This is a genomic window from Roseibium sp. MMSF_3412 (assembly GCF_030733265.1).
Lineage (GTDB): Bacteria > Pseudomonadota > Alphaproteobacteria > Rhizobiales > Stappiaceae > Roseibium.
This window is the reverse complement of the sequence record NZ_JASHJI010000002.1, coordinates 230,687-287,395: the sequence shown is the minus strand read 5'-3', so window position 1 is coordinate 287,395 and position 56,709 is coordinate 230,687. Positions and strand designations below refer to the sequence as shown.

Sequence of the window (56,709 nt, the reverse complement as noted above, 5' to 3'; positions counted from 1 at the left end):
TGCCCTTGAACTCAGGAATGTCGACGCTTTCACGCGCAGGCAGGTCGCGGACAGGGTGATCGAGCTGGTCAGCCTCCAAGGCTATGGCGACAGGATGCCGAGCGAATTGTCCGGCGGCATGCAGCAGCGCGTCGGGCTGGCTCGAGCGATGGCGGCCGATCCGGATATCCTTCTGATGGACGAACCGTTTTCCGCGCTTGATCCTCTCATCCGCCGCGGACTTCAGGACGAGTTTCTGGACCTGTCCAGGACGATGAAGAAGACCACGCTCTTCATCACCCACGATCTGGACGAGGCAATCAGGATGGGAAACCGGATCGCAATCATGAAGGATGGCGAAATCGTCCAGACCGGGACGCCCGAGGAAATCGTTACCAAGCCCGCCGATGACTATGTCGCCGATTTTGTGGCCGGAATTTCGAAGCTGAAACTCATTTTCGCGCACACGGTCATGCGCCCGGTTGCCCAATACGAGGCAAGCGGCCCGTCGCTGCCCGGTCTCGATGCCTGTCCGCAGGCGACGCCTGACGATGATCTCGACGTCCTCATTGCACGGTCGGTTGGCCAGGATAATCCGATCGTCATCATGAGCGAAGACAAACCGGTGGGTGTCGTCACCAAGGACGACTTGCTGCGCGGCATGCAGGGGGAGGTCTGACACGACATGACCGATGAAACAGATTTCCGTAAGCCGATCATCGAGTTCGCCGGCCCGAGCGGTGACTATTACGCAGATACTTTCCTGAAGATCCAGAAGGCGAAACTGCCGAGGTTTCACTTCAACCGCGCAGCACTCCTGGGCAGTTTCGTGTGGGCAGCGCTGCGCGGCAACTGGCTGTTGTTCACGATTGGCTTTGTCGTCGATCTCGTCGCGCTGATCAATCTTGCGCTGGTTTACAAATACACACAGGCGGCGGCCGACAACGCGGACAAGGCCTATCTCGTCGAGCGATATGAAGGCTGGTCCCAGACCCATCTGATCGGGGCGATCATCGTTTTCATACTCGGGCGGCTGCTGTTTGCCTGGCTGGCGGACCGGTTCTATGCCAAGCAATACGAACGATGGCGCATATCGCATGTGGTCAACAGCAATTTCGTGCCGTCCCGCCTTTTGATCGCGCTTCTGATTTCGGTGCTCGTGCTTCCGATCATGCTTTACCGGAGCACGCAGTTCGCCCCGGATGAGCGCGCCTGCATCCGCCAGGACCGTGCCATCGCGCAAGGTGAGGACGTCGCATTCAAAGCGAAATTCGATTGCATGATCATCGGTGAATTCCCGACACTTTTCTGGATCCAGCGGCCCGACGAGATTTCCTACCCGCGCGACGACAACGGCAACCGGATCGTGTTGCGCACGCCGCCAGCCGAGGACGCGCCTCCGGTCAATCTCAACACCTACACGGCGCAGACCATAGATGACGGGATCGGATACCTGACCGTGTTCTACGGCGCGTTTTTCGACGGCATAACGCGGTTCCTGCGTGGAATGCTGAGTGCGATCACGTCCGTTTTCGTTGGCACGCCCTGGCCGGTCACGATGTGTGTCCTTCTCTTTGTCGCCTTCAAGATGGCGGGGACACGAACGGCCATCTTTGTCGGCGCTTCGCTGATCTATCTGGCGCTGTTCGGGTTCTGGCAAACGGCCATGGACACATTGTCCCTGGTGGTGGCGGCGTCGATCATCTGCGTCGTGGTCGGATTGCCGCTCGGGATCTGGGTCGGCAAATCGAGCCGGGGACAGACCATCATCACGCCGATCCTGGATGTCATGCAGACGATCCCGTCCTTCGTCTACCTGCTTCCCGCGATCGCGTTTTTCTCGATCGGCAAGCCGCCCGCGATCCTGGCAACCGTGATCTTTGCCATGCCGCCAATGGTGCGGCTGACGGCGCTCGGGCTGCGGCAGGTGGCGGAGAACACCCGGGAGGCCGCGCTCGCATTCGGCGCCAATCCGCGCCAGCTGCTTTTGAAAGTGGAGCTGCCGCTCGCGCTTCCGTCCATCATGGCCGGGATCAACCAGGTCGTGATGATGAGCCTCTCGATGGTCGTTATCGCCGCGCTCATCGGCGCGGGCGGCATGGGCTACGTGGTGACCGAGGCGCTTGAAAATACCGAAACCGGACGCGGCGTTCTCGCCGGCGTAGGAATTGCCCTGTTGGCCATGATGATCGACCGGGTGGTGCAAAAGGCGAATGCAAATCGCCAATAAGAGCAAAAGCCGGGGCCACGGGCCCTGTAACCTTCTTGAAGGGGACCAACATGAAACTTGCTAGAAATCTTCTGTTTGGAACGGCGTTCTCCCTTGTCGCCGCAAACTCCGCACTGGCCGCCGATGATGCGACTGTGAAAATCGGCGACCTGACCTGGACCGGCGCAAAAGCCATCGGCCATGTCATTCAGGCCGTCATCAATGGCCCGCTCGACTCTGAGGCCGTCATCGTCGAGGGACTTTCCGACGGTTCGATCATCGCCGCCGGCATGGACAAGGGCGACGGGTCAGCGGATGTCTATACGGATCTGTGGATGCCGAACCGCGCAGCCATCTGGGACAAATACATCGACGGTGCCAAGACGGTCGGTCACAACGAGCCCTATAAGGGCACCCAGAAAATGTATGTTCCATCCTTCATGGCGGACAAGGTAAGCTCGGTTGAAGATCTCAAGGATCCTGAAATCGCGGCCATGTTCGACAAGGACGGCAATGGCAAGGGCGAATACTGGTCCGGTGATGCGGGCTGGAAATCGACACGGATGTGGCAGGTCAAGTTCAAGAGCTACGGTCTCGATGAACTCTGGGAGCCGGAAATCCTTCCGGACGCGACTTTCAAGGCACAGCTGAAAACCGCGATGCAGCGCGAACAGCCGATCCTGTTCTACTACTGGACGCCGGAATGGGTCCACGCCGCCTATGACATCACGCCGCTTGACGAGCCGGCGCGCACGGAAGGCTGCGAGAATGTCAATCTGGACAAGGAAGACTGGCTTGAAGCCTCGTCCTTTGCCTGCGCCAGTGAGGATGCAAGCATCTACGTGGCCTATTCCAAGTCGCTGGAAACGCGCAATCCGCCGGTTGCCAAGTTCCTGAGCCAGATGGCGCTTGATCCAGCCGTGGTCAATGAGTGGATCCTGAAGATCGGCCGCGACAAGATGGACCCGCGCGACGTTGCCGAGGACTGGGTCGCCAACAACATGGATGTCGTCAACTCCTGGATCGAGTGACCCGGCTTTGACATGACATCAGACGAAGCGGCGGCGTCCCGCCGCTTCGTGACCAGTCATGATCAGGTTGCCTGATCAGGTCTCTTTGAGGGCCAGCACGCGCAAGGGACTGCCCGTCCCGTTCCTGATTTTCAGGGGAGGAGTCACCAGCATCGCGCCGGTGGCTGGCAGCCTGTCGAGATTGCAAAGACACTGCAATCCGTATTTGCCTGCACCATGCAGGTAGTAATGCGCGGGATAGGGCGGCGTGTAATGTGATCCCTGACCGGCATCTGTCCCGATTGTCTCCGTGCCGAACCCGAGAATGTTGCGTTCATCGACCAGGAAGCGGATCGCGTCCGGTGTGGGTCCCGGGGAATGGGGACCGTCGTCGCGCATGTTCAGATAGGCCGCGCCGCTGCGATGCGACCAGTCCGTGCGCATCAGGACCCAGCAGCCTTCCGGAATGCGTCCATGGACGTCCTCCCACTCGGCGAGAACGTCCCGTGTCAGCTCGAAATCGTCGTTTGCGGCAGCGCCGGCGGAACAATCGATCACGACGGCCGGTGCCATCAGATTTCCGGCGGGAATTTCATCGACGGAGCCGTTGGCAACATCGCGGCCGCTGACCCAGTGGCTGGGGGCGTCGAAATGCGTTCCGGTGTGTTCCGACATGGAAATGTTGTGCCACTTCCAGGCGGGGCCGCGGTGGTCGTAGTGGCTGACTTCTTCCATGCGAAAGCGCGCGCATTGACCGAATTCGGGCGGAAGCACGATCACCGGGAAGTCCGGGTCGAGCGTGTGGGTCAGGTCGACAATCTCGATCGATCCGCCCGCGAGCGCCTTGGCGAGGTTTTCCAGCAACGTCATGAGCGGAACCCCGTCATTTCCCGTTCCTGTATCTTCGGTGATGCACGGAAGCGCTCGATCATGTCCTTGGCAACATCGCCGCAATAAACGTCTTCCAGGCCGTCGACGAGACCCTGAACCAGGCTTCTTGCAAGCGTGTTGGCCGGCACCTTTGGGGGCGGCAGTTCCTGGTGCCAGTCATCATCCGTCGGGCCGACAAAGACATTCAGGACGCGAAGTCCGGAGGTCCGGAAATCGGCGCGCATGTTCTGGCTGAGCGAGAGAGCTGCCGCATTCGAAGCCGAGAAGCAGCCATAGTCGGGGGAGTTCGAGATGGCATAGGCAGAGAGAATGTTCACCCAGGCGACCGCCGCGTTGGTGCCGTCGGCGGTGCGTGCGCACATGGCCGGCCCAAACGCCTGTGCAAGGCGCATCAGTCCCAGGTAGTTCACGTCCATCTCGTTTTGCGCAAAAACGGTATCGTTCCGCGCCATCAGGCCGCCTGGCCGGACGTACCGCGCATTGTTGACGAGTATGTCGGTCTTGCCGCCGAGCTCGGCCGCCAGTTCCTCGACCGACTTGCTGTCGGTGACATCGAGCGGGAGCATCTCGACCCCGGGGACAGCCATGATGTCGTCGTTGTGGCGGTTTGGCCGCCAGTCTTCGGAGAGGCCGACAAAGATTTTTTCCGCACCTGCCGCCGCCAGCGCACTGACGATTGCCGGTGCGTTGGGGTTGCGGGCGTCCGTGACGAGGACGCGGCGGTGCCTGGGCGTGCAGCTCATTTCACGCAGCCGTGGATCGTCTTCCATAAACGGTGTCTCCTTTACCGGCAGTGCCATCATGACACCCTGTCCCGCCCGGTCCAGCTTGATCGCCATCCTGACATCCGCACCGTCACCGACATCGCCATGCACGTGACAAATGACGGACGGGCCGACGTCCAGCTTTACCGTCCCGACGCGCACCGGCATCTGCTTCCGGAAATAAAGGTCGGTCGTCGCGCGAACTCTGGTCTCCGCCACAAGCCGTCCGCCCGGAGAAACGTCCTGCCATTGCAGATTGATCGAGAGACACCTGGAGCAGGCGTCCCTCGGCGGATATTGAACAGCGCCGCAATCGCCGCAGACCTGCAACATGAAGCGTCCCTCCGCGGCGGCGGCTGCCAGACCCAGCGCCGCCCTGCTGCGTTGCTGCGGTGGTGTCTGCGGTACGTCGGTCCGCCGTTGCGGGTTTTTCTTCCCCGGAGGGGCGATCGGTTCGCTCACGCCTTCGCTCCCTCGATGATTGCAGCGCCGGAGCAGACGCCGCGATCATAGTTGATCACGCCGAAGCCGGAGACCATGGCGCGGGAGGCATCCGGCACCTGTGTTGGTCCGGCGGCGGCCGTGACCTGCCGGATAGCCTCGACAAGGCCGATATAACCACCGGCGGCCCCGGCTTGTCCCGCGGAGAGCTGGCCACCGGATGTGTTGTGCGGGAAGTCTCCCTCAATCGTCAGGTCGCGGTCTTGCACGAACCGGCTGCCTTCTCCCTTGTCGCAGAAACCCAGATCCTCGAACTGCATCATGGAGATAACCGGATAGTCGTCATAGGTCTGCAAAAGGTCGATATCGGAGGGAGCGCAATCCGCCATGTGGTAAAGTTCGTCAATGTCCATTGCCCAACCGCCCCGGAACTGGACCGGATCGTCGGCATAGGCATTGTGCCGTTCGATCGTGCCGGCGATCACCGCGAAAGGCAGATCCCGCCGCTGTGCTTCCTCAACCGTCATGACCAGAAAGGCCTCCGAACCGGCGCAGGGCATGACGCAGTCAAAAAGCGCGATCGGGTCGGAGATCGGCCTGGCATCCAGATACTGCTGCAGCGTGAGCGGTTTCTTCATGAGCGCATTGGGATTGCGCAATGCGTTCTGACGCTGAGCAACACAGATCCTGCCGAAATCCTCCCGGGTTGCCCCGTAGTCCTTCATGTAGCGGTCCATCAGGAGCGCGAAATTAGCGTTCGGGCCGCCGAATCCGTAGGGGTACGCGGCATCCTGGGAGAACCGGCTGAAGCTCGACAAGAGGTTTCGGAACGAGTCGATATGATTTGTGTCGCCGGCAACGCAGGCGACAATGTCGGCGTCACCGGCCTGAACGGCCCTGGCCGCGCGCCGAAGCGCAACGATGCCGGAGGCTCCTCCCATCGGAATGTGATCGAGCCAGCGCGGACACAGACCCAGATGCTGTGTCAGTCCGACGGCAGTGTCGGGAAACAGGGTGAAACTGGAGACGGCGAATCCGTCGATCTCGGCTGGTCCCAGTCCCGCCTGATCGAGGCTCTCTTTGAGCGCGCGCGCGATCCACCAATGCGCCGTTTCAATCGAAAAGCGCTGGTAGGGAATGGTTGCGGGGGAGACGATCGCCACCCCTTCGTAGCCAAGGCGCGTTCGGCTCATGAAACCTGTCTTTTCTTGAGATGCACCAGATTGATTGTCGATGATTTTTCCAGGTGATGCAAAGCAAGCGCTTTCAGCTCGGCGCGTTGAATTTTCTGGGTTGATGTCAGAGGCAGGCTGTCCACGAAGGCAATGTAGCCCGGCACCTTGTAATAGGCCATGTTGTCGAGCGCCCAACGAGCGATCTCTTCGGCCTTTTCAGGCGCCGGGTCGGGCACGGTCAGCAAGGCAAACACTTCGTCGCCGCGAAGCGTGTCGGGCACGGGTGCAACGCCTGCGGCGGTCACCTCGGGATGGCGCATGAGAACGCTCTCGACCTCGACAGCGGCGATGTTCTCACCCGACCGGCGGATAACGTTCTTGCGTCGGTCGACGAAAAACAGGAAGCCGCTCGCTTCCTGGCGCACGACGTCGCCGGTGTGAAACCAGCCATCCGTCCACGCGGCTTCGGTTGCCTCGGGGTCCTTGTAGTATTCGCGGAAGAATCCGCGCCTCGGTTCGGACCCCTTTCGCCGGACAAGCAGTTCTCCCGGTTCACCTTCCTTTACATCCCGCCCGGTCTCGTCGAGAAGGCGGATTTCAAGCCAGTCCGGCAGGTGGCCGAGAGCGGCCTTGCCGACAAGCCGGTCCGTCCGGTTGTTCATGATGACCGCACCTGCTCCGGTCTCCGTCATCGCCCAGCCTTCGCTCAAGGGGAAGCCGAAACGGGCTTCAAACGGGGCATGAAGCTTGGGATCGACGCCCGCGCCAAAGCCGAAGCGTACCTTGTGGGCCCGGTCGTTTTCGCCAGGCGGCATTTCCATCAGGATGGACGGCATCACGCCGAGATAGTGCAGGCAGGTCGCGCCGCTGTCGTGCACACTCTGCCACCAGGTCCTTGGATGGAACCGGTCGAGGGCCGTCAGGCATCCGCCAACGCGCAGCATCGCCATGAAGGAATACGCCATCGCATTCATGTGAAAAATCGGCAGGGGCGTGATCATGCGCTCACCGGCTTCGGAGAGATCGGCGATGCCGCCCAGTCCGGCATAAAATTCCGCGACTTCCGAGAAATAGGAATTGTCCAGAACGCAGCCCTTGGGTTTGCCGGTGGTCCCGGATGTATAAAGCACCGCCGCTTCCCGGGTGTCTCCATTTTCGGAAAGGCGCGCCGTGACCGCATTCGCGCGCGGGGAGGGAAACGCGTCATCCACGGCAACAACACCCGCCTCGACACCGCTTGTTTCAGCAGCTGCGCGGAGCGCCTCGAACCGGTCCGGTACCGCGATGATCAGGGCGGGCTCCGCGTGGCCGATCAGGTATTCGAGTTCGCTGGCACGCAGATCGGGATTGATCGGCACCACGGATGCCCGCAGCCTGTTGAGCGCAAGCCAGAGAAGAAAATAGTCAGGACGGTTTTCCAGAAGCAGGGCGGCGCGCATGCCTTCTCCGACACCGGCCCCTTGCAGACGCTCGGTGAAATCGTCCACGCGGCGCATCGCCTCGGTGTAGGTGATCTCTCCGGGCGGGATCGCGTAGGCGCGTGCCGTCTCCGGCAGCACGTTCAGCATCGGGCGGTCCGGCCAGCGATCGTGAGCCCTTGCGAAGTAGTCGTATACGGTTGCCAAACCACCTCTCAAAGTCTCGTCCTCCCCAGAAAACATCCGCAGATCATGGCGTGATATTTATATGAAAAAACATATTAATTGTCTTCTTTTGTGTCAAAGAGAATTTCCCGGAAAGCCGGCAACCGGGAACGGCGGGTGCTCAAGCCCCGGCCTTACACCCTGTTTTTGTGTGTGTTTTTTCAAAACTGCGATGCGGTTGCGCATTCGCCGCAATGTTTTTTTGGTGACTATGATTTAGATGAATTTTCATATAAATTGATTTCCTGCCGGTGGATTGCCAAACATGAAGAGCGTGTTCGGGCGGCGCTTTCACAGCCGGCTCAAGAGGGAGAAGAGCATGAACGGATATGACGGCCGGACGGCACTTGTCACCGGCGCCAGCACAGGCATTGGAAAGGCCATTGCCGAACAATTGCTGCAGCGGGGCTGCAAGGTCATTTCCGTTTCAAGGCGTCCGCTGGAGATCTCGTCCGGCAACGTGACATCCCTGAGCGTTGATCTCAGCGATCCGCAGGCGGTCCGCGACTGCGCCGATCTTATCCGCGAGAAATACAAGGTCGATATCCTCGTCAACAATGCCGGGGTCGTGCGCAACACGCCGGTGGAAGACATAACGGACGAGGAATTCGACACACTTCAGAACCTTCACCTCAGGTCCGCGATTGCCCTCGTGCAGGCAGTGCTGCCGCATATGAAGGCGCAGAATTTCGGGCGGATCGTCAACATGTCCTCGCGCGCGGTCGTCGGTCTGTCGAAGCGGACGGTCTATGCAGGCACGAAGGCAGCCCTGATCTCGATGACGCGGACATGGGCGCTTGAACTCGGAAGCCACGGCATCACCGTGAATGCCATTGCGCCCGGGCCGGTCGTGACCGACATGCTGACTGCCGACATTCCGGAAGAAAGCGAAACATTCAGAAAACTGTCCGCGTCCCTGCCGGTCGGGCGTCTCGGAACTGCCGGCGATGTTGCGCGTGCGACGCTGTTTTTCACCGACCCGGAGAACAGCTGGGTGACGGGTCAGACCCTGTTCGTGTGCGGCGGAGCCAGCCTCGGTTCCCTCACGGCGCTCTAGGGCGCGGACTCATAAATGAGGCCGAAAGGGTTTGAGGCGGCTTGCTTCTCGTCAAGGTGCGGAAGCGAAGGAAATGTGCTTCATTTTCAAGCCTTTCGCAACGCGGAGGAGGAGCAAGCCGGTCAAATCCGAAGGACATGGAAATGGCTTCACCCCGTGGCGTCAGCGTGCTTGACCGGGCAGGAAGCCCGCTCCGCGCACCCTTCCTAACGGGATGTCGCCATTTCGCATGCCATTTCAGTCTCATTTATGGGTCCGCACCCTAGGGAACGGCGCAAGCGCCAAACGTGGCCTCGGTCAGGAATCCAGCCGAAGCTGCCGGAGGGATTTTGACAGGATGCGGCACAGGGAACTCTCAACCGGCGTCTGGTTGCTCCGTGACGGGATCAGGAGACCGATCCGGAGGTCTTTCAGAAAACTCGACTTCAGGGAAATATAGCGGAGCTTGCCCGCCTCGATTTCCTCCAGGAAGCCGATTTTCGAATAAAGACCGATGCCGCGACCGCTCATGATCATCGAGCGGGCGAGCGGCAGGGAATTGGTGAAGCAGGCGGTCTTGAGCGGGATCTTGTTGTCGGCAAGGGCAAGGTTGACGAGTGAGCGCTCGGCGAGCGCGTCATAGGATCTGATAAGCGGGAACGGCGTGAGGTCCTCAATGTCCAGCGCATCGCGCTCCGCCAGCGGATGGTTCTCTGTCAGGATCGCGCCGATCGGTGCGGACTTCTCCGTGCGCACGCGCACACCCGGATGAAGATCGTTGCAAAAGGAAATCCCGATCCCGGCATCGCCCTCGGCAACGGCCCTGACAATGTCGTCCGGCTGCGCGGTCTGTATCGAATAGGTGATGTCGGGGTACTCGCGGGCGAACTGATCGATCACCGAAGGCAGAAGGCTCAGGGCGACAGAGTCGAGCGATGCGATGTCGATGTGCCCGGCGCGCAACTCCCTGATATCGGCAACAAGATGCAGGATCTTCTCGTAGTCGAAGATCGTCTTGCGGCAATGTTCCAGCACGACCGCCCCGGCAGCCGTGAGTTCCACGCCTTCCGCATGGCGGTCAAAAAGTTTCACGCCGAGGCGGTCCTCGATATCGAGAATCTTCCGGTTCACGGAGGAGGAGGAAACGTGAAGAACGGCAGCCGCGCGGCGAATTGAGCCTTGCCGTGCGACCTCGTCGAAGTAGTTCAGAAACTTGCTGTGCATGTAAACTCTGCCTGGGTCCATCACCTCGGGCGATGCAAAAAAGGCATCACTACGCGCCAAAGTTAATTCTATCCGCAACGCAAGGGCCGCGTCTAGGCTAAAGAAAAAAGGGAGACACGGAAAAAACACCTACCAGGAGATCGTTCAGATGACACATTGGGGACTTAATCGCCGGCACGTTTTGAAAGGGCTCGGAGCGGCTGCCGGACTGGCGACAACCGGAACTTTTCTTTCCGTCGGACCCTCGGCCGCGGCCGACTTCAAGATCAGGATGCAGCTTGGCTGGCTGGCGTCCAACGGCATACTCGGCGAGGTCATGGCCGACAAGCTCGGATATTTTGCCGAAGAAGGGTTGGAGCTGGAAATCATCCCTGGCGGACCGAATATTGACGGCGTGGCATCCGTTGCCTCAGGCGCCAACAACTTCGGGTCGATTTCGTCCTCTCCCTCCCTGATGCTGGCGCGCTCGGCCGGGCTGCCGATCAAATGCGTTGCAGCCGGTTATCAGCAACACCCGTTCACTTATTTCTCGATGGAAGCCAATCCGGTGCGCACGCCGGAGGATCTCATCGGCAAGAAGGTAGCGACACAGGGTACAGCGCGGATCCTGCTGCGCGCGCTGCTTGCAAAGAACGGCATCGATGAAAGCCAGGTCGAGGTCTCCGTCATGGGCGGCGACATGGCGCCACTCAAGGTGGGGCAGGTCGACGTGGCGACCGGCTGGCAAACCAATGTCGGCGCGCTTTCGGTGCTCGGCGACGAGCGGGTCGACATGAAGCTTTGGGATGCAGGTATCCAGCTCTATGCCAATCCCTACTACACGACGGATGACGTGCTTCAGGAAAACAGCGACAAGATCACCGCCGCGATCCGCGCGATCTCACGCGGCTGGGGCGCTGTCTATGAAAATCCGGAAGCCGGTGTCGACGCGCTGGTCGAGCGCTATCCGAACCTGGACAAGGACAGTGAAATGAAAGCGGTCGATCTTGTCCTCGGTTTCTCGTTCAACGACAAGACCAGGGCCGGCGGCTGGGGAATCATGACGGCCGACAACTGGCAGGAACAGATCGACACCTATAACAGCCTCGAGCAGTTCACCAACGGTGCGCCGAACGTGGCCGACATCATGACGCTGGATATTCTCGAAGCGACCAAAGATGTCCGTCCAACCTTTGGCTGATTTCGCGGACGTCAGTCCCGATCAGGAACCGGCAGGCCGCAAGGTTGCGGCCCGCCTTTCCGGAGCCTCGGTGAAATTCGGTCGTTTCACCGCTCTTGAAAACATCAGCCTGGAAATTGGCGAAGGCGAATTCTGGACCATCCTTGGGCCGTCCGGTTGCGGCAAGTCGACCATGCTGCGGCTGGTGTCCGACCTTGTGCCCGCGGCGGAAGGGGACGTCACCATTCTCGACAAGTCGACCGAGGCAGCACGGCTTGCGCGCGAGTTCGCCTTCGTATTCCAGGACGCGACGCTGCTGCCATGGCGCAGCGCTCTGAAGAATGTGGAACTTCCTCTGGAGATGGGCCGCAAGCGCGGGCTGCAAATCCCCGTGTCGGACCGGAGCCCGCAGGAACTTCTCGAACTCGTGGGACTGAAGGGGCGGGAAGACGCCCTGCCGCATGAACTTTCCGGCGGCATGCGCCAACGGGTCGCCATTGCAAGAGCGCTTGTGTGCAAGCCGAAGCTGCTGCTGATGGATGAACCGTTCGGTGCGCTGGACGAAATGACACGCGACCGGTTGAACCTTCAGCTGCGCGACATCTGGCAGGAAACGGGTGTCACGATCCTGTTCGTGACGCATTCCATTCCCGAAGCGGTTTTCCTCGGCCAGAAAGTGCTGATGCTGCGCGCCAATCCGGGGCGGGTGAAGGACGTGATCGATATCGACCTGCCGTCGCACCGGGAAATCGCCTTGAGGGAAACGCCCGATTTCAACCGCTATTGCGGAAGGCTCCGCCAGCTGCTGGAGGAATGCTGATGTCTCTGACCCAGATTTCATCCGACGTCGATGACGACAAACCCGGTCTGGCCGAGCAGGCAAGGCTGAGGGCCGGGCACATTGCGATCCCTCTCGGTACGGCGGTCGCACTTCTGCTGATCTGGCAGATCGGCGTGCGGCTTTTCGAAGTGCCGCCCTATATCGCGCCGGCACCGACCGACGTCCTCGCCGTGTTTGCCAATGACTACCCGCTGCTGTTGCGAAACTTCTGGCCGACCCTGATCGAAAGCCTTTCCGGCTTTGCCGTCGGCAACCTGGCGGCGATCCTGATCGCGGTCGCGTTTGTCCATAGCCGGACTGTCGAAAAGGCGTTCTTTCCGATCGCGGTCTTCATCAACACGATCCCGATCCTGGCCATCGCTCCGATCCTTGTGCTCATCTTCGGCGCCGGGATGACGGCAAAAGTGGTGATCGCAGCGCTGATCTGTTTCTTCCCGACGCTTGTGAACATGGTGCGCGGGCTGCAGTCGGTGTCACCGCAGACCCTGGAACTTGCACGTATCCTGTCGGCGTCCAAGTCGGAGATCTTCTGGAAGATCCGGTTGCCGTCGTCGCTGCCGTTCCTGTTCTCCGCGCTGAAGATTGCGGCCACCACCTGCGTGATCGGCGCGATTGTCGGCGAATGGATCGGCGCGGATGTCGGACTGGGAGCGCTGATCATCGACAGCACGTTCAACTTCCGCTCTCCGCTTCTCTACGCAACCGTTTTCGTTTCTTCCGGCCTGTCGGTGCTTTTGTTCACGGCCGTTTCGGTTGCCGAAAGGCTGGTTGTTCGCTGGTAGCGCTTAAGGGGTGCCGCCAGCTTCTGAATTTTAGGAAAAGGATCAAGGACAATGGCAGAACGTCACACGACAACCGTTCAGGTTGAAGGGGCACAGGTTCCTGTTGTCGCGGACTGTGATGTGGTTGTGATCGGCGCAGGACCCGCCGGTCATGCCGCGGCTGTATCGGCTGCGCGCAACGGCGCGTCGGTGACCTTGCTGGAGCGCTACCACCACCTCGGCGGCATGGCGTCCGGCGGTATGGTGCTTGTCCTCGACGACATGGTCAACGAGGGCAACGAGATCGTCACAACAGGCATCGTCAGCGAGTTTGTCGACCGGCTGGAACGACAGGATGCGGCGGTCTATCCCCCGCCCGAGGATTGCCAGACCAACTGGCAGATGTGGCAGAAGTGGTCACGCTGGGGATGTATCGATTTCCACAAGGCGATGATGCCGCAGCCGATTATTCACGCCGTTGCCTTCGATCCGGACGGCTGGAAGCGGGTCAGTCTGGACATGGTGGTGGAAGCGAAGGTGAACCTGCGCACGCATAGCTGGTTTTCCGACGTCCTGATGGAAAACGGCCGGATCAGCGGCGTGATCGCCCAGACCAAGCTCGGGCGGCAGGCCATCCGCGCGAACTATGTCGTCGATGCCACCGGAGATCTCGATGTCGGTGTTGCAGCCGGGGCGGATTACATCGACGGCCAGTATATCGTCACGACCGTTTTCCGTCTGGCGAACGTGGATACCGACAAGGCCGTCGCCTTCGAGTTCGCCGAGCCGGAGCAATACAAGAAACTCGACCGGGAAGCGCGGCGCAGGATTGGCGGTGCCTGGGGCATGTGGTGGCTCAAGACGCCGATCCCCGGGGTGGTCTGGTGCAATTGCCCGCATATGCCGGGATATGACGGGCTTTCCGTGGAAGACATGGTTGCCTCGGAAATCGAGGGCCGCGAGCGCATGATGAAGCTGCACGCCTTCGCGAAGGAAAACATTCCCGGATTTGAAAATGCCACGATGCTGGGGGCCGCGGAACAGATGGGCATCCGCCAGACGCGGCTGTTGAAAGGGGAATATGTCGTCAACAAGGATGACGTGAAGTCCCGGCGCTACTTCGCGGACACCGTTTGCCGCGGGCGCGACTACTACACCCCGTATCGGGCGCTGCTTCCGAAGGGCATCGACAACCTGATTGTCGCCGGACGCCATTATTCGGTGGAAAGCGATGCGCAGAAACTGTCGCGCGAAATACCGCCCTGCATGGCGCAGGGGGAAGCTGCGGGCGTAGCGGTCGCCCTGGCTCTTGACGGGAACCAGCCGCTTCGAATGGTCGACTACAAGGCCATCCAGAATCAAATGCGCGCCCAGGGCGCCGATCCGGGAGACAAACCGTCGCCGAATGCTCTCATCGAAGATCACATCGCGGCGGAATAGCAGAGGCTCACATGTCAGAGAATATCATGCCACTCGATGGCATTCGGGTGATCGACTTCACGCAGGTCATGCTCGGGCCATGCGCAACCCAGATGCTGGGCGATTTCGGTGCGGATGTCATCAAGATCGAACGCCCCGGTGCCGGAGATCTGAGCCGGAGCTTTTACGGCGAACGCACGGAAGAAGCGCTGAACAACGCTGTCTTTGCCTCCCTGAACCGCAACAAACGGTCAATCGAGATCGACACCAAGACCGAGACGGGACGCCAGCAGGTACTCGACCTGGTCAAGACGGCGGACATTGTCGTCGACAATTTCCGGGCCGGTGTCATGGACAGAATGGGCTTCGGTTATGACGCGCTTTCGAAAATCAACCCGAGGATCATCTGTGCGTCGGGCACCGGTTTCGGCGCGTCCGGCCCCTATGCCCACAAGGGCGGGCAGGATGTGCTGGCCCAGGCGATGACCGGCGTGATGGAGAAGACCCAGGATCCTTCCATTCCGAAGTCGATCTATCCGACAACGCTTTGCGACTATTCGGCCGGCATGCATCTGGTGCAGGGCGTGCTGGCGGCACTCCTGATGCGTGACAAGACAGGCCGTGGCCAGAAGGTCGAAGTCTCGCTCTACGACAGCATGATCGCGATGCAGATGCAGGAAGCGGCACAATGGTCGAAGCACAGGGAAGTGCTGAACTGGGCTGCCATGCCCCTGACGGGTGTCTTCGATACGACGGACGGTGCCATCGTGATCGTCGGTGCCTTCAAGGCCAATCCCTTGCAGGATATCTGCCACGCGCTGGAGATCGAGGACCTGTCGCCCGATTATCCGACACTGGATGTGCAGCGGAAGCACAAGCCGTTTCTGCAGCAGCGTTTCAGGGACGCGATCTCAAGGAACACGTCCGCCTATTGGCTGGAACGGCTGGAGGCGCAGGACCTCCTGTGCGCACCGGTCAGGTCGCTCGGAGATGCGTTGGCGGACCCGCAGACCAAGATCAACGGCATGCTTCAAACCATCGACCAACCGGTGCTTGGCGAGATCACGCTCGCGGGATCACCAGTCCATCTGAGCGAGGCTCCACTTGTCGTCCGCCGTGTTCCTCCGAGACTGGGTGAACATACCGATGAAGTTCTGCAGGAACTGGCCGTGCTTTTGAGCAACGAGGCGGCTGAATGAGTGTCGAATTCGACGTTTCCGATCACGTCGCACGGGTAACCATCAACAGGCCCGAACGCATGAACGCCGTCGATAGCGCAGCTCATGCGCGATTGGCGGAAATCTGGAACGAGGTCGAGCAGGATCCGGACATCCGCTGTGCCGTTCTTACCGGGGCCGGACCGAAGGCCTTTTGTGCAGGAGCGGATCTGAAAGAAGACACAGGCCTGACCGGGATGGACTACTGGAAAAACATCGGTGCCGCCGGGTTCACCGGGATTGCGCTGCGGCGGATGTCGACCCCCGTGATCGCGCGCGTCAACGGCCTTGCGCTCGGCGGCGGGCTGGAAATGGTCCTGGGGTGCGACATCGTCATCGCCGCCGAGACGGCGCGTTTCGGTCTGCCGGAAGCCAAGGTCGGGCGGGTGCCGCTCGACGGTGGCATGGTGCTGCTTTCCCGTCTGGTTCCCAGAAACGTTGCCATGGGCATGATGATGACCGGACGGCTGCTGGCGGCGTCGGAGCTCGAGCGCCACGGACTGGTCAACGCGATCGTCCCGCAAGAAGAGCTGGACGCGGAAACGGATCGCTGGGTGGCAGACATACTAAGCTGCGCCCCGCTCAGCCTGCGGGCGATCAAGGCGATCTCGAGGCAAACGGCGCACTTGCCCGTGCAGGAGGCGTTTCAATACCCGACGGACGAACTGGAAGCGGCCCTTTGCTCGGACGACGCCGATGAGGGTGTTGCCGCATTCCGGGAAAAGAGGGCGCCTGTCTGGAAGGGGTGTTGATCCGATGACACTCGTCATTACGAGCACCTGTATTGACGTCAAGGACGGCATATGCACAACGGTGTGTCCGGTCGACTGTATCTATGAGGGTGAGCGGATGTTCTACATCCACCCGACCGAATGCATCGAGTGCGGCATGTGCGAGAGTATTTGCCCCGTCGATGCGATACGGTATGCCGACGAGGTCGAGGAGGCCCAGCACGCCTTCCTTGCCATAAATGACGCAGCGTTTCGTGATGGCGCCGATACCCTTCTGGAACCGGGTGGGTGGTCGAAAGGTGACGAACCGCTAAAGGACCCACCCGGCCTTGCGACGCTGGCCGAACACTATCTCAGAAAGGACGCCCCTTGATGCAAGGTGTTGTTGCAGCCGTTCCAACCCCGGTTGACCGGTCTTATTCTCCCGTCAAGGAGCTGTTCCTTGAGCATTGTGGCTGGGTGCTGAAGAATGGGTGTGACGGGATCAATGTCCTGGGCTCGACCGGTGAAGCCAATTCGTTTGATGTTTCCGCCCGGCGGGATGTGATGACCTGGGCGGCGACGTCTTTTCCCAAAGAAAAACTGATGGTCGGGACCGGAACGCCGTCGCTCAAGGAAACCATTGCACTTACCGAACACGCTGACGATCTGGGATACCGGGTCGCGCTTGTTCTGCCTCCTTACTATTACAAGCCGGCAACGCCTTCCGGTCTGAAAAGCTGGTATCTGGCGCTGCACGACGCGCTGGGCTCGCGCGGCATCAAGATCTATTTCTACAATTTCCCGCAGATGACCGGGATCACGATCCCGGTCGATGTCATTTCCGATCTTGCGTCGATCGCGCCTGACCGCTTTGCCGGGATCAAGGATTCGTCCGGCGATCTCGACTATTGCAGATCAATCGTTGCCGCGTCGCCGGCGCTCAGTGTTTTTCCCAGTTCGGAAACCGCGCTGCAAACGGCCGTCAAGGATGGTTTTGCCGGATGTATCTCCGCCACCTTGAACCTCACCGGACCGCTGGCTGGTGAGGTCTGGGCCAATCGCGAAACGCCGCCGCCGGCGGCTTGCGAGGAAATTGCGCGGCAACGAAGCCTGCTGGCAGGGCCGGCACTGATCGCAAGCATCAAGTATCTCGTCGGCGAGAGATCGGGACATACAGAATGGCGGCGCGTGCTGCCGCCTTTCCTGACGCTTTCCGAAGACGCCGGCGAAGCGTTGAAGCGGAAGCTGGCGCAGGACTGAGGCCATGGCGGAAGAAGACACCTGGACACATCGCTTCATGGCGCTCTGCGATCACATTTCGCTCTGGTCGGAGGATCGTGACTTTCAGGTCGGCTGCGTCATCGTCTCACCCGAGGGTCACGAGATCAGATCGACAGGCTATAACGGCCTGGCGCGGGGTGTCTCTTCTTCCGATCCGGCGAGATTCGACCGGCCGAGCGGCGAAAAGTTTTACTGGTTCGAGCACGCGGAACGGAATGCGATCTACAATGCCGCACGCGCCGGTGTGCAACTGGAAGGGTGCACGCTTTACGTCAACCGGTTTCCCTGCGCGGACTGCGGGCGCGCCATCATTCAGTCCGGTATCCGGAAAATCGTTGCACCGCCGATACCGGACGCGGACGGAGCCCTCGACTACAGCTTCAAGGTCTCCTGGAAAATGCTGTCGGAAGCCGGTGTCTCGGTTGATGAGTTCAAGTAGGCATCCGGCGATGCTGTCACAGGTCGTCGAATGCACTTGTCTGAATGGTTGCCGCTTCATCGACACATGATGTGCGCTACCAACTCACCGGCCTTTCCCTGAAAAACAAACAAAACCCTTGGCCCGGCGCAAGTCGTTGATGCCGTAAGTGCGGATCCTTGTGACTGCATTTTCGGCCGCGGTATCAGGTCTGTTTCCACGCGCCGCTTTGAGGGCCGGAAATTTTGAACGCTTGACCTGCTGTGTTCATTCTGCAATATTTTTCACCAACGCATTTTTTTGCAATCTTCGAGCGGTGGAATGGCGATCGACGCAAAAACCAATCCGGATGTCGCGGCACGCGCAGCGTGGCTGCATTTCGTCGGCGGGCTCACACAAGGCGAGGTCGCGCGGCACCTGAATGTCACCAACACGAGGGCGCATCGGCTCATCGCGCGTGCCCAGGCTGACGGACTGGTGCAGATTTTCGTCGATGTCGAGGCGACCGAATGCGTGATGCTGGAGCGCCAGCTCATGGAGCGCTTCGGGCTGAAGTTCTGCCGGGTCGCGATGGAAATTCCCGAAAGCGGTCCCATGCCGCTCCGCTCCCTTGCAACGGTGGGGGCGCAGTATCTGATGGAGGTTTCAGGTGGCAGCCGGCACAAGACGATCGGGCTCGGCAATGGCCGAACCCTTACAGCGTCCGTCAACGCAATGGGACGCGATCCGGTTGTCGGAAAGCAATTCGTTTCCGTGCTCGGGGGGTTGACCCGCTCCTTTGCCGCAAATCCCTATGACGTCATCTATCGGTTGGCCCAGAAAACGGGCGCAGAAGCGCATCTGCTGCCGGCACCGCTTTATGCGAACACGGCGGAGGACAAGGCCGTGATGATGAAGCAGTTCGGGATCGCCGACACGATGTCTTTGATCGACGAAGCCTCGCTCGTGGTGCTTGGCGTCGGCAGTCTTGATCCGGGTTCGGGAAGCATCATCGACACGGCGATCGATGATGCCGACAAGACGAGAGAACTTCGCGAAAGCGGAGCTGTCGCGGAACTGCTCGGCCAGTTTTTCGACATGAACGGCCAACCGATCGAAACGGAGTTCGACCAACGGGTCATGGCGCCGCCGATCGAAAGCCTGAAAGGGCGCGAAGTGACCGCGATTGCCGGAGGAGCAAACAAGGTCAAAGCGATCACAGCTGCACTGAAGAACGGTCATCTGACCGGTCTGTTGACTGACGAGGTAACTGCAAAGGCGCTTGTAGAAGATCACCAATGACGCGACGAGCCTGAATTCACTAGGGAGGAAATACAGATGTACGAAAAGGAAAAAGATGCCATAGGAGCGTTCCTGCGCGGTGAAATGGATCGCAGAGCTCTGATTCGACGTCTTGGCGGACTTGGCGTGACCGCAGCCTCTGCGGGAACGCTCTACAACATGATGGCGACCAGCGCGCTTGCCGCCGACTTCGACTGGCAGAAGCACAAGGGCAAAAGCGTCAAGCTGCTTTTGAACAAGCATCCCTACACGGATGCCATGATCGCGAACCTTCCGGCCTTCAAGGACCTGACCGGCATGGATGTCTCTTATGACATCTTCCCGGAGGACGTTTACTTCGACAAGGTCACGGCCGCCCTCTCGTCGCGTTCGAGCGAATACGACGCGTTCATGACCGGGGCCTACATGACCTGGACATACGGTCCTGCCGGCTGGATCGTCGACCATAATGAATGGCTGAGCGACTCTTCGAAAACCAATCCCAACTACAATTGGGACGACATGCTTGAAGGCGTGCGCAAGTCCTGTGCCTGGAACGGGGTGCCGGGCGGCGAACTCGGCTCTGCCGATGCCAAGCAGTGGTGTATCCCCTGGGGCTATGAGCAGAACAATCTCACCTTCAACGCGGCCATGTTCGAAAAGGCCGGTGTCAAGGTGCCGACCAACCTCGACGAGATGCTGGAAGCGGCGGCTGCCGTGCAGGCCGGCAATGACGGCGTCTACGGTGTCGGTGTGCGCGGCTCGCGCTCCTGGGCAACCATTCACCCGGGCTTCCTGTCCGCTTATGCTAATTTCGGCGAGGCTGACCTGAGCAATGATGGCGGCAAGCTCAGCGCGGCGATGAACACGGCCGGGTCGAAAGAGTTCCATTCCAAGTGGGTCAAGATGATCCAGGAAAGCGGCGCAAGCGACTGGTCGACCCATACATGGTACCAGGTTGGAACCGATCTTGGTGCAGGCAAGTCAGCCATGATCTTCGATGCGGACATTCTCGGCTACTTCATGAATGGCGGCGAAAACGCAATGGCAGGCCAGTTGGCATTCGCTCCCTTCGCGGCAAACCCGGCAGCGTCGGCCCCGACCCCGAATATCTGGATCTGGTCGCTGGCCATGTCGAAATTCTCCAAGGACCTCGATGCCACCTGGTACTTCATGCAGTGGGCGTCCGGGCCGGAGCACGGACTGTTCGGCGCAACCGAGATGGACTTCGTCAACCCTGTCCGCAAGTCGGTCTGGGACAGCGATGTCTTCCGCGAGCGGCTGAACAAGAACTATCCGGGCTACGTGGAAATGCACGATGTGTCCGCACCGGGCGCGTCGATCAAGTTCACGGCGCAGCCGCTGTTCTTCGACCTGACCACCGAGTGGGCAGCCACACTGCAGCGCATGGTTGCCAATGAGGTTCCGGTCGATGAAGGCCTAGATCAGCTCGCAGAGAGCATGAACTCCCAGCTCACCGAAGCGGGATTGAGATAGGCCGCAGCCTGCGGCATGTGCGGTTCCCAACGCCGCACATGCCGTCCTGAGCCCGCAAACAAAGACAATCCAGGCCCGGTGTTTCCATGACCGACACCTTGACGACCCGGCGGCGTCAGCTGATTTCGCCCAGGGCACTTCCCTATGTTCTGAGCCTTCCTGCGCTCCTTGTCTGCATCGGGATCCTGATTCCGTTCGTAACGGCGATCTACTATTCGCTGCAGCGCTACCGGATGTCCCAGCCCTGGAACCGGGGCATGAACTGGGGTGAGAACTACGTCAAGTTTCTCACCGACTCAGATTTCTGGAACACGCTGAAAGTGTCGCTGGTCTATGCCGGTTCCACGGTTGTGCTGGAACTTCTGCTTGGTCTTGCGATTGCGCTGCTTCTGAAAAAACGAAGCACGGTCAACAATTTCATTTCCATCATGCTGCTCCTGCCGCTCATGACGGCACCGGCGCTCGCAGCACTGATGTTCAAACTCATGACCAACCCCAATTTCGGAATCCTGAGCTATTTCATGCAGGTGATCGGCTTCGAGGATTTCCGCTGGGGCTCTTCGCCCGACACGGCGCTGTTCACGGTGATCCTGGTCGATATCTGGGTCTATACGCCCTTCATGATGATCCTGCTCCTGGCCGGGTTGCGATCCTTGCCGACGCAGCCGTTCGAGGCGGCGGCCCTCGACGGTGTGCCGCAGCTGGAACAGTTCTGGCGGATCACGCTGCCAATGCTGATGCCCTACATCCTGACGGCAGCCCTGTTCCGTTTGCTCGATTCCATCCAGCAGTTCGATATCATCTACGCGATGACACAGGGCGGGCCGGGCGACACACTCATGGTGTTCCAGGTCGAGGCCTATCTGAATTTCTTCCAGTCGACGAATGTCGGAAGGTCGGCGGCGCTCCTGCTGATCCTTTGGGCAATCACCTATGTGCTGTCCAACATTTTCGTCAAAAACTGGCTACGCTTGCGTGAGCGCGCGAAAGGGGGCGCGTGACATGGATCATACTTCTTTCCTGGAACGCTGGTTCCGGCGCGCGGCGCTCACGGTGATCATCATCTTCTTCATGTTTCCGATCTTCTGGATCGTGCTCATGAGCCTGCAGACCAACGAAACGATCCTGAGGTCGCCGCCGTCCATGTCGTTCGCACCGACGCTCGACAACTACACGGCAATCCTGGCCGGGCGGCTGGATTCCAACGTGGCCAGCATGGGGATCGATTTCGTCAACAATCTCATGAACTCGATCATCCTGTCCGTCTGTTCGGTGGCGGTCGCGCTGGCGCTGGGCGTCCCGGCGGCCTACGCCTTTGCGCGGCACAAGTTCCGGGGATCGGAAGACATCGCCTTCACGCTGCTGTCCTTCCGCTTCGCGCCACCGCTTCTGGTCCTGCTGCCGCTGACCCTCTATTTCCAGGAGATCGGCCTAGCCGACACCTATCTCGGGCTGGTCTGGGTCTATCAGCTGATCTGTCTGCCGCTGATCCTGTGGATCGTCCGGGGGTATTTCGAGGACATCTCGCCGGACATCGAATATGCCTACCGGATCGCGGGACACAGCTGGTTCTCGACCTTCCGGAAGATCGCCTTGCCGCTTGCCGGACCCGGTATCGCGGCGGCCGGACTGCTGGCGTTCATCTTTGCGTGGAACAATTTCATCTTTGCGCTCGTGCTGGCATCGGCAGACAAGCAGCCGGTGACGGTTGGCGCGCTTGCCTTCGTGACGGCGTCGGGGATCCAGTACGGTCAGATCGCGGCTGCGATCGTGCTGTCGATTGCGCCGACGCTTGCGCTTGCGCTCTGGGCACAACGGTATCTTGTCGAAGGGCTTTCCCTCGGTGCGGTGAAGGGCTGATCTGAATGGGATTTCTTGAACTCACATCACTGACGAAGACCTTCGGCACGGAAACCGTTCTTGACGGCGTGTCGCTCAGCGTCCCCGAAGGTGGAACCCTGGTGCTGTTCGGCAAGTCGGGGGCAGGGAAGACCGTATTGCTGCGGAGTGTTGCCGGGGCTATCGAACCGGACGGCGGCACCATCCTCATCGGCAGCGAGGATGTCACGGATGTTCCCCCCGAATACCGTGGGATCGGCATGGCCTTTCAGAATTTCGCCCTGTTTCCCCACATGAGCGCCTATGACAACATCGCAAGTTCCCTGACCTCCAAGCGCATGTCGGCGTCCGAGATCCGCACAAAGGTGCAGGCAGTTGCAGAGCTTTTGAAAATCGAACACGTGCTGTCGCATGCGCCCAAGGCACTCTCGAACGGACAGAAACAGCGTACTGCCCTGGCCCGTGCGCTCGTTTCCGAACCCCGCGTGCTGCTGCTCGACGATCCGCTACGCAATGTGGATGCGAAGCTGCGCTTTGAAATGCGGCTGGAACTGCCCCGCCTTCTGGCCGATCGCGGCGCAACGATCATCTATGTCACGCAGGATTACAAGGAAGCGATGGCGCTCGGTGACCGGATCGCGGTTCTCGACCAGGGCAAGATCGTCCAGATCGGCTCGCCGGCGGACATCTACCGGCGGCCCGCCAACACGCAGATCGCCCAGCTGTTCGGCGACCCCACGATCAATCTTCTCGATATCGTTCCCAAGGAGGACGAGCGTGGCCTCCATGGGTTCATCTCCGACCAGCGGGTCGACTTCCATGGCCGCTTTCCGGGTGTCGCCGGCAGGGATTGCATCGTGGGCCTGAGACCAGAAGCCCTGTCCTTCACCGAAACCGGCGGTTTCCCGGTCACGATCGAAGCGGTAACCCCGTTCAACGAAAAGACCGTGACCCTGGTTACGACCTTGCGCGGGCGCGAAATTCTTCTGTCGCAACCGGCGCAGGACCCGGTTCCGGCGGGCCCAGAGGTGAACCTCGGGATCGCAGCGCAGGACGCCATCCTGTTCGACCGCGCGACCGGGGACAGGATCGCCCCGGAACCGGACGGAAACCGGGTGGAGGAAGCAGCATGAGCGCGCAACTCCATCTGAAATCCGTCAACAAGAAATACAATCCGGGCACGGCACATGAAGTGCATGCGGTGCAGGATCTCGATCTTGAAGTCGGGCGCGGCGAGATTGTCGCGCTGCTCGGATCGTCGGGCTGCGGCAAGACGTCGACACTGCGGATGATTGCCGGTTTCGAGGAAGTGAGTTCCGGCGAGGTCGATATCGACGGGCGCCGCATCGACCGGCTTGCACCCGCCAAACGCGGCGTTGCCATGGCCTTCGAAGGCTATTCGCTCTATCCGCCGCTTTCGATCCGCGAGAACATCGCATTCGCGTTGAAGTCAGAGAAACTGCCCCAAGCGGACGTCAACACGCGGGTCGAGCAGATTGCTGCCCTTCTGGAAATCGACGACATTCTGGACAAGCATCCCAATGCAATCTCCGGCGGCCAGCAGCAAAGGGTCAGTCTCGGACGGGCGCTTATCCGCCGCGCGGATCTGCACGTCCTCGATGAACCGATGGGGCAGCTTGAACCGCAGCTGCGCGCGATCCTGCGCGGCCGCATCAAGCACTACATCAAGGAACACGAGCTGACGGCCATCCTGGTCACTCATGACCAGACCGAGGCCAATGCGCTCGCCGACAGAATTGCCGTCATGGAAGGTGGTGTTCTGCAGCAGTTCGACACGCCCGAGAACCTCAAGAACAGGCCAGCGAACATCTTTACCGGCGCGTTTATCGGCGAACCGCCCATGAACCTTTTTGAAGCCGCTGCCGAGGTCGTCTCGGGCAATGTCGAGCTGCGCCTGTCACCGGAAGTCACCTTGACCTATCCGTCCTCGACATTTTCCGAGGAGCTGCAAAACCGTATCCAGCAGGATCATGGCGTCATGATCGGCATTCGTCCGCACTCGGTCCAACTGACCGAGGAAGGGCTGCCCGCGGAGGTGTTCGCGAACCAGTGGCTCGGCGACCAGACCCACATCGCTGCGCGCTTCGCGGGCGGGAGCATCGTGTCGGTGGTCCACGATCTTGCGCTGCCGAAAGCGGGCGACCAGATCAGGATTGCCATATCCGCGGATGACCTGCACATCTTTGACACCCGATCCGGCGAAGCGCTCAGCCACGGAGGGCAGCTGGCATGAGCGCGAAGGATCTCATTATCGGGATCGATGCCGGCACCTCCGTGATCAAGGCAGTCGCCTTTGATCTGGACGGACAACAGATCGCGCTGGCCAGCCGCAGAAACGAATATACGACCCTGCCGGACGGGGGCGTTGAACAGGACATGAACCGTACGTGGTCCGATACGGCCCATGTGCTCGCCCAACTGGTCGAGCAGATACCGAATTGTGCGGCAAGGTGCGCGGCCATTGGCGTCACGGGTCAAGGTGACGGCACCTGGCTCATAGACAAGGAGGGCGAGCCTGTTCATGACGGCTGGCTCTGGCTCGATGCCCGCGCCGCCGACACATCGCGCCGGCTCGCTGAAATGCCTGAAAGCCGCGTCATTTATGAGCGTACGGCGACCGGCATCAATGTCTGCCAGATGCGCACGCATCTTTGCTGGATGAAGGAACATGCGCCCGAACTCCTCGCGAAAAGCGCCAGCGCCATTCATTGCAAGGACTGGCTCTATTTCAAGCTGACCGGCGTGCTGGCCTCCGACATATCGGAGGGTGTTTTCACGTTCGGAGATTTCAGGACGCGCGATTATTCGCCTGACGTGATCGACAGCCTTGGTCTGTCCGAGCACCGCGATCTGCTGCCGCCGATCATTGACGGGACGACCGTCTCGCACGAACTCAGCCTGGAGGCGGCGGCTGAATGCGGACTGAACGCCGGAACGCCTGTCTGTCTCGGACTGGTCGATGTGATGTGCAGCGCGCTCGGGGCCGGTCTCTATGATCCGGCGGTTTCGCCGGGCCTGACGATCCTCGGGTCCACCGGGATGCATATGCGTTTTGTGCGGGATGCAGGCGAAGTGGTGCTGAACGACGACATGTGCGGATACACGATGCCGTTCCCCGGCGGCGCCTTCGCGCAAATGCAGACCAACATGGCCGCCACGCTGAACATCGACTGGGCACTCGGTCTTGCGGTGCAGGTGTTTCAATCGCAGAACCTGAACGTGGATCCGGAACAGTTTCTGGTTTCCATGGACAGCCTCGTGCTTGGCGCAACGCCGGGCGCGGCCTTCTTTCATCCCTACATTTCCTCTGCCGGCGAGCGTGGGCCGTTCACCAATCCAGATGCGCGGGCGAGCTGGACCGGTCTCGATCAGGGCACGACCTGGGCCGACATGCTCCGGGCCGTGTTCGACGGTCTCGTTCTTGCTGCCCGGGATTGTTACCAGACCATGGGTCATGTGCCGGGTGAGATCCGGATGACCGGCGGCGCCGCCAAGTCGAAGGCCTGCCGGTCGCTGCTGGCCGCCTGTCTGAACGCACCGGTGCGCACGATCGCGCAACCGGAGGCCGGGGCTGCAGGCGCGGCCATGATCGCTGCCGTTCAACAGGGTCATTTCAAAAACGTCGCCAGTGCCGTGGACAGCTGGGTCACTCCGCTCTTGAACGATGCGGTTCTGCCCGACGACGATCTTGTCCGGCTCTACGACACCCTTTTTGAAAGTTATCTGGATACAAGGCTTGCCCTGCCGAAGGCCTGGGACCGGCAGGCGCGGACGAGACGGGAGCTGACACAATGACGACCGTGGCGATCATAGGCGACCGGTTCATGGAGTCCGCGGTCTTTGAAAGGGAAATCCTGGAGTTGTGCGGGGACCGGGTCACCTGCAAATGCCTTGACCTTGCATGGCCCGACGAACCCATGGAACACGGATATGCCTCCCCCGGTCTTGAGGGTCTGAAGGAATATATGGGGACGCCGGAAATGGTCCTTGACCACGTGCAGGACGCACAGGTGCTGGTCACCCATCTTGCCCCCGTTTCCGTTGGTGTGCTTGAAGCGGCGCCCAATCTGAAGCTTGTCGGCGTTTCCCGGGGCGGTCCGGTCAACATCGCCATGGACGAGGCGCGCGAGAAAGGTGTCCTTGTTGTCAACACGCCCGGGCGCAATGCCTCGGCTGTTGCCGAGTTCACCATCGGAGCGATCATTGCCGAAACGCGCAACATCACCAAGGGACACGATGCCCTGCGCAAGGGCGACTATCGCGGCGATCTCTACCGTGCGGACATTGCCGGAAACGAACTCTCCGACATGTGCGTCGGCGTCATCGGCTACGGCAATGTGGGGACGCGTGTTGTCAAGCTGCTGCGTGCGTTCGGAACCCGGGTGCTGGTGGCCGACCCTTACGTGCAACTGTCCGTGGAGGACAGCCGCGACGGCGTTGAACAGGTCTCCCTCGAAACGCTTTTGAAGGAATCCGATGTCGTGACGCTGCACCCGCGCGTGACCAAGGAAACAACCGGAATGATCGGCGCTGACGCATTTGCGGCCATGAAGCCGGGTGCTGTCATCGTCAATACGGCCCGTGGTCCGCTGATGGATTACGACGCGCTTTTCGAGGCCTTGTCGAGCGGGCATCTGGGTGGCGCGATGCTGGAGACTTTTGCCGTGGAACCGACCAGGCCCGACGATCCGTTGCTGCAATTGCCCAACGTGACGCTGACGCCGCACATCGCCGGTGCGTCACGCAAGACCGTGAAGATTGCCGCTCAGAGAATTGCCGAAGAAGTGCGGCGCTGGATTTCCAACGAGCCGCCGCTCAGTCCGTGTTGAGGTCTGAATGAACCTTGTGACGCCTGACCATAGCAGATACGAGCCGCAGGGACGATCCGCCGATCACCCCGTGGACCTGCTGGTTGTCGGCGGGGGGATCAACGGTGTGGGGGTCGCGCGGGATGCTGCCGGTCGCGGTTTGTCCGTCATCCTTTGCGAAAAGGGCGATCTTGGTGAGGGCACGTCTTCGCGGTCGGGAAAGTACATTCACGGCGGCTTGCGCTACCTGGAATATTACGAGTTCAGGCTTGTTCGGGAGGCGCTCAATGAGCGTGAAGTCGTGCTGGAAGCCGCACCGCATCTTGCATGGCCGCTGCAACTTGTGCTGCCGCACAGTCCGGAACAGCGGCCGAGGTGGCTCATTCGCCTTGGCCTGTTTCTCTATGACAATCTTGGAGGCCGAAAGCGGGTCCCACGTTCCTCCGCGCTCGATCTCAGCCGGGACCCGGCCGGAGAACGGCTCAAGGACAAGTACCGGAAGGGCTTCAGTTATTGGGACGTGTGGATCGACGATGCGCGGCTGGTTGTGCTGAATGCCGTGGATGCGGCCCGCCGCGGTGCTGAGGTGTTCACCAGAACCCCTTGCGTTTCCGCCCGGCGGGAAGGCGAAGTCTGGCGCGCGGAACTCAGAGGCGACCAGTCCGGCTCTCCATCGACGGTTTACGCGAAAGCCATCTTCAACGCAGCAGGGCCCTGGGTCGAGAAGGTCATCGGCGAGGTCGCGGGAGTGAATTCGCGCATGCGTGTGCGCCTGGTCAAGGGAAGTCACATCGTTCTGCCCAAGTGGTGGCAGGGCGATCACGGCTATGTTCTGCAGGCACCCGACAAACGCCTCATCTTCGTCAATCCCTATTTTGACGACATGGCGCTGATCGGCACGACAGACATTCCCTTTGACGGCAAGGCGGAAGACGTTGCGATCGACAAGGCGGAGGTCGACTATCTGCTTGGCATTCTCGGGAGCTATTTCGATCATGCCTTCACGGCCGAGGACGTCCTGTTCGACTATTCCGGCGTCCGGCCGCTTTTCGACGATGATGCCAACAAAAGCGCGTCCGCCGTGACCCGTGACTATCAGTTCGAACTCGACGGATCACTGGAGCCAGACGCGAAACTGCCGCCGCTCCTTTCCGCGTTCGGCGGAAAGCTGACCACCTACCGGAAGCTGTCGGAGCACGCGTTGCACATGCTGTCTCCCTACTTTCCCGACATGGCCGGGCCATGGACCTCGAACACCCCGCTTCCGGGCGGAGATCTTCCCGACAAGCAATTCGAAACCTGGTTCACCGGGTTCAGAAAACGCTATGCGTTCCTCCCCGAGGCCTTGTTGCGCCATCTGGGGCATTGCTATGGAACGGATGCGGTCCGGCTGCTCGATGGTGTCGCCTCCCTATCGGATCTCGGGCACCATTTCGGACATTGTTTCTTCGAGCGCGAAGCGGTCTGGCTGATCGAGAACGAGTGGGCCGAAAGCGTTGAAGACATATTGCTTCGCCGCACCAAGCACGGGCTGTTCCTGACGCGGCAGGAAAAGTCGGATTTTGAAACCTGGTTGGAAAAGAGGCCGACGCTGGATGAACCCGTTTCTAGAATTGCGGAATGATGCCGAATTCGGAAGACTTCGCACGATCTCCGCCGAGCTGGGAAAAGACCCGCTGCAGGTTCAGGGGCCGGGGGGCAACACGTCGCTGAAGCGGGACGGGCGGATGTGGATCAAGGCCTCGGGCACCTGGCTGGCCGAAGCACAAACGCGCGACATCATGGTCCCCGTCTACTCGGACCGGTTTGTCGAGGCGATGAAGTCCGGCGACGAGAGCGCGGGTGAAACGGCCCGGTTTCTTGCCGAGGTGGACGGCGCGCCGGAGCTTCATTCCTCGATCGAGACATCCGTTCACGCACTCCTCGACAGTCCGGTCGTGCTGCATACGCATTGTGTCGCGACGATCGCCATTGCCATCCGCTCCGACGCTGAAGAGATTGTCCGGGACAAGCTCGCCGGTCTCGATGCCGTGTTCATCCCCTATGCGAAACCCGGCCTCGATCTCGCACGCGCGATCCTGGCGCGGGCAACAGGCTCCACCAAGATCCTGATCCTGGGCAACCATGGCCTCGTCGCAACCGGTGAGAGCGCGCATGAGGCAAGGCAGCGGTTGTTCGAGGTCTCCCGGCGGCTGGAACCGGGTCCCGTGGACTATGCAGGAGAACCCCGGGCAGCCTGGGTCCGGTCCCTGGAAGGAACGGGTTGGAAACCGGCACCCTTTGAAACGACGCAGGCGATTGCGTTCGACGACGGCCTGCTTGAGGTCGCGGACGGCAATTCGCTCTATCCGGATCATGTTGTGTTCCTCGGTCCCGGCTGCGTGGTCGCAAGAGACGGGGAGACGGTTGCCGAAGCCGCACAGCGCGGATCGGCGGGGCGGTCCGACCGCAAGCTCGTGATTTGTCCGGGCAAGGGCGTCGCCATCCCCGAAGACGCGAATGCCGCCACGTTGACATTGGTGCGAGCCTTTGGCGACGTGCTTGTGCGCGTTGCACCGGGTTCAGACGTGACGCGCCTCAGCGATCAACAGGAGGACGAGCTGATCAATTGGGATGCGGAAAAGTTGCGTCAGGCCCTCAACACCAGTGAAGACGCTACACCATGAAACACCGTCTTGCGCTTGGGATCGATGTCGGCACATCAGGCGTCCGGGTTGCCGCGCTTGATGATGACCTGACCGTTGTCACGGTTACGAAGGCGGCCATGGACCTTTCCAAGGGGCCAAGAAACGATCCAGCCATCTGGCTCGGTGCGTTGACCGACGCACTTTCCGCGATGCTTCAGGCGATTGACGCAAGCAGCATCGAGGCTGTCTGCGTCGACGGAACCTCGGGAACCGTGCTCGCACTCGATGCTGCGGCAGCGCCGATCGGACACGCGTTGATGTATAATGATGCTGTCGAGGACCGTGCGATCCCCGAGGCAATCGCGGCCGTTGCCCCCCGTCAGAGTGCGGCACACGGGGCAAGTTCCGCGCTTGCGCGTTCCATATCCCTGCAAACGAGACCCGGCATTGTGCGCATTGCCCACCAGGCCGACTGGATTGCGGAACGGCTGGCTGGAAAGCCCGTGCCGAGCGATGAAAGCAACGCGCTGAAGACCGGCTATGACCCGGTCGCGAGAGGCTGGCCGGGCTGGATGTCCGAGGCGGGTATCAACACCGGTCTTTTGCCGGATATCGTCGCCACAGGGACGATGACCGGGGTTACGAGCGGTGCGTTCGGACTGCCTGAAGGCATTCCCATTGTTGCCGGGGTGTCCGATGGCTGCGCGTCCTTTCTGGCCACCGGGGCCTCGACGCCCGGAGACGGCGTGACCGCGCTCGGAACGACGCTGACGCTGAAACTGCTGTCAGACAAACCGATTTTTGCGCCTGAATACGGGATTTACAGTCACCGTATCGGTGATCAGTGGCTCGCGGGCGGTGCTTCCAACAGCGGCGGCGAGGCGCTGGCCGCGTATTTTGCTCCCGACGAGATTGCCGCATTGAGCGAGCGGATCAATCCCGAGACATCGACCGGTCTCAACTATTACCCGCTGCCGCGTACCGGCGAGCGGTTTCCGGTCAACGATCCGGGTCTTGTATCGCGTGTTGATCCGCGCCCCGAAACACGGCAGGACTTCCTGCAGGGTCTTCTTGAAGGCATTGCGGCGATCGAGAAACGCGGCTTTGAACGGCTTGCCGAACTTGGAGGCCCGGAACTGACATCCATCCGAACCGTCGGCGGCGGCGCTTCCAACAGGACATGGACACGCATGCGGACCCGAATGCTGAATACATCCGAAGCCCCGGTTGCGTCCGGTGAAGCGGCTGCTGGGTCGGCCCGCATTGCCTGGGGTTTTGTGAAGGGTCGCGCATGACAAGTCGCATTTCGGGTCTGGGTGAGATCATCGGCAGGTTTGATGGCCTCCTTATCGATCAGTTCGGTGTTCTCCACGACGGCAAGACGGTTTTTGCCGGGGCCTTGCCCTGTCTTCGGAGCGTCGCCGAATTCGGGATGCCGGTGGTTGCAATCACCAATTCCGGGCGGATGAAGGAACCCAACAGAGAGCGCCTGAACCGGTTCGGCTTTACGGAAGACCTGATCGGGGAGGTGATCACCTCCGGCATGGTTGCCCGTGCCCGGATCGCGGACATGCTTGCTGCCGGGGATCTCGCCCCCGGAGACAAGGTGCTGAACCTCACCCGTGAAAACGACACGACCGTGATCGACGGACTGGGACTTGTCCCGTCCGATGAGCCGGGCGATGCCATCCGTCTCGTTCTCATTTCCGGTCTCAAACCGGAGGAGATCACCCGCGAAACCTATCGCCGGATGCTGGGCCCGCTGGCTGAAGCGGGGATTCCCGCGATCTGCGCCAACCCGGACCACGTGGTCTACGCCAATGGCAAGGCAGCCTTCGGGCCGGGGCGTGTTGCGCAGGACTATGAGGATGCAGGCGGCAGCGTAACCTATGCCGGAAAACCGGGTGCGGAGATCTTTCGACGATCGCTGGCGGTGCTCGGGAACCCTGATCCCGAGCATGTTCTCATGATCGGCGACAGCCACCATCATGACATTGCCGGCGCGGCCGCGCTCGGCTGCCGGACGCTGCTGATCGCCGGTGGTGTCCAGGCGCTGTCATCGGAGGAGGGGATTGAGCCCGATTATTCCATGGACGCGCTTCGTTTCTGAAATAACGATCAGGTGCCCGCGTATTCGGGCCGGTAGCTCGCGAACTGCCGGGCTGAAAGGGCATGCCAGGCGTCCCGCATCGCCGGGTCGGGCATGACCGGCTCTCCTTGCTCGCTCATTTCGGCGGCCGCTGCGTCGAGCGTTTCAAACCAGCCCGCCCCATAGGCCGCGCTCATGGCAGCGCCAAGAGAAGATGCTTCCAGGCTTTGAGAGATATGAACCGGCAGTCCGGTCGCATCCGCGAACATCCGTGTCCAGAGGGGACTGTTGCCGCCGCCGCCGACGGCGACGATCTTTTCGATCTTGAGGCCGTTTTCATTCATGGCCGTGATGGCGCGTGCGCTTTCAAGCGTCATGGCTTCCAGGACGGCTCTGTAGATATGGCCAAGGCCATGATTTGGCGACAGGCCATTGAAACTGGCACGCGCGCCGGTGTCCCAGTGAGGGTCCATGCATCCTGTCAGATAGGGGCATACGGTGACGCCTTCGGAACCAACCGGAATAGCCTCCGCTTCCGCTTCCAGTCTTGAAAACACCGACGGGTCGTCACGCCCGCCCGCGAAGGTGTCGACGAACCAGTTGATCAGGAACGCGCCCGCGCGCTGGCATCCTTCCAGAAAATAGCCGTTGCCGGTGGGAGAGGTCATGGTGCGCCAATTGAGGCTGATCATGGGATCGGGAGCCCAGGCACCGGTGATGAGTGCCGTTCCGAGATTGAGATAGACGACACCCTCCCGGGCGGCGTTCACGCCGAGACCCGCGCATTGACCGTCACCGCCTGCGGCAACGAGCGGCAGCCCTTCCGGCAAACCGGTCAAGGTCGCCGCTTCCGCCGTGACCGTTCCGGTGACCGTGCCAGGCCGCACGAGCGTTCCGAGCTGATCTGTGCGGATGCCCAGGTGAGCAAGGAAGTCTTCGGACCACGTCCTGCTTTCGATATCAAGCAGGCCGAAGGGGTCGGCGCTGGTCCAGCTGGACATCCAGTTGCCTGTGAAACGTCCGGTCAGAAAACAATGAACGTCGGTGATTTTCGCAGCCCGATCCAGGACCTCCGGCTGGTGGCGGCGAAACCATGACAGTCTGTAGATCACGGGTGTGATGTCGATCGGTTTTCCGGAGATCCCGTGAAGCTTGTCGGCACCGATCTCGCGGCTCAGGAGATCGACCTCCGCGCGGGCGCGCTCGTCGAGCCACAGCGCGGCGGGACGCAGGGCGTTTCCATCCGCGTCAAGAAAGGCGACTGTCTCGCGCTGGTTGGAGATTGCAAGCGCTGCGACACGGGACATGTCTATTTTTCCGGCAAGGTCCTGCAACGCCGTACACGCCGCGGACCACCAGTCCTCGACATCCTGTTCCACCCAGCCGGGTTGCGGCTGGGACAACGGAATGGACGCACGCCCCTCGGCGACCGGCGTTCCGTTTTCTGTCCAGGCGACGGCCTTGGTCGATTGCGTGGAACTGTCGAGCCCGATCACCAGATTCTTGGTCATGTATCCTCCCTCAACAAGGCTTCAGCCGTCGACCTGTCCGTCACCAGGTCGGTGACATAACCGCCGGTCAGGCAGGCTTTCAGCGCCTGCAGCTTTTCAGATCCGCCGGCAACGCAAATGCGCTCGGGAACGGCTTTCAGATCCTGAAGCTCCATTCCGATCTGCCGCCCCGACAGCGGCCCTTCCAGAGCGTCTCCCTGCGCGTCGATAAACCGGCCGATCACGATACCCGCAGCGCCCGCCTTCATGTAGTCCTCGGCGGAGGGCTGGATGAGATTGTTGCCGTCCGCCCATCTGGTTTCATCATTGAGTTCGCCGACGCCGAAGACCACGGTGTTGCAGCTGTGAACCCGTTCGAAGTGGCGTTTAAGCGACGGCTCGCGCAGAAGCGCCGTGCGCAGGTCCGAGGTGGTCACGACCGCAGGGGCATGGAAGTTGTGGCACTTCGCGCCAAGACGGTTTGCGATGAAAAGCGTACAGGCTTCCGGTGAGGTGACATCATCTCCGAGAGAACTGCCCGAGACCTGAACGACGCGAAGGCTTTCCTGGTTTTTCTCGGGCAGCGCGTTTGCCAGTTCCAGCATCGTCCGGCCCCAGGCAACACCAAGTGTCATGTCCTTGCGCAGGCGCGACAGGAGGATCTGCGCACCGGCTATGCCAAGGCGTTTGCGGAGCTGGGTCGGATCACTGTCTACTTCGCTGATTTCAGGGGCGATGAAAGCACCCTTCAGGTTGAAGCGGGCAGCAAGCCGTTTGCTCAGCTCGGCCTGTTCCAGAAGACCGGGGGCCAGACTGATGGTGACGAGGCCGCGCCTGCGCGCATCCGCGAGATAGTTGGCAACCGATGCGCGTGAGACCCCGAGGGCCTTGGCGACTTCCGCCTGTGTGCGCGATTCCGCGTAATAGAGCCAGGTCGCCCAGGCCGTCGTGTCCTCGACAAACCTGACATTTTCCCCGCCTGAACCGTCGCTTTGCTTGTCTGACATTGTTTCGCTTTCGCCTTTGCGATCCGTGAAGTTTGAAATTCGATTTGACAAATGTCAATAGATGTTGTCATTTGTCATTCATGAGCTGAAAGGTTGTGTATGCCCTCAATAAGTCAACAGACTCCCTCTTTACCAGAGCGGCCGGAAAACGGTTGGATGGAGCATATTGAGGACGTGTATCTGGGCCGGTGGGTCAACCCAGAAACCGGTGAGACCGGACCGAGGGCACCGGTCGACAAAATCCTGATTTCCGAATCGATTGACGGAGCCGAGGCAGACCTCGTGCGCTCCGTGGGCATCGGCGATTCAACCGCGATGGTCGCCGATGCCAATACTTGGGATGCCGCAGGTTCAAGGATCGCAGGCAACCTCAAAAGCGCGGGCATGACGGTCAGCGAAATCCTGCTCGAAGGCAAACCGCACGCGACCGTGCACGCCGCCAATGAACTCGCCGTGCGGCTACAGGACTTTTCATCCGTGATCGCGGTGGGGTCCGGCACGGTGAACGACCTGACCAAATATGTCACCGCCAAGGATGGCCGTCCCTACTGTGTCTTCGGCACGGCGGCTTCGATGGATGGCTATGCATCGACAACGGCATCGATGGGGTTACCGAGCGGACTGAAGATCTCCTTGCCGGCGCACGCGCCCAAGGGTGTGTTTCTGGATCTCGGCGTGATCTCGGCCGCGCCCAGCAGGATGGCAGCGGCGGGCTTCGGCGACTGTCTTTGCAACAGTGTTGCGAGGATCGACTGGTGGATGTCGCACAAGCTCCTCGGAAGCCGCTTCTGGATGGAACCCTACCTGATCAGCGAGCCCGACGCGGGTATGCTGGAAACCCACGCGGCCGGTTTGAAGCAAGGCGATATCACCGCTGTCGGCTACCTGGTCCGGGCGCTGGTTCTGTCCGGGCTTGGTGTCGCCTTTACCAAAGTCTCGAACCACGGCTCGATGGGCGAGCACCAGATATCCCACTATATCGACTGTTTTGCGGGCCAGCGGCACGCGGGAACACTGCACGGCGAGCAGGTGGGTGTCGCGACGCTGACAATGGGCCGTATTCAAGCCTGGTTCCTGGAACAGGAACGGCCGCCGGAGATCCGGCCGACACGCGTGGACGGCGAGGACATGGCGCGCCGCATGGGACCGGAAATCGCCGCACAATGCGAAGCTGAATACCGGAAGAAAGCGGTTGATGAAGACGGGGCGGCCCGGCTGAACGACCGTCTTCAGGAGATCTGGCCGCAATTGCGCGCCGATTGCCGCAAGCTGGTCGATCCCGTCGACACCATGATTGCCAAGCTCAACGAAGTCGGCGGCGCGACCAGCGGACGGGACCTCGGCTTGCCTTCCGACTTCTACCGCGAAGCCGTTCGCCACGCACACGAGATGCGGAACCGGTTTTCCTTTGCCGACCTTGCCTGCGATGCGGGCCTTCTTGACGACTTTGCGGCGAGGGAGGTGTGACACGATGAAACCGCTCGCCTCCATGCCCAGGGAAACCGCGGCTTCTATCCATACGGTCATGGCCGATATTGACGACACGCTGACGAGTGACGGGCGTCTTCCGGCAAGCGCCTATTCCGCGCTGGAGCGTCTGAAAGAAGCCGGGTTCCGGGTTGCCGCGATTACGGGACGGCCGGCGGGATGGTGCGACATGATCGCCCGTTTCTGGCCCGTCGACGGCGTCGTCGGCGAAAACGGGGCTTTCTACTACGCCTATGACGGCACGGCGCGAAAGATGAGACGGGTGTTTGCAGCCAGCGATGTCGTCAGGCGGAACAACAAGCTGCGCTACGAACAGATCGCGGCGCGGATCCTGAGCGAGGTGCCCGGAGCGGCGGTCTCGGCGGATCAGGCCTTTCGCGAGGCGGACCTTGCCATCGATTTCTGTGAAGACGTGCCGGCGCTGACAAGCGAGGACGTTGATCGCATCAAGGCGATTTTCGAAGAGGAAGGCGCGGTGGCGAAAGTGTCCTCGATCCACGTGAACGGATGGTACGGCAGCTATGACAAGCTGACCATGACACGCTGGTTCGCGGACGAGGTTCTGAAGCTCGACCTGGACGGCGAGAAGGACCGGATCGTCTTTTGCGGCGACAGCCCCAATGACGCACCGATGTTCGGCTTCTTTCCAAACGCTTGCGGGGTGGCCAACGTCCTGGACTTCAAGGGCCGGATCGACGCCGAACCCGGCTGGATAACGACCGCGCGTGGCGGCGAGGGATTTGCAGAGCTGGCGAACGCTCTGATTGCAGCAAGAAACGTTTCAGACAGGAGAATGAGCGCATGAAAAAGGCCGAACTGGCACTGCGCGAGGAGATCATTGCCCGTTGCCGGGAGATGAATTCCAGCGGCATCAACCAGGGTACCTCCGGGAACATCTCGGTGCGGTTCGAAGACAGGATGCTGATCTCTCCGTCCGCGACGCCCTACGACCAGATGACGCCCGAAATGATTGCATCGGTTGGTCTTGAGGATACGAGCGGCCGCTATGCGGGCCCGCTGAAACCGTCGACCGAGTGGCGCTTTCACCAGAAGCTGTTGCGCGGCCGTCCTGATGCGGGCGCGGTGGTCCATGCGCATCCGACCTACTGCACGACGCTCGCCATCGCGCGCAAGGAAATCCCGTCCTGCCATTACATGATCGCGGCGTTCGGCGGGAACAATGTGCGGTGTGCGGGCTACGCGACATTCGGTTCGGAGGAGCTGTCCGAACTCGCGATCGACGCGATGACCGACAGGACGGCCTGCCTGCTCGCTAACCATGGCATGATCGCGATTGGAGAGACCCTTGCCAAGGCGATGTGGCGCGCGATCGAGCTGGAGACCATCGCCAAGCAGTACTACCTCAGCCTGGCGATCGGCGGTCCTGTGCTTTTGAGCGACGCGGCCATAGACGACACGCATCGAGGCTTTGCCGGCTACGGCCTTCAGGACGATGCCGGAAAAGAGAAGCCCAAGCCTAAAGCCCGTGCCGCCAAGAAACCGGCAGCAAAGACGGCGGCGGCAAAGAAACCCGCGTCGAAGGCGACGGCGGCAAGGAAACCTGCAGCGAAGAGCGCAGCAGTCACGAAACCGGCCGCAAAGGCAGCGGCTGCAAAGAAACCTGCGGCAAAGACCGCAGCGGCCAGAACGTCTGCCGCAAAGAAACCGGCGGCAAAAGCCGCTGCTGCCAAAAAACCGGCCGCGGCCAAAAAGCCATCGGCCAGCAAGAAATAGCGTGTCCGTGTTCACGGGAGGAGCAACATGGCGTTCGTAAGAACCAGAGGACTGCAAGGCTACATCACCGGCGACAGCCCGGTGCCGTGGCTTGCGCCGCTGGTCGCCATGCTCGTGGTCTTCACGATCTATCCGCTGTTCTACAATATCTGGCTCTCGTTCCATGAATATGCGCCGTTCAAACGGCGTCTGGTCTATGTGGGCACGGAGAACTGGAGCACGCTCGTCAACGATCCGCGCTTCTGGGAAGCGCTGTCGGTGACCTTCACGTATTTCTTCGTGCTGCTGGCGATCCAGGTCGTGCTGGGAATGATCATTGCGCTGCTGCTTGATTCCGACGAACCCGGGTTCGGATTGCTGCGCGGCCTTCTCACGCTGACGCTGGTCATTCCACCGGCGATCACCGGCATGATGTTCCTGCTGATGGAAGATCCCGAGTTCGGCGTTCTGACCTATCTTCTGGAAGCCATGGGGATCCTGAGCGGCCAGGACCCGATCCTGGCGACAAGTTCCACGGCGCTGGCGGGTGTGATGCTTGCCGATATCTGGCAATGGACACCGTTCATGGTCCTGATTTTCCTGGCCGGGCTTCGGTCTCTGCCTCAGGAGCCCTACGAGGCTGCCATGCTGGACGGTGCGTCCGCGTTCCAGACGTTCCGCCGGATCACGCTGCCGATGATGTCCAAGGTGATCGCGGTGGCTGTGCTGATCCGCGGTATCGATCTGTTCCGGGCCTTCGACTACATGTTCGTGATGACGTCCGGCGGCCCTGGAACGTCGACATACACGCTGTCGCTCTACGCCTGGCAGCAGACATTCAGTTTCATCAAGTGGGGATATGGAGCGACGCTGAGCCTCGTCAGCCTCGTGCTGATCCTCGTGATCGCCAACCTGTTTATCTGGATTGCGAAGGTGCGCTGGTGATTGTCGAGAGCAAATATCGGCGCTACTCGCGCATGGCCGCCGCGTGGCTGATAACCGCGCTGTTCGTGTTCCCGCTCTACTATTGGGGAACCACGGCCTTCAAGGAAGCCAAGGAGATCTTCTCGGTTCCCCCGACAGTCTGGTCGTTCACGCCGACGCTCCGGAATTTCGAGGAGGTGTTCGGCATTTCCTTCGGCTTCCTGCGCCAGCAGGAGGTCCTGCCCGGTGGCGGCAATTTCTACATGGCGCCGCGCCTCTGGGATTCAATCGTCGTCGCCGTGTTTTCCACGGCGCTTGCGATCGCGATATCCACCTTTGCCGCCTATGCGCTCAGCCGGATGGATTTCCGGGGGCGGCACCACTTCGTTGCCTGGGTCCTGTCGACGCGGATGATGCCGCCGGTCGCGGTCGCGATCCCGATGTTCTTCATCTACAAGGATATCGGCCTGATGGATTCCTACACCGGGATCATCCTGATCCATGCGCTGATGAATCTGCCGCTTGCCGTGCTCCTGCTGAAGAGCTTCTTCGACGACATTCCGCGAGAGATCGACGAGAGTGCCATCGTCGACGGTGCAAGCCGCTGGAAGATCTTCCGCCGCATCATCCTGCCGATGGCCAAGGGCGGCATCGCGGCGACCGCGGTTCTTTGTTTCATCTTTTCCTGGACGGAGTTCATTTTCGTCCTGACCCTCACGCAGACCGGGCTGAAAACCGTGCCGGTCGTGTCGTCGAGCTTTGTCACATCCACAGGCACCGCCTGGGGCAACATGGCAGCCTTGGGAGTGGCTGCGATGGCTCCGGCGTTCCTCTTCATCCTGCTGGTCCAGAAGCAACTGGTCCGCGGGCTGACACTCGGTTCCCTCAAGCAATAGGAGCAACACACAGGCTTTAGGAGACCATCTTTCACGTATCACGGGAGGAGTTAGTCATGAGAGATACAGACAGGAAACAATACCGCGCCAATCTGGTGGACGCCTTCGTTCATCGGCGCATGGGGCGGCGGGATTTCATGAGAAATGCCGGTTTGCTCGGATTGAGTGCTGCCGCGTTCGGTGCGGGCATGCGCCGGCCCTTCGGTCTGGGTTCGATGCCACTGGCCAATGCCGCAGACGACCTTCGGCCATCCGACGAGGTCCTGAAATGGGTGAAGGATGTGTCCGGGCCGTTCAAGGGAACGACACTCAAGCTCGCGACCGAATCCACACCGCCGTCGAACGCGATCAACAGCCAGCTGAAGAAGTATTTCGAGGAAGCGTCGGGCATGACCGTCGAAATCGAAGTGCTGCCGCTTGAGCAGGTGCTCCAGAAAATGACCCTGGACATCGCTTCGCAGCTCGGCACCTACGATCTCTACTATATCGACCAGAGCTGGGCGGCGTCGGTGAGCCAGGATGTGTTCGATCCGCGTGAGCAGATCGAGAACAAACCCGATCTCGCGATGCCGAACTACAATATCGATGACTTCCTGCCGGCGCTTGTCGACGGTATCGCGAAGTACGAAGACCGCTGGGTCGGCGTGCCGTACGATATCCCGATCTTCATCATGATGTACCGGAAGGATATCTGGGACGAAATGGGCTTTGAGGCACCGTCGTCCCTGGAAGAGTACTACCAGCAGGCCAAGGCCATCACAGATGCCAAGGGGCCGGATCTTTACGGTTCCACGGGTCAGATGAAATCCGGGCACTACAGCCTTGAATGCGACTGGACGGCGTGGCTCTGGGGCCATGGCGGTTCGATCTTCAATGCGGACGGAAAATTCGCGGGCAATGACGAGTACGGCCTGGAAGCCATGGACTACTGGACAAAGCTCTGGAAGACCATGCCTCCGGGTGTGACGGGCTGGACCTGGGACGGTCAGGGTCAATCCGTCGCCCAGGGCGTCGCAGCATCGATGATGAGCTGGGGCGAATTCTTCCCCTATTTCGACGATCCGTCGGCGACGAAGGTGTCCGGCCTCATGGAAGCCGTCCGCTGTCCGCCTCCGATGCGGACGCTGCGCACGGTCGACCAGACCGGTTTCGGCGAAATCCCGGGTGTCGGACACCAGGGTGGATCGTCGCTCGCGGTCTCGAAAAACTCCAAGAACCCGGACGCTGCCTGGATCTTCATGCAGTGGGCGACGAGTTACGACACGCAGGTTCTCATCACGGCCCTGGGTGGCGGTACCGGACCGACACGCGAAAGCGTCTACGACGATCCGCGCATCATCGCCAACAACCGCGTCGGTCCGGGCACAACCCGGCACCTCAATGTTGTTCGCGACACGATCGCGATGGACATGGGATCGGAACCGGACCTGCCGCAATGGGCGGAACTCTCCAACGACACGATCCCAGTCCGGCTCGGCAAGTACTTTGCCGGTGATTACGGTTCGCCGAAGGAAGCAATGGACGACATTGCGGTTTCCGTCGACAAGATCGTCTCCGGCTGACCGATCTTCGAAAAAGCAGAACCGGGGAGGGTGGCGACACCCTTCCCGGCACTCAGGTCAGGGAGGACCCAAGTGGAAACCAAACCTCTTGTCGCAGTTACCGGAGCGAGCTCCGGGATCGGGGAAGCAACCGCGCGCGCCTTTTCAGCCGCCGGACACCCGGTGCTGCTGATGGCCCGCCGGATGGACCGGATGGAAGCGCTCGGATTGCCGAACGCCGTTCTCCGGCAGGTTGATGTCAGGGATCGCGACGCGATCGCGGCCGCCGTTCGGGATGCGGAGGAAAGCTTCGGGCCGGTCGACATGATGTTCGCCAATGCTGGCATCGCGCGCCTTGCCGATATCGGCCGCCAGCCTCCCGAAGAGTGGGACGAGATGATCGACATCAACACCAAGGGGGTGATGAACACGGTCCACGCGGTGATGAACGGCATGATGGCGCGCAAGCGCGGAACGCTCGTGATGATGAGTTCCATTGCGGGCCGCAAGGTCTATCCCGATCACACGGTCTATTGCGGGACCAAGTATTTCGTGCACGCGGTCTCAGAAAGCCTGCGCGAATACCTGTCGGCGTATGATGTGCGTGTGATCGTGCTGTCGCCGGGTGTGATCGAAACGGAAGTGCTTTCCGGTGTGCTGGATGAAGAAACGCTTGCAAACTACAAGAACAACAAGGTCAAGATGGGCGGAGGCATCGGCGCGGACATTGTCGGCGACCTGATCCTCAATGCCTATCAGCTGCCGCAAAAGGCCCTGGTTCAGGAAATCTGCCTGACGCCGACGCGGCAAACCTACTGAGGAAATCAGCTTTTATGGCAGAAGTCGCCTACCACAATATCTGCAAGTCGTACGGATCGTTCGAGGTCATGCGCGACCTGTCGCTGTCCATCCATGACGGCGAGTTCGCTGTTCTGCTCGGGGCTTCGGGCTGCGGCAAGACCACGCTGCTCCGGATGACTGCGGGCCTTGAGAACATCAGCGGCGGCGAACTGACCATCGACGGCAAGGTGATGAACGAGGTGCATCCCCGCGACCGCGACATTGCCATGGTGTTCCAGAACTATGCGCTCTATCCGACCATGAAGGTGTTCGACAACATCGCCTTCAGTCTGGAAGTGAAGCGGCTCAGCAAGGATGAGATCAAGCGCAAGGTCAACGAGGCTGCCGCCGTCCTGAACCTGACCGAATATCTCGACCGCTATCCAAGAGAATTGTCAGGTGGCCAGAGACAACGCGTTGCGATGGGCCGGGCCATGGTCCGCGATGCAAAGGTGTTCCTGTTCGACGAGCCCCTGTCCAATCTCGATGCCAAGCTCAGGGCGCATATGCGGGTTGAAATCCGCCAGCTGCACGAGCGTCTCAAGGCGACCACGATCTACGTCACTCACGACCAGATCGAGGCGATGACGATGGCGGACAAGATTGTCCTGATGAAAGGCGGCAAGATCGAACAGGTTGGAACGCCGGACGACCTTTACGACCGGCCGGCAACGCGCTTCGCAGCCGATTTCATCGGCTCGCCGTCAATGAATTTCATAGAAGGCGAGATCACGGCTGAGAACGGCCGCCCGCACTTCGTCGGACCTCATATCAACCTGCCGCTCGATGACGGGCTGAAAGCCGAGCCGGGCCAGAAGGTGATCTGCGGCTTGAGGCCTTCAGACCTCGTGACGACCGGGAGCGGTGAGATCACCGGAACCGTCAAACTTGTCGAAAAGACGGGGGCCGACGTCAACATCCATGTGGATTTGAGCGAAACCGCGAGTCTCGTTGCGACAATGGCGCGGGACAATGGTGCCGCGTCGGGCGATCCCATTGAATTGACGATCCCGCCAAGGGCCGTGCATCTGTTCGACGCAAAGACCGAAAACCGGATTGAAACGGAAAGGGTTGAACCGGAAAGCCTGCCCAAGGTGGAGAGCCTTTAGCTGAACGTGAACCGGCCGGCGTTTCATCGACCCCATGACCGCGACCCGCGGCCTGACTGATCCCGGTCGCAAATGAACTTCGGGCTGCCCCCTGGTGCAGGGGTTTGATATGATTGGCTGTGCTTTTGTCCGTGGTCAGTTCATTGGAACGTGCAAAATGACTTCAATATTCAAGCTTCTTTTGTCCTCTGTAGCCTTCTTCATTTTTCTTTCCAACGCAGCGCTGTCCGAGCAGTTCGATTATGTCGGCGACAATCACAGCTGGTCGCTCAGCTGCAACGCGTCAGGATATGTCCTGAAGTCCCAGTATCCGGTCACCCGCTTTTTCGAAGCGGGAGCGGCGTCTTCGGTCACGCGTGAACGGGAAACGCTGTATCTCGGGCGTTCCTGTGACGCGTCGAGCACAACGATGGGCGAGGGCAAATGGTGCTGGGCCAATGGCGGCTTCTTCGCCGAGTTTGAGCGTCACAGGGTCGGCTTTCCGAGGCAGGAACTGTTCTGCCCCGGCGGAGGAAGCGATTCCTTGCGTGTGGCTGCTGAGGCGCCGACCTGAGACCCACGTTCAGGTGAACTCAAACGATGCCGCCGCCAGCACCGGAAACAACGGGACGGGTCTTTGCGACGGTCTCCCGATACCGGGACGTTCTATAGGCGGAGACCGGCTCAACCGCAGCACCTTTTTCAGCGCGCGCCAGCGCCAGGATAGGTTCCACATCGGTGCGGAACGCCTGCTTGAGCGTTGAAGACGCCATCAGCGCATCGTTGCTTTCCTGCGCGGCTTCCAAACCGGTGCGATCCACGATCAGGGCCTGGGCATAGGCCCGCTGCACTTCCATGGCAGACACCATCAGGCTCTCGATCGGGTCGGTGACATTGTGCGACTGGTCCAGCATATGGGCCGGGTCGAAGCCCGGCGCATTGCGGGCCTCTGCATCGACCAGTTCGTTGAAAACCAGGAACAGGCGATAGGGATCGATGCTGCCCGTATCCAGGTCATCATCGCCGTATTTGCTGTCGTTGAAATGGAAACCGCCGAGCTTGCCGAACTGGATCAGCCTGGCAACGATCATCTCGATGTTCACGCTTGGGGCATGATGTCCGAGATCGACAAGACAGAATGCCCGTTCACCAAGCTCATTTGCGATCAGGTAGTTGGTGCCCCAGTCCTGAACGACTGTGGAATAGAAGGCTGGCTCAAAGATCTTGTGTTCGGTAAAGAGACGCCAGTCCCCCGGGAGCCGTGCATAGATCGTCTTGGCACTTTCCAGATAGCGTTCCAACTGACGGGTAAAGTTGGTCTGGCCCGGAAAATTCGAGCCGTCGCCAACCCACACGGTCAGGGCTTTCGACCCGATCGCGGCACCAATTTCGATACATTCCAGATTGTGTTCTATGGCCTGCTGCCGGACGGCCGGGTCGGTATGTGACAGAGAGCCGAACTTGTAGGACTGGCGCTGGTCTTCCTGATCCTGAAACGTATTGGAGTTCATCGCGTCGAAGGTGAGGCCGAGTTCGTCCGCCCTGTTCTTCAGCAATGTCGGGTCTGCCTTGTCCCAGGGGATGTGCAGGGACACACTCGGTGTCGCCCCTGTCAGCTCGTGAATGACCGAGCAGTCCTCGAGCTTGTCGAAAATGTTGCGGGGCTCTCCCGGACCGGGAAACCTTGCGAACCGGGTTCCGCCCGTTCCAACGCCCCAGGACGGGATGGCAACGCCATAGGCGGACACTTTCTGTTTGATGTCGTCGATGGCGACGCCGCGCCGATCTAGCTGTTCGCCGAGGACATCATAGTCGCGGCGGAGGTTCGTGATGAGTTTGTCGTTTTCCTGCGCGATCACCGCGCTGTCGATCATGGGCATGTCCATCACCTAGCGTGTGAAAGCTTGAACGTTGCCGGCATCGACATTCAGAATGTTGCCGGTCGATTTGGATGAAACGTCGGAGGCAAAAAAGTATGCTGCCTCCGCAATGTCCTCCGGCAGCACCGAGCGCTTCAGCAAGGAACGCTGGCGATAGTGCTCCTCGAGCTCCGCCGTGTCCTTGCCATAGGCTTCTGCCCGTTCCTTCAGCCAGTCGCCCGACCAGATTTTCGATCCGCGCAGGACGGCGTCCGGATTGACGGTGTTGACGCGGATGCCGTCCGGAGCGCCTTCGAGCGCCAGGCAGCGGGCAAGATGAAGTTCCGATGCCTTGGCCGTACAGTAGGCGCTGGCACCGGGAGAGGCGGCGAGGCCGTTCTTGGACCCGATGAAGATAATCGCACCGCCGGTTCCTTGCGTCTTCATGAGCTGAAACGCGGCGCGAGAGACCAGAAAGTAGCCTGTCGACAGGATCGACATGTTGCGGTTCCAGAGATCCAGCGACGTCTCTTCGATTGGTGCGGAAGACGCAATGCCTGCATTGGAAACCAGAATGTCGATCCCGCCGAATTCCATTGCCGCCCGCGCAAAACTGTCCGCGACTGCGGCCTCGCTGGTCACATCCATCACCACCGATCGAACCTGATCCGTGGAGTGCCGCTTTGAAAGAACATCCACGGTCTCCGACAGGGCGTCCTCGTCAATGTCGGCCAGCACCACACAGGCCCCTTCGCGCAGGAACCGCTCCGCGGTCGCCGAACCGATTCCCCCGGCGCCGCCCGTGACCAGCGCGATCTTTCCTGCCAGACTTTTCGGCTTGGGCATCCGCTGAAGCTTTGCTTCTTCCAGGAGCCAATATTCGATATCGAACGCCTCCTGTTCCTCAAGACCCCGGTAGGTCGAGACGCTCGATGCGCCGCGCATGACATTGATGGCGTTGGTGTAGAATTCGGCCGAGATCCGGGCTGTCGCCTTGTCCTTGGCGAAGGTGATCATTCCGACGCCCGGAACGAGATAAACAACCGCATTCGGGTTTCTGAGCGCCGGGCTGTCCGGCCGGCGGCACCGCTTGTAATAGGCCGCGTAGTCGTCCCGGTATTGCGCGATCTCACCGCCAAGTCCGGCAAGCACCTTCTCAATATCCGGGGTGTTCGGGTCGAAATCCACCACGAGGGGGCGGATCTTCGTGCGCAGGAAATGGTCCGGGCAGCTTGTCCCAAGTCTGGCCAGCGCCTCCATATCGTTGGAGCAGACAAATTCCAGAACCGCGTCGCTGTCATCGAAGTGACCGACCATATGCTGGTCGCCGCTGATCATGCCACGAATGACAGGCATCACAGAAGCGGCAGTCCGGCGGCGGTCAGACGGTGACAGGGCAGTGCATTTCGCGCCGCCGAAAGCGCTGTATCCTAGCGTTTTCTGCTCGAACCAGCCGATCGCCTTGTTGATCGTGTCGATGGTGATCTCGTAACAGGTCCTGGCGTCGTCCGCCCAGGTGAACAGGCCGTGGCTTTCCAGAACCACGCCTTTTGCGGTGGGGTTTTCCAGACAGAACTTTTCGAGCCACAGGCCGAGTTCGTAACCGGGGCGCTTCCAGGGCAGCCAGCCGATGTCGTCGCCGAAAACATCCGCCGTCATGGCCTTGCTGTCGGCTGCCGCGGCAATTGCAATGATGGCGTCCGGATGCATGTGGTCGACATGTCGTGCAGGGACATAGGCGTGAAGAGGCGTATCGATGGAGGCGGCGCGTGGATTGAGGTTGAAGGTGCAATGCGGCAGGTAAGCCACCATCTCGTCTTCGAACTCGACGCCGCGATAAAGGCTTTTCAAGGCGCGAAGCTTGTCCATGTAAAGCGTTGCGAAGCCATCCATTTTAATGGTGCCGACATCGCCGCCCGACCCCTTGACCCAAAGGATTTCGGTCTGTTCACCGGTCAGCGGGTCCTTCTCCATGGCCTTTGCCGAGGTGTTGCCACCGCCATAATTGGTGATGCGCTTGTCCGACCCAAGAAGGTTCGACCGGTAGAGCAGCAGCTCGGCTTCCGTCATCGGCTGCGCGGTGTCATCATCCCATAGATTTTGCAGCCGTGATCCCGCAGCAGAGTTCAGCATCGATACCTCCCGATTATGCGCCTGACAGAGCAAGCCTGATTGATTAGAAACTCGCTCGAAAGGATCTGCATGTCAATCAAAAACAATCAATTTCAATCATATTGCACTGCAAAATGACTATTTTTGACAATTATTGATTGACAATGACTGATTATGATGAAAACGTTTGATTAACGGGAGGACGGAATGCACGAGAAAGAACGCCAGAGGATTATCCTGTCCGCAGTTCAGGACCGGCCCGTCGTGACGGTGCAGGAACTTGTCGCGCTGACGGGGTCTTCAGAGGCGACCATTCGCAGGGATATCGCGACCCTGCACGTGCAAAAGAAGCTTCGCCGGGTGCGTGGCGGCGCGGAGTCGATCCATCCGCCTCAATTTGTCGGTCTGGCCGGCCGGCCATTTTCGGTCAACGAAACAATCAACATCGCTCAAAAGCGCGCAATCGCGCAAAAGGCAGTCGAGCTGTGTGAAGACGGCGACCCGATCATTATCAATGGCGGCACGACAACGTTCCAGATGGTGCACCCGCTGGCGACCAAACGCATGCAGGTGTTTACGAATTCGTTTCCGATTGCCGAGCACCTTCTGAAGAATTCCAAGAACACGATCATGCTTTCCGGCGGTGCGATCTACCGGGAGCAGAACATCATCCTCAGTCCGTTCGACAATGACGTCACGCGGAACTTCTATGCCAAGCGCATGTTCATGGGCGCGCAGGGTCTCGGAGCACTGGGCCTCATGGAAGCCGACCCGCTTCTGATCCAGGCAGAGCAGAAGCTGATCGGGCAGGCCGATGAACTTGTCGTTCTGGCGGACTCCTCGAAATTCAGTGCCCGGTCCTCGTTGATCCTGTGTCCGCTTGAGCGGATTTCGACAGTGGTAACGGACGAGGGCATTCCCGACCATGCAGCCAACATGCTGGAGCAGGCGGACGTGACATTAATCGTGGCGCAGACAAACGCCGCACAAGCAAAGGCGACCTCAAGCGGGTAGCCGGTGTTCTGCCGGAACCTGGGAGGACCGGCAGCTATCTAGGGAGGAATAAAATGAAACTCTTGAAGTCACTGTTAGCAGCAACAGCCGTTGCCGCCATGTGCATAGCTGTGCCGGCGCAGGCAGAAACCAAGCGGATCGCCCTGGTCGTCAAGGCCCTGGGTATCGGCTTTTTCGAAGCAGCGGCCAAAGGTGCTGAAGAAGCTGCCAAGGAACTCGGCGACGTCGAAATCATCTATACCGGCCCGACCGACACCACCGCGGAAGGCCAGATCGAGGTCATCAACGCGCTGATCGCGCAGAAAGTGGATGCGATTGCCGTCTCCGCCAATGACCAGGACGCGCTGGTTCCGGCCCTGAAAAAGGCAATGCAGCGCGGGATCACCGTGATTTCCTGGGATTCGGGCGTTGCCGCGGACGGCCGCCAATTGCACCTGAACCCTTCCTCGAATGCGCTGATCGGCAACATGATCATCAAGCTTGCTGCAGATCATCTGCCGGACGGTGGTGACGTGGCCGTCCTGTCCGCCTCTGCGACCGCGACGAACCAGAACACCTGGATCGAGGAAATGAACAAGGTCAAGGACAACTATCCGGGCATCAATGTGGTTGCGACGGTTTACGGCGACGACCTTGCCGACAAGTCCTACCGCGAGGCACAAGGCCTCATGCAGAGCTATCCCGACCTGAAGGCGATCATCGCGCCGACATCCGTCGGCATCGTTGCCGCCGCGCAGGCAGTCTCGGATGCGGAGAAGGCGGGTCAGGTCAACGTAACCGGTCTCGGACTGCCGTCTGAAATGGCCGGCCATATCGACTCCGGCGCGTCCAAGTCCTTCGCGATCTGGAACCCGATCGACCTCGGTTACTCGGCAACGATGCTGGCCTATAACCTTGCCGCCGGAAATGCCGAAGCCAAGCCGGGGGCCGAAATTCCGATGGGACGCATGGGATCCCTGACGCTGAACGACAACAACGAAGGCGCGATGGCCGATCCGTTTGTCTATGACAGCTCGAACATCGACGATTTCAAGGATATCTTCTAAGCTTCGCTGACCAAGCAGCAGCCGGCCCGGACGACCGGGCCGGCCCATGACCCAAAAACAAATATCAAATTCCGGGGGACTGGGAATGCTTGCGAACACGCAGGGCATCGGCAACGTGCATCCGTCTGTTACCAACGATCAGAAGCCGGTCCTGTCGCTGAAGGGCATTTCAAAGTCCTTTCCCGGTGTCAAAGCCCTGTCCGAAGTCTCGCTTGATCTCTACCCGGGGCAGGTCACGGCCCTTGTCGGTGAGAACGGCGCGGGCAAATCGACCATCGTCAAGGTTTTGACCGGGATCTACCAGCCGGACGAGGGCGAGATCAGCATCAGCGGCTCTTCCGTTTCCTTCCCGACCGCGCAGGATGCGGGCAAGGCGGGCGTGACGGCGATCCATCAGGAAACGGTGCTCTTCGACGATCTGTCGGTCGCCGAGAATATCTTCATCGGACATGCTCCCAAATCCCGTTTCGGCCTGATCGACAAGACAGCGATGGTCCGGCAGGCCAAGGAGCTGCTTGCTCGGATCGGTGCCAGGATAGACCCTTCCGTGCTGCTGAAGGAACTGGGCATCGCCAACAAGCATCTGGTTGCCATCGCGCGTGCGCTCTCAATTGATGCCAGCATCGTCATCATGGATGAACCGACCGCGTCCCTGTCGCACAAGGAGATCGAGGAGACCTACGAGCTTGTCGAACGGCTCAAGGCCGAAGGCAAGGCGATCCTCTTCATCAGCCACAAGTTCGACGAGATCTTCCGTATCGCCGACCGCTACACGGTTTTCCGTGACGGGCAGATGGTGGGGGCCGGAAAAATCGCGGAGGTGTCGGAACCGGATCTTGTCCGGCTCATGGTCGGGCGTTCCGTCGACCAGGTATTCCCGAAAAGAACACCCGAACTCGGACCGGAGGTTCTGCGTGTTGTCGGCTACAGTCACCCAACCGAGTTCGAGGATATCGGCTTCACGCTGCGGCGCGGCGAGATACTCGGCTTCTACGGGCTGGTCGGTGCCGGACGCAGCGAATTCATGCAGGCGCTTTTCGGAATAACCAGGCCCTCAAAAGGGGCTATCAGGATTGATGACACCGTTGCCGTGATCCGGACACCCAATGAAGCGATCAGCCACGGCATTGTCTATGTGCCGGAAGACCGCGGCAAACAGGGGGCCATCAAGGGGCTGCCGATTTTCCAGAATGTCTCGTTACCGTCGCTGAAATCCACGTCGCGGAACGGGTTCTTGCGTCTTGCAGAGGAATTCAAGCTGACGCGTGACTATACAAGGCGGCTTGATCTGCGCGCGGCCGCGCTCGATCAGGATATCGGCGAACTGTCCGGCGGCAACCAGCAGAAGGTGATCATCGCGAAATGGCTGGCGACGCAGCCTAGGGTCATCATCCTGGACGAGCCGACCAAGGGCATCGATATCGGCTCCAAGGCGGCGGTTCATGAATTCATGGCGGAGCTTGCCGCGCAAGGGTTGGCGGTGATCATGGTGTCGTCGGAAATTCCGGAAATACTGGGCATGTCCGACCGTGTCATCGTCATGCGGGAAGGGCGCATCGCGGCCGAGTTTGAAGGCGACGAACTTACGCCGGAGCGTCTCGTACGGGCTGCTGCCGGCCTTGCCGAGGCTGCGACATGACACTGTCTTTCCTGAAATCCCGCGAACTTGTGCTGGGTGTTGCGATCCTGGCCCTGCTTCTGGCCATTGCCAGCCGCTTTCCAGCCTTCATTGAGCCGGCGAACCTTGCCAAGGTGTTCAATGATACGGCACCGCTGATCATCCTCGCGCTCGGTCAGATGGCCGTCATCCTGACGCGCTGCATCGACCTTTCCGTTGCGGCGAACCTGGCGTTGACCGGCATGGTCGTCGCGATGCTGAACACTCTCTATCCCGGCCTGCCGATCCCTGTCATCCTGATGGTGTCCATTCTTCTCGGTGCCGTCATGGGTCTGGCGAACGGGTTGCTGGTCTGGAAACTGGATATTCCCCCGATCGTCGTCACGCTCGGGACGATGACGGTCTACCGGGGAATCATCTTCCTCATCTCCGACGGTGCCTGGATCAACGCGCATGAAATGAGCGAGAGCTTCAAGGCCTTTCCACGTGCGGTGTTTCTGGGGCTTCCGGTGCTTTCCTGGATCGCCATTGTCGCTGTCACAGGCTTTGCCGTTCTGATTGGCCGAACGGCACTTGGCCGAGCGTTTTATGCGGTCGGGGGCAATCCGCACGCAGCTGTCTACACGGGGATCAATGTGGGGCAAACGCAGTGTGCCGCCTTTGTGCTGTCCGGTGCACTGGCCGGTCTGACCGGTTATCTCTGGGTCGCCCGCTATGCCGTGGCCTATGTCGACATTGCCGGCGGGTTCGAGCTCGAAGTGGTCGCGGCCTGTGTCATTGGCGGCATCTCGATTGCCGGCGGGATCGGGTCTGTCGGCGGAGCCCTGCTTGGGGCGCTGTTCCTCGGCATTGTCAAGAACGCGCTTCCGGTCATCAATATCTCGCCTTTCTGGCAACTGGCGATATCCGGCAGCGCGATCATCGTTGCCGTTGCCTTCAATGCGACGTCGACCAGAAGCAAGGGCCGGGTGATCCTCAAAAAAGCGGAGCACGCGCAATGAGCGTTTCCCAGGCCAACGAAACCAATCCCGTCCGGCAGGTTCCGGACCGGTTGCGCAGCCCCCTGCAGCGCTTGCTGGCGAGCTGGGAAATCCTGCTTCTGGGCGTGGCTGTCGCCGTTTTCGTCCTGAACAGCTTTGCTTCGCCCTACTTTCTCGATCCGTGGAACCTTTCGGACGCGACCTTCAATTTTACGGAGAAGGCGCTGATCGCTTTTGCGATGGCGCTGCTGATCGTTTCTGGTGAAATCGATCTTTCCGTCGCCTCGATCATCGCGCTCGCATCAACCGCCATGGGCTTTGCCGTGCAACTCGGCGCGGAGACCCCGACGCTGGTTCTTGTCGGGTTGGGTGTCGGTCTCCTGTGCGGGGCCTTCAACGGGGCGCTGGTGACCGGCCTCGGCCTGCCGTCCATTGTCGTGACCATCGGCACGATGAGCCTCTTCCGGGGGATCTCCTACATTGTTCTGGGCGACAAGGCCTATACGGGTTATCCCGCCGACTTCGCCTTTTTCGGACAGGGTTACGTCTGGTGGGTGATTTCCTTTGAATTCGTTCTGTTCGCATTCATGGCGGTCCTGTTCGCGGTGCTGTTGCACAAGACCAATTTCGGCCGTGCCGTCTATGTCATCGGCAACAACCCGGTTGGGGCCCTGTTTTCCGGCATTCGCGTGCCCAGGGTCAAATTTGCCCTGTTTCTTCTGACCGGTGTCATGTCCGGCGTGGCGGCGATCTGCCTGACATCCCGCCTCGGTGCAACCCGGCCTTCGATCGCGTTTGGCTGGGAGCTCGAAGTGGTGACCATGGTGGTCCTTGGGGGTGTCAACATTCTCGGCGGGTCGGGAACGATACCCGGCGTCGTCATCGCCGCATTCGTCATGGGCATGGTCACTTTCGGCTTCGGTCTGCTGAACGTTCCGGGCATCGTCATGTCGATCTTCATCGGCCTGCTCCTGATAGGTGTGATCGCGCTGCCACGGATTGCGAGGCGCATGCTGGCGGCAAGAAGAGGGTGAGACGATGGAAAAATTTGCCTTCAAGATGAAACTCAATCCGGGGATGGAAGCCGAATACAAGAAGCGGCATGACGAGATCTGGCCGGAACTGGTCGACTTGCTGAAAGAAGCAGGTATCCGCGACTATTCAATCCATCTGGACCGCGAGACCGGAACGCTTTTCGGTGTCCTGTGGCGGGACGAAACCCACCGCATGGACGATCTGCCGAAACATGAAGTGATGCAGCGCTGGTGGGCGCACATGGCTGACATCATGGAAGCACGGCCTGACAACGCACCGGTCGCGACGGAACTCGAAACCGTCTTTCACATGGACTGACCGATGCACGGCGCAAGATATGCCGGTGTGCTGGATATCGGCAAAACAAATGTAAAGGTGGCTGTCGCCGATCTTCGGACAGTGCGAGAAGTCGACGTAATGACGTGCGCCAACACTGTCTTGCCCGGGCCACCCTATCCGCATTTCGACACGGCGGCACATTGGGATTTCATCTGTGACGCGCTTCGTCAACTCAACGAGAAACACCCGATCGATGCGATTTCGGTGACCGCCCACGGGGCGTCCGGCGTGCTGCTGACCAGTTCAGGCGACCTTGCTGCGCCGGTCATGGATTACGAGTTTACGGGCCCGGATGAACTGGCGTCCGAGTACGAAGACCTGCGTCCGGACTTTGCCGAAACGGGATCACCGCGGCTTGCCATGGGGCTTAATGTCGGGGCGCAGCTGTTCTGGCAATTCAGGTCCGATCCCGGTCTTGTGGACCGGGTCGCCACCTTCCTGGCTTATCCCCAATACTGGGCCTTCCGGCTGACGGGCGTGAAGGCCAACGAGGTTTCTTCCCTGGGCTGTCACACGGACCTGTGGAATCCATACGCAAACCGCTATTCCTCGCTGGTGGGCACACTGGGTCTTTCGGGCCGGATGGCCCCGGTCCGCCGCGCGAACGACTGCCTCGGTACCTTGGCGCCGGATGTTTCTGAGCGGACCGGACTGCCGCCTCGGACCCCTGTCTATTGCGGCATTCACGATTCCAATGCCTCGCTGCTGCCCCATCTTCTGACGAGGAAGGCTCCGTTTTCCGTGGTGTCTACCGGAACCTGGGTCATCGCCTTTTCTATCGGCGGGCAGAGCATTGCGCTCGACCCCGGCCGGGATACGCTGATGAACGTGAATGCATTCGGCGATGCCGTTCCCTCTGCCCGTTTCATGGGTGGCCGCGAATTTGAGATCCTGATGAATGCGCGGGAAAGCGGCTGTGACCAGCGCGATGCGGACGCGGTAATCGAAGAGCGGATCATGTTGTTTCCGGCCGTAGAGCCGAGATCCGGCCCGTTTCAGGGCAGAAAGGCCTGCTGGAACGTGGACGAGACCGGGCTGAGCAACGGTGAACGGTATGCCGCAGTTGCAAACTACCTGGCGCTGGTGACTGCAGAAATGCTGGACATGACCGGCGCCGACGGCCCCATTATCGTCGAGGGTCCCTTTGCGCAAAATGACTGTTTTTTGGCGATGCTGCGGGCCGCAGCGCAAAGACCGGTTGAAACCCAGAAAACGTCGGCAACGGGCACGGCGATCGGAGCCGCGCTGCTCATCTCCGGCGGGCGCGCCGGGCGCGGAGCATTGCAGGAAATGTTGCAAACGGATGTTGCGCCGGTCAAATCCCAATCGGCGCTGGAGGCCTATGCAAAGGCCTGGCGGGAAACAGTGCGCAAGACCTGACCTCCGCCGACGCAGCGCGTGCGACGCCCTGCCGGTCTTTCCGGTCAGAAACCCTTGATGAACTGGTTGGCGCTGAAGGCAATGTTGTAGAAACGGGCCTTGAGCGGTGCAGCGGCGACCGCGGCGGGTTCTGTTACCGGGAGCGGCAGCTCCTCCGGTTTCATGCCTGTCAGCAACCCGGCCATGGCCTCACCGAAAATGGTGCCGGTGGTGATGCCGCGGCCATTGTAGCCGATCGGTGTGTAGAGACCGTCGGCGAGGGCATGAATGCGGGGAATGTGATCCGGGGTCATGGCAATCCTGCCGTGCCAGGCTTCCTCGAACCGGACACGGCCAAGGCCCGGGAACATTCTGGAAAGCCGTTTCTGTGCCCATCGGTGAGACAGACCGGTCGACTTCGTTCCAATGAGTTTGCCCATGGAGCCAATAATCAATCGGCCGGACCTGTCCTTGCGCAGAGAGGACATGATCGGGGCCGTGTCCCAGATCCCCTGTCCGTGCGGCAGCACGGCACCCGCCCTGTCTCCAAGCGGTTCCGTTGCAAGCTGGAAGTAGTAGATTGCCGTGTAGCTTCTTGCGAGACCGGGCCAAAGGGCATCCGTATAGGCGTTTGTTCCCAGAACGACGGATGCTGCCCGCAACGCGCCCCTGCCTGTCTGAACCGACCAGCCGCTTCTGTCCTTTCTGAGGGTTTCCGCCTTGATCCCGGTGCAGATCCTGGCACCCGCTGCCCTTGCCGCGCGGGCAAGGCCGCGGCAATAGGCCATCGGGTTGATCGTTCCGGCGCGGTGGTCCCATAGGCCGCCGTGAAACATGTCCGTTCCGGTTTTGGCAGCAACCTCCGAACGGGACAAAAGGTCGACCGGTTCACCGAGAGAGGTCCACTCCTTCCATCGTGCTTCCAGATCCCTCAGGCCGGACGCGGCGTGCGCCGCATGGATCGTTCCCTCGCGCGTTGCTTCGCAGCGGATCTGATGTTTCTCAATCAGGTCAAATACGCTTGCCGGTCCGTCACCAAAGCGCTTGAGAAAGCGGGGTCCGTAGGTTTCGCCGAGTTTTTCGCGGACCTGCGTCGGTGGCAGCCAGATGCCGGCATTAACAAGGCCGACATTGCGCCCGGAGCCGCCAAAACCAACCTGGCCGGCTTCCAGGACGCAGGCAGACAGACCCGCCTCCGCACAGTGAAGCGCGGTGGAAAGCCCGGTGAATCCGCCGCCCACAATCGCCACGTCGAAGCTTTCGTTTTCAGGCAGACTGCCGACAAGATCTTCTTCTTCGGCTGTTGCGTCCCAAAGGGAAACCGGCAGTGTTCGATCCACCGCATGCTCTCCTGTCTATGACCCGTTCCAAAAGCGCTCCGACGGAGTTACTTGCAAGTATCGTCATCGCCGGTCAACATGGAAATGACCCTATTCTCATCGAAACATCAGGTATCATGAAGAAGCTCAAAAAGAACGCGGCAACCATGGTTGCCGAAGCCCGGGCACGTATCGAGGAAGTCGAAATCGAGGACCTCATTCGCCAGTTGGACGATGACAGTGTCGTCGTTGTCGACATTCGCGATATCCGCGAACGCCAGAGGTCGGGTTTCATTCCAGGCAGTGTCCACGCACCGCGGGGCATGGTTGAATTCTGGGTGGATCCTGAAAGCCCGTACTTCAAGGAGGTTTTCGGTGAAGACAAGAAGTTCGTCTTTCATTGTGCCTCAGGGTGGCGCTCGGCGCTCACTGTCGCGACCTTGCAGGACATGGGATTTGACGCTGCGCATCTGCGCGAAGGCTTTTCCAAATGGGCGGAGAAAGGCGGGCCTGTCGAGATGCCGGACGAGAAGGCATGACCGGCCGCCGGGCCGAATGCCAGGCTCAATTGAGTGATCTGTTCTGAACCTGGGTTTCAAGTAAGCATCATGAAAACGGAGGGCGCCAAGGTCTAATTCATGCTCGTATTGCGGGAATTTTTGAAGGTGATGCCGTTTTGAAGATGGAAATACAATAAAACACATTCGCGACGATCCGAA

At 60.3% G+C, this 56,709-nt stretch carries 53 protein-coding genes (1 of these 53 running past the window's edge); 43 read left to right on the top strand and 10 right to left on the bottom strand.

The features are described 5' to 3' along the window. The 3 genes in view from RBB49_RS05075 to RBB49_RS05065 are tightly spaced (at most 50 nt apart) and all read left to right on the top strand, a layout consistent with a single transcriptional unit that may run on beyond the window. Nucleotides 1–658, top strand: partial view of a glycine betaine/L-proline ABC transporter ATP-binding protein gene (locus tag RBB49_RS05075; protein ID WP_306141605.1) — the 3' portion only. The gene continues 404 nt to the left of window position 1, outside the view; only the last 658 of its 1,062 coding nucleotides appear in the window; its start codon lies off the left edge, out of view; the stop codon is at nt 656–658. 6 nt (nt 659–664) lie between these two features. Next, nucleotides 665–2,209 (top strand): proline/glycine betaine ABC transporter permease, encoded by a 1,545-nt coding sequence (locus tag RBB49_RS05070; RefSeq protein ID WP_306141604.1) that lies wholly within the window; start codon nt 665–667, stop codon nt 2,207–2,209. Between the two features lie 50 nt (nt 2,210–2,259). Beyond that, complete coding sequence (locus tag RBB49_RS05065) at nt 2,260–3,219, top strand: glycine betaine ABC transporter substrate-binding protein (protein ID WP_306141603.1); 960 nt, start codon at nt 2,260–2,262, stop codon at nt 3,217–3,219. Nucleotides 3,220–3,294: 75 nt separating this feature from the next. On the opposite strand, the gene RBB49_RS05060 is transcribed toward RBB49_RS05065, so the two are convergent. Genes RBB49_RS05060 through RBB49_RS05045 form a run of 4 tightly spaced genes read right to left on the bottom strand, consistent with a single transcriptional unit; the run spans nt 3,295 to nt 8,094 of the window. Then, on the bottom strand, nt 3,295–4,068 hold the full coding sequence (locus RBB49_RS05060; protein ID WP_306141602.1) for a cyclase family protein: 774 nt from the start codon (nt 4,066–4,068) through the stop codon (nt 3,295–3,297). After that, on the bottom strand, nt 4,065–5,315 hold the full coding sequence (locus tag RBB49_RS05055) for an SDR family NAD(P)-dependent oxidoreductase (RefSeq protein ID WP_306141601.1): 1,251 nt from the start codon (nt 5,313–5,315) through the stop codon (nt 4,065–4,067). Before RBB49_RS05055 ends, RBB49_RS05060 begins: the two co-directional genes overlap by 4 nt. Further along, complete coding sequence (locus tag RBB49_RS05050) at nt 5,312–6,487, bottom strand: thiolase family protein (RefSeq protein ID WP_306141600.1); 1,176 nt, start codon at nt 6,485–6,487, stop codon at nt 5,312–5,314. Before RBB49_RS05050 ends, RBB49_RS05055 begins: the two co-directional genes overlap by 4 nt. Then, the gene (locus tag RBB49_RS05045; protein WP_306141599.1) at nt 6,484–8,094 is read right to left on the bottom strand and encodes an AMP-binding protein; all 1,611 of its coding nucleotides are present in this window, start codon (nt 8,092–8,094) and stop codon (nt 6,484–6,486) included. Before RBB49_RS05045 ends, RBB49_RS05050 begins: the two co-directional genes overlap by 4 nt. 135 nt (nt 8,095–8,229) lie before the next feature. On the opposite strand from RBB49_RS05045, the gene RBB49_RS05040 reads away from it, so the two are divergent. Both RBB49_RS05040 and RBB49_RS05035 read left to right on the top strand, forming a co-directional pair. Further along, nucleotides 8,230–8,445: a hypothetical protein gene (locus RBB49_RS05040; RefSeq protein ID WP_306141598.1), complete on the top strand. Its 216-nt coding sequence runs from the start codon at nt 8,230–8,232 to the stop codon at nt 8,443–8,445. Then, on the top strand, nt 8,432–9,169 hold the full coding sequence (locus RBB49_RS05035) for an SDR family NAD(P)-dependent oxidoreductase (protein ID WP_306141597.1): 738 nt from the start codon (nt 8,432–8,434) through the stop codon (nt 9,167–9,169). Before RBB49_RS05040 ends, RBB49_RS05035 begins: the two co-directional genes overlap by 14 nt. Nucleotides 9,170–9,466: 297 nt before the next feature. On the opposite strand, the gene RBB49_RS05030 is transcribed toward RBB49_RS05035, so the two are convergent. After that, complete coding sequence (locus RBB49_RS05030; protein ID WP_306141596.1) at nt 9,467–10,372, bottom strand: LysR family transcriptional regulator; 906 nt, start codon at nt 10,370–10,372, stop codon at nt 9,467–9,469. A gap of 148 nt (nt 10,373–10,520) precedes the next feature. Between RBB49_RS05030 and RBB49_RS05025 the strand changes: the two genes are divergently transcribed. The 21 genes from RBB49_RS05025 to RBB49_RS04925 all read left to right on the top strand — a co-directional run bounded on the left by RBB49_RS05025 (nt 10,521) and on the right by RBB49_RS04925 (nt 32,343). Continuing rightward, a complete protein-coding gene (locus RBB49_RS05025) occupies nt 10,521–11,552 on the top strand; it encodes an ABC transporter substrate-binding protein (RefSeq protein ID WP_306141594.1) in 1,032 nt (343 codons plus the stop codon). Further along, entirely contained in the window at nt 11,530–12,351 is an 822-nt protein-coding gene (locus tag RBB49_RS05020; protein ID WP_306141593.1) for an ABC transporter ATP-binding protein, read from the top strand. The genes RBB49_RS05025 and RBB49_RS05020 overlap by 23 nt, the downstream gene beginning before the upstream one ends. Further along, nucleotides 12,345–13,154 (top strand): ABC transporter permease, encoded by an 810-nt coding sequence (locus RBB49_RS05015; protein ID WP_306141592.1) that lies wholly within the window; start codon nt 12,345–12,347, stop codon nt 13,152–13,154. Before RBB49_RS05020 ends, RBB49_RS05015 begins: the two co-directional genes overlap by 7 nt. A gap of 51 nt (nt 13,155–13,205) precedes the next feature. After that, nucleotides 13,206–14,573 (top strand): FAD-dependent oxidoreductase, encoded by a 1,368-nt coding sequence (locus RBB49_RS05010; protein ID WP_306141591.1) that lies wholly within the window; start codon nt 13,206–13,208, stop codon nt 14,571–14,573. An 11-nt stretch (nt 14,574–14,584) separates the two neighbouring features. After that, nucleotides 14,585–15,751 carry a CaiB/BaiF CoA-transferase family protein gene (locus tag RBB49_RS05005; protein WP_306141590.1) on the top strand — a complete coding sequence of 389 codons (1,167 nt, stop codon included), beginning with the start codon at nt 14,585–14,587 and terminating at the stop codon, nt 15,749–15,751. Beyond that, entirely contained in the window at nt 15,748–16,521 is a 774-nt protein-coding gene (locus RBB49_RS05000) for an enoyl-CoA hydratase-related protein (RefSeq protein ID WP_306141589.1), read from the top strand. Before RBB49_RS05005 ends, RBB49_RS05000 begins: the two co-directional genes overlap by 4 nt. A 4-nt stretch (nt 16,522–16,525) precedes the next feature. Continuing rightward, the gene (locus RBB49_RS04995) at nt 16,526–16,873 is read left to right on the top strand and encodes a ferredoxin family protein (RefSeq protein WP_306141588.1); all 348 of its coding nucleotides are present in this window, start codon (nt 16,526–16,528) and stop codon (nt 16,871–16,873) included. Next, complete coding sequence (locus tag RBB49_RS04990; protein ID WP_306141587.1) at nt 16,873–17,742, top strand: dihydrodipicolinate synthase family protein; 870 nt, start codon at nt 16,873–16,875, stop codon at nt 17,740–17,742. Before RBB49_RS04995 ends, RBB49_RS04990 begins: the two co-directional genes overlap by 1 nt. Nucleotides 17,743–17,746: 4 nt before the next feature. Next, complete coding sequence (locus tag RBB49_RS04985) at nt 17,747–18,202, top strand: deaminase (protein WP_306141586.1); 456 nt, start codon at nt 17,747–17,749, stop codon at nt 18,200–18,202. Nucleotides 18,203–18,502: 300 nt separating this feature from the next. After that, complete coding sequence (locus RBB49_RS04980) at nt 18,503–19,462, top strand: sugar-binding transcriptional regulator (protein WP_306141585.1); 960 nt, start codon at nt 18,503–18,505, stop codon at nt 19,460–19,462. A 36-nt stretch (nt 19,463–19,498) separates the two neighbouring features. Further along, nucleotides 19,499–20,938: an extracellular solute-binding protein gene (locus tag RBB49_RS04975; protein WP_306141584.1), complete on the top strand. Its 1,440-nt coding sequence runs from the start codon at nt 19,499–19,501 to the stop codon at nt 20,936–20,938. 86 nt (nt 20,939–21,024) lie between these two features. Then, complete coding sequence (locus RBB49_RS04970; RefSeq protein WP_306141583.1) at nt 21,025–21,939, top strand: carbohydrate ABC transporter permease; 915 nt, start codon at nt 21,025–21,027, stop codon at nt 21,937–21,939. Between the two features lies 1 nt (nt 21,940). After that, the gene (locus RBB49_RS04965) at nt 21,941–22,798 is read left to right on the top strand and encodes a carbohydrate ABC transporter permease (RefSeq protein ID WP_306141582.1); all 858 of its coding nucleotides are present in this window, start codon (nt 21,941–21,943) and stop codon (nt 22,796–22,798) included. 5 nt (nt 22,799–22,803) lie between these two features. Then, nucleotides 22,804–23,910: an ABC transporter ATP-binding protein gene (locus RBB49_RS04960; RefSeq protein ID WP_306141581.1), complete on the top strand. Its 1,107-nt coding sequence runs from the start codon at nt 22,804–22,806 to the stop codon at nt 23,908–23,910. Then, nucleotides 23,907–25,031: an ABC transporter ATP-binding protein gene (locus tag RBB49_RS04955; RefSeq protein WP_306141580.1), complete on the top strand. Its 1,125-nt coding sequence runs from the start codon at nt 23,907–23,909 to the stop codon at nt 25,029–25,031. The genes RBB49_RS04960 and RBB49_RS04955 overlap by 4 nt, the downstream gene beginning before the upstream one ends. Then, a complete protein-coding gene (locus tag RBB49_RS04950) occupies nt 25,028–26,593 on the top strand; it encodes an FGGY-family carbohydrate kinase (protein WP_306141579.1) in 1,566 nt (521 codons plus the stop codon). The genes RBB49_RS04955 and RBB49_RS04950 overlap by 4 nt, the downstream gene beginning before the upstream one ends. After that, nucleotides 26,590–27,627, top strand: coding sequence for a 2-hydroxyacid dehydrogenase (locus RBB49_RS04945; protein ID WP_306141578.1), 1,038 nt, complete (start codon nt 26,590–26,592; stop codon nt 27,625–27,627). The genes RBB49_RS04950 and RBB49_RS04945 overlap by 4 nt, the downstream gene beginning before the upstream one ends. A 7-nt stretch (nt 27,628–27,634) precedes the next feature. After that, nucleotides 27,635–29,230 (top strand): glycerol-3-phosphate dehydrogenase, encoded by a 1,596-nt coding sequence (locus RBB49_RS04940; protein ID WP_306141577.1) that lies wholly within the window; start codon nt 27,635–27,637, stop codon nt 29,228–29,230. Next, nucleotides 29,202–30,272, top strand: coding sequence for a class II aldolase/adducin family protein (locus tag RBB49_RS04935; RefSeq protein WP_306141576.1), 1,071 nt, complete (start codon nt 29,202–29,204; stop codon nt 30,270–30,272). Before RBB49_RS04940 ends, RBB49_RS04935 begins: the two co-directional genes overlap by 29 nt. Next, on the top strand, nt 30,269–31,528 hold the full coding sequence (locus RBB49_RS04930) for an FGGY-family carbohydrate kinase (RefSeq protein ID WP_306141575.1): 1,260 nt from the start codon (nt 30,269–30,271) through the stop codon (nt 31,526–31,528). The genes RBB49_RS04935 and RBB49_RS04930 overlap by 4 nt, the downstream gene beginning before the upstream one ends. Next, nucleotides 31,525–32,343, top strand: a complete 819-nt coding sequence (locus RBB49_RS04925; RefSeq protein WP_306141574.1) for a TIGR01459 family HAD-type hydrolase — start codon at nt 31,525–31,527, stop codon at nt 32,341–32,343. The genes RBB49_RS04930 and RBB49_RS04925 overlap by 4 nt, the downstream gene beginning before the upstream one ends. Nucleotides 32,344–32,351: 8 nt before the next feature. Here RBB49_RS04925 and RBB49_RS04920 read toward each other — a convergent pair whose 3' ends face one another. Beyond that, nucleotides 32,352–33,833 carry an FGGY-family carbohydrate kinase gene (locus tag RBB49_RS04920; RefSeq protein WP_306141573.1) on the bottom strand — a complete coding sequence of 494 codons (1,482 nt, stop codon included), beginning with the start codon at nt 33,831–33,833 and terminating at the stop codon, nt 32,352–32,354. Continuing rightward, nucleotides 33,830–34,819, bottom strand: a complete 990-nt coding sequence (locus RBB49_RS04915) for a sugar-binding transcriptional regulator (protein WP_306141572.1) — start codon at nt 34,817–34,819, stop codon at nt 33,830–33,832. Before RBB49_RS04915 ends, RBB49_RS04920 begins: the two co-directional genes overlap by 4 nt. 156 nt (nt 34,820–34,975) lie before the next feature. On the opposite strand from RBB49_RS04915, the gene RBB49_RS04910 reads away from it, so the two are divergent. The 9 genes from RBB49_RS04910 (at nt 34,976) to RBB49_RS04870 (ending at nt 43,883) form a co-directional block, all read left to right on the top strand. Next, nucleotides 34,976–36,286 carry an iron-containing alcohol dehydrogenase gene (locus tag RBB49_RS04910; protein ID WP_306141571.1) on the top strand — a complete coding sequence of 437 codons (1,311 nt, stop codon included), beginning with the start codon at nt 34,976–34,978 and terminating at the stop codon, nt 36,284–36,286. A 4-nt stretch (nt 36,287–36,290) separates the two neighbouring features. Next, a complete protein-coding gene (locus RBB49_RS04905; protein ID WP_306141570.1) occupies nt 36,291–37,112 on the top strand; it encodes an HAD-IIB family hydrolase in 822 nt (273 codons plus the stop codon). Next, nucleotides 37,109–38,041, top strand: coding sequence for a class II aldolase/adducin family protein (locus tag RBB49_RS04900; protein ID WP_336623391.1), 933 nt, complete (start codon nt 37,109–37,111; stop codon nt 38,039–38,041). The genes RBB49_RS04905 and RBB49_RS04900 overlap by 4 nt, the downstream gene beginning before the upstream one ends. A gap of 27 nt (nt 38,042–38,068) precedes the next feature. Continuing rightward, a complete protein-coding gene (locus RBB49_RS04895; RefSeq protein WP_306141569.1) occupies nt 38,069–38,965 on the top strand; it encodes a carbohydrate ABC transporter permease in 897 nt (298 codons plus the stop codon). A gap of 32 nt (nt 38,966–38,997) precedes the next feature. Next, nucleotides 38,998–39,840, top strand: a complete 843-nt coding sequence (locus tag RBB49_RS04890) for a carbohydrate ABC transporter permease (protein ID WP_336623399.1) — start codon at nt 38,998–39,000, stop codon at nt 39,838–39,840. Nucleotides 39,841–39,896: 56 nt separating this feature from the next. Further along, entirely contained in the window at nt 39,897–41,402 is a 1,506-nt protein-coding gene (locus RBB49_RS04885; RefSeq protein ID WP_306141567.1) for an ABC transporter substrate-binding protein, read from the top strand. Between the two features lie 72 nt (nt 41,403–41,474). Then, complete coding sequence (locus RBB49_RS04880; RefSeq protein ID WP_306141566.1) at nt 41,475–42,200, top strand: SDR family oxidoreductase; 726 nt, start codon at nt 41,475–41,477, stop codon at nt 42,198–42,200. A gap of 14 nt (nt 42,201–42,214) precedes the next feature. Beyond that, entirely contained in the window at nt 42,215–43,330 is a 1,116-nt protein-coding gene (locus tag RBB49_RS04875; RefSeq protein WP_306141565.1) for an ABC transporter ATP-binding protein, read from the top strand. 157 nt (nt 43,331–43,487) lie between these two features. Continuing rightward, on the top strand, nt 43,488–43,883 hold the full coding sequence (locus RBB49_RS04870) for a hypothetical protein (protein ID WP_306141564.1): 396 nt from the start codon (nt 43,488–43,490) through the stop codon (nt 43,881–43,883). Nucleotides 43,884–43,902: 19 nt separating this feature from the next. Here RBB49_RS04870 and rhaI read toward each other — a convergent pair whose 3' ends face one another. Both rhaI and RBB49_RS04860 read right to left on the bottom strand, forming a co-directional pair. Then, complete coding sequence (gene rhaI, locus RBB49_RS04865; protein WP_306141563.1) at nt 43,903–45,195, bottom strand: L-rhamnose catabolism isomerase; 1,293 nt, start codon at nt 45,193–45,195, stop codon at nt 43,903–43,905. Nucleotides 45,196–45,198: 3 nt separating this feature from the next. Beyond that, entirely contained in the window at nt 45,199–47,301 is a 2,103-nt protein-coding gene (locus tag RBB49_RS04860) for a bifunctional rhamnulose-1-phosphate aldolase/short-chain dehydrogenase (RefSeq protein ID WP_306141562.1), read from the bottom strand. A gap of 186 nt (nt 47,302–47,487) precedes the next feature. On the opposite strand from RBB49_RS04860, the gene RBB49_RS04855 reads away from it, so the two are divergent. From RBB49_RS04855 to RBB49_RS04825, 7 genes are all read left to right on the top strand, one after another. Next, nucleotides 47,488–48,294, top strand: a complete 807-nt coding sequence (locus RBB49_RS04855) for a DeoR/GlpR family DNA-binding transcription regulator (RefSeq protein ID WP_306141561.1) — start codon at nt 47,488–47,490, stop codon at nt 48,292–48,294. Nucleotides 48,295–48,347: 53 nt separating this feature from the next. After that, on the top strand, nt 48,348–49,340 hold the full coding sequence (gene rhaS / locus RBB49_RS04850) for a rhamnose ABC transporter substrate-binding protein (RefSeq protein ID WP_306141560.1): 993 nt from the start codon (nt 48,348–48,350) through the stop codon (nt 49,338–49,340). A gap of 85 nt (nt 49,341–49,425) precedes the next feature. Next, nucleotides 49,426–50,979: a sugar ABC transporter ATP-binding protein gene (locus RBB49_RS04845; RefSeq protein ID WP_306141559.1), complete on the top strand. Its 1,554-nt coding sequence runs from the start codon at nt 49,426–49,428 to the stop codon at nt 50,977–50,979. After that, nucleotides 50,976–51,959 (top strand): ABC transporter permease, encoded by a 984-nt coding sequence (locus RBB49_RS04840; RefSeq protein ID WP_306141558.1) that lies wholly within the window; start codon nt 50,976–50,978, stop codon nt 51,957–51,959. Before RBB49_RS04845 ends, RBB49_RS04840 begins: the two co-directional genes overlap by 4 nt. After that, nucleotides 51,956–52,972, top strand: a complete 1,017-nt coding sequence (locus RBB49_RS04835) for an ABC transporter permease (RefSeq protein WP_306141557.1) — start codon at nt 51,956–51,958, stop codon at nt 52,970–52,972. Before RBB49_RS04840 ends, RBB49_RS04835 begins: the two co-directional genes overlap by 4 nt. Before the next feature lie 4 nt (nt 52,973–52,976). Then, entirely contained in the window at nt 52,977–53,291 is a 315-nt protein-coding gene (rhaM, locus tag RBB49_RS04830; protein WP_306141556.1) for an L-rhamnose mutarotase, read from the top strand. 3 nt (nt 53,292–53,294) lie between these two features. After that, nucleotides 53,295–54,692, top strand: a complete 1,398-nt coding sequence (locus tag RBB49_RS04825; protein WP_306141555.1) for an FGGY-family carbohydrate kinase — start codon at nt 53,295–53,297, stop codon at nt 54,690–54,692. A gap of 44 nt (nt 54,693–54,736) precedes the next feature. Here RBB49_RS04825 and RBB49_RS04820 read toward each other — a convergent pair whose 3' ends face one another. Then, nucleotides 54,737–56,011 carry an FAD-binding oxidoreductase gene (locus RBB49_RS04820; RefSeq protein WP_306141554.1) on the bottom strand — a complete coding sequence of 425 codons (1,275 nt, stop codon included), beginning with the start codon at nt 56,009–56,011 and terminating at the stop codon, nt 54,737–54,739. A 116-nt stretch (nt 56,012–56,127) separates the two neighbouring features. Here RBB49_RS04820 and RBB49_RS04815 point away from each other — a divergent pair, with 116 nt between their 5' ends. After that, complete coding sequence (locus RBB49_RS04815) at nt 56,128–56,529, top strand: rhodanese-like domain-containing protein (RefSeq protein WP_306141553.1); 402 nt, start codon at nt 56,128–56,130, stop codon at nt 56,527–56,529. Nucleotides 56,530–56,709: the final 180 nt, after the last annotated feature.

What these genes read in the sequence shown, in the direction of transcription:
- RBB49_RS05070 (WP_306141604.1), top strand. Translation starts at nt 665, where the DNA reads ATGACCGATGAAACAGATTTCCGTAAGCCGATCATCGAGTTCGCCGGC.
- RBB49_RS05065 (WP_306141603.1), top strand. Translation starts at nt 2,260, where the DNA reads ATGAAACTTGCTAGAAATCTTCTGTTTGGAACGGCGTTCTCCCTTGTC.
- RBB49_RS05060 (WP_306141602.1), bottom strand. Translation starts at nt 4,068, where the DNA reads ATGACGTTGCTGGAAAACCTCGCCAAGGCGCTCGCGGGCGGATCGATC.
- RBB49_RS05050 (WP_306141600.1), bottom strand. Translation starts at nt 6,487, where the DNA reads ATGAGCCGAACGCGCCTTGGCTACGAAGGGGTGGCGATCGTCTCCCCC.
- RBB49_RS05035 (WP_306141597.1), top strand. Translation starts at nt 8,432, where the DNA reads ATGAACGGATATGACGGCCGGACGGCACTTGTCACCGGCGCCAGCACA.
- RBB49_RS05030 (WP_306141596.1), bottom strand. Translation starts at nt 10,372, where the DNA reads ATGCACAGCAAGTTTCTGAACTACTTCGACGAGGTCGCACGGCAAGGC.
- RBB49_RS05025 (WP_306141594.1), top strand. Translation starts at nt 10,521, where the DNA reads ATGACACATTGGGGACTTAATCGCCGGCACGTTTTGAAAGGGCTCGGA.
- RBB49_RS05020 (WP_306141593.1), top strand. Translation starts at nt 11,530, where the DNA reads ATGTCCGTCCAACCTTTGGCTGATTTCGCGGACGTCAGTCCCGATCAG.
- RBB49_RS05015 (WP_306141592.1), top strand. Translation starts at nt 12,345, where the DNA reads ATGCTGATGTCTCTGACCCAGATTTCATCCGACGTCGATGACGACAAA.
- RBB49_RS05010 (WP_306141591.1), top strand. Translation starts at nt 13,206, where the DNA reads ATGGCAGAACGTCACACGACAACCGTTCAGGTTGAAGGGGCACAGGTT.
- RBB49_RS05005 (WP_306141590.1), top strand. Translation starts at nt 14,585, where the DNA reads ATGTCAGAGAATATCATGCCACTCGATGGCATTCGGGTGATCGACTTC.
- RBB49_RS05000 (WP_306141589.1), top strand. Translation starts at nt 15,748, where the DNA reads ATGAGTGTCGAATTCGACGTTTCCGATCACGTCGCACGGGTAACCATC.
- RBB49_RS04995 (WP_306141588.1), top strand. Translation starts at nt 16,526, where the DNA reads ATGACACTCGTCATTACGAGCACCTGTATTGACGTCAAGGACGGCATA.
- RBB49_RS04990 (WP_306141587.1), top strand. Translation starts at nt 16,873, where the DNA reads ATGCAAGGTGTTGTTGCAGCCGTTCCAACCCCGGTTGACCGGTCTTAT.
- RBB49_RS04985 (WP_306141586.1), top strand. Translation starts at nt 17,747, where the DNA reads ATGGCGGAAGAAGACACCTGGACACATCGCTTCATGGCGCTCTGCGAT.
- RBB49_RS04980 (WP_306141585.1), top strand. Translation starts at nt 18,503, where the DNA reads ATGGCGATCGACGCAAAAACCAATCCGGATGTCGCGGCACGCGCAGCG.
- RBB49_RS04975 (WP_306141584.1), top strand. Translation starts at nt 19,499, where the DNA reads ATGTACGAAAAGGAAAAAGATGCCATAGGAGCGTTCCTGCGCGGTGAA.
- RBB49_RS04970 (WP_306141583.1), top strand. Translation starts at nt 21,025, where the DNA reads ATGACCGACACCTTGACGACCCGGCGGCGTCAGCTGATTTCGCCCAGG.
- RBB49_RS04965 (WP_306141582.1), top strand. Translation starts at nt 21,941, where the DNA reads ATGGATCATACTTCTTTCCTGGAACGCTGGTTCCGGCGCGCGGCGCTC.
- RBB49_RS04960 (WP_306141581.1), top strand. Translation starts at nt 22,804, where the DNA reads ATGGGATTTCTTGAACTCACATCACTGACGAAGACCTTCGGCACGGAA.
- RBB49_RS04955 (WP_306141580.1), top strand. Translation starts at nt 23,907, where the DNA reads ATGAGCGCGCAACTCCATCTGAAATCCGTCAACAAGAAATACAATCCG.
- RBB49_RS04950 (WP_306141579.1), top strand. Translation starts at nt 25,028, where the DNA reads ATGAGCGCGAAGGATCTCATTATCGGGATCGATGCCGGCACCTCCGTG.
- RBB49_RS04945 (WP_306141578.1), top strand. Translation starts at nt 26,590, where the DNA reads ATGACGACCGTGGCGATCATAGGCGACCGGTTCATGGAGTCCGCGGTC.
- RBB49_RS04940 (WP_306141577.1), top strand. Translation starts at nt 27,635, where the DNA reads ATGAACCTTGTGACGCCTGACCATAGCAGATACGAGCCGCAGGGACGA.
- RBB49_RS04935 (WP_306141576.1), top strand. Translation starts at nt 29,202, where the DNA reads ATGAACCCGTTTCTAGAATTGCGGAATGATGCCGAATTCGGAAGACTT.
- RBB49_RS04930 (WP_306141575.1), top strand. Translation starts at nt 30,269, where the DNA reads ATGAAACACCGTCTTGCGCTTGGGATCGATGTCGGCACATCAGGCGTC.
- RBB49_RS04925 (WP_306141574.1), top strand. Translation starts at nt 31,525, where the DNA reads ATGACAAGTCGCATTTCGGGTCTGGGTGAGATCATCGGCAGGTTTGAT.
- RBB49_RS04920 (WP_306141573.1), bottom strand. Translation starts at nt 33,833, where the DNA reads ATGACCAAGAATCTGGTGATCGGGCTCGACAGTTCCACGCAATCGACC.
- RBB49_RS04915 (WP_306141572.1), bottom strand. Translation starts at nt 34,819, where the DNA reads ATGTCAGACAAGCAAAGCGACGGTTCAGGCGGGGAAAATGTCAGGTTT.
- RBB49_RS04910 (WP_306141571.1), top strand. Translation starts at nt 34,976, where the DNA reads ATGGAGCATATTGAGGACGTGTATCTGGGCCGGTGGGTCAACCCAGAA.
- RBB49_RS04905 (WP_306141570.1), top strand. Translation starts at nt 36,291, where the DNA reads ATGAAACCGCTCGCCTCCATGCCCAGGGAAACCGCGGCTTCTATCCAT.
- RBB49_RS04900 (WP_336623391.1), top strand. Translation starts at nt 37,109, where the DNA reads ATGAAAAAGGCCGAACTGGCACTGCGCGAGGAGATCATTGCCCGTTGC.
- RBB49_RS04895 (WP_306141569.1), top strand. Translation starts at nt 38,069, where the DNA reads ATGGCGTTCGTAAGAACCAGAGGACTGCAAGGCTACATCACCGGCGAC.
- RBB49_RS04890 (WP_336623399.1), top strand. Translation starts at nt 38,998, where the DNA reads ATGGCCGCCGCGTGGCTGATAACCGCGCTGTTCGTGTTCCCGCTCTAC.
- RBB49_RS04885 (WP_306141567.1), top strand. Translation starts at nt 39,897, where the DNA reads ATGAGAGATACAGACAGGAAACAATACCGCGCCAATCTGGTGGACGCC.
- RBB49_RS04875 (WP_306141565.1), top strand. Translation starts at nt 42,215, where the DNA reads ATGGCAGAAGTCGCCTACCACAATATCTGCAAGTCGTACGGATCGTTC.
- RBB49_RS04870 (WP_306141564.1), top strand. Translation starts at nt 43,488, where the DNA reads ATGACTTCAATATTCAAGCTTCTTTTGTCCTCTGTAGCCTTCTTCATT.
- rhaI (WP_306141563.1), bottom strand. Translation starts at nt 45,195, where the DNA reads ATGGACATGCCCATGATCGACAGCGCGGTGATCGCGCAGGAAAACGAC.
- RBB49_RS04860 (WP_306141562.1), bottom strand. Translation starts at nt 47,301, where the DNA reads ATGCTGAACTCTGCTGCGGGATCACGGCTGCAAAATCTATGGGATGAT.
- RBB49_RS04855 (WP_306141561.1), top strand. Translation starts at nt 47,488, where the DNA reads ATGCACGAGAAAGAACGCCAGAGGATTATCCTGTCCGCAGTTCAGGAC.
- rhaS (WP_306141560.1), top strand. Translation starts at nt 48,348, where the DNA reads ATGAAACTCTTGAAGTCACTGTTAGCAGCAACAGCCGTTGCCGCCATG.
- RBB49_RS04845 (WP_306141559.1), top strand. Translation starts at nt 49,426, where the DNA reads ATGCTTGCGAACACGCAGGGCATCGGCAACGTGCATCCGTCTGTTACC.
- RBB49_RS04840 (WP_306141558.1), top strand. Translation starts at nt 50,976, where the DNA reads ATGACACTGTCTTTCCTGAAATCCCGCGAACTTGTGCTGGGTGTTGCG.
- RBB49_RS04835 (WP_306141557.1), top strand. Translation starts at nt 51,956, where the DNA reads ATGAGCGTTTCCCAGGCCAACGAAACCAATCCCGTCCGGCAGGTTCCG.
- rhaM (WP_306141556.1), top strand. Translation starts at nt 52,977, where the DNA reads ATGGAAAAATTTGCCTTCAAGATGAAACTCAATCCGGGGATGGAAGCC.
- RBB49_RS04825 (WP_306141555.1), top strand. Translation starts at nt 53,295, where the DNA reads ATGCACGGCGCAAGATATGCCGGTGTGCTGGATATCGGCAAAACAAAT.
- RBB49_RS04815 (WP_306141553.1), top strand. Translation starts at nt 56,128, where the DNA reads ATGAAGAAGCTCAAAAAGAACGCGGCAACCATGGTTGCCGAAGCCCGG.